The organism is Candidatus Purcelliella pentastirinorum (assembly GCF_003391335.1).
Lineage (GTDB): Bacteria > Pseudomonadota > Gammaproteobacteria > Enterobacterales > Enterobacteriaceae > Purcelliella > Purcelliella pentastirinorum.
Genome location: NZ_CP028374.1, coordinates 403,234 through 460,904 on the forward strand (window position 1 = coordinate 403,234; position 57,671 = coordinate 460,904).

At 21.3% G+C, this 57,671-nt stretch carries 46 protein-coding genes, 8 tRNA genes and 1 pseudogene (2 of these 55 only partly in view); 18 read left to right on the top strand and 37 right to left on the bottom strand.

Going from position 1 to position 57,671, the window contains the following annotated elements; translation table 11 throughout:
- A protein-coding gene (locus C9I82_RS01975; RefSeq protein WP_115956173.1) for a transglutaminase family protein crosses the window boundary here: on the top strand, window positions 1–510 show its 3' portion. It extends 306 nt beyond the left edge of the window; 510 of the gene's 816 nt are visible here — the last part of the coding sequence; its start codon lies beyond the left edge, outside the window; it ends in the stop codon at window positions 508–510.
- Window positions 511–733: 223 nt separating this feature from the next.
- Here the strand turns inward: C9I82_RS01975 and rpoD are convergent, their stop codons facing one another.
- The 3 genes from rpoD to rpsU form a co-directional block, all read right to left on the bottom strand.
- Window positions 734–2,542, bottom strand: coding sequence for an RNA polymerase sigma factor RpoD (rpoD, locus tag C9I82_RS01980; protein ID WP_115956174.1), 1,809 nt, complete (start codon window positions 2,540–2,542; stop codon window positions 734–736).
- A 56-nt stretch (window positions 2,543–2,598) separates the two neighbouring features.
- Window positions 2,599–4,389 carry a DNA primase gene (gene dnaG, locus C9I82_RS01985; RefSeq protein ID WP_115956175.1) on the bottom strand — a complete coding sequence of 597 codons (1,791 nt, stop codon included), beginning with the start codon at window positions 4,387–4,389 and terminating at the stop codon, window positions 2,599–2,601.
- Window positions 4,390–4,462: 73 nt separating this feature from the next.
- On the bottom strand, window positions 4,463–4,678 hold the full coding sequence (rpsU, locus tag C9I82_RS01990; protein WP_115956176.1) for a 30S ribosomal protein S21: 216 nt from the start codon (window positions 4,676–4,678) through the stop codon (window positions 4,463–4,465).
- A gap of 138 nt (window positions 4,679–4,816) precedes the next feature.
- On the opposite strand from rpsU, the gene tsaD reads away from it, so the two are divergent.
- The 9 genes from tsaD (at window position 4,817) to C9I82_RS02030 (ending at window position 11,290) form a co-directional block, all read left to right on the top strand.
- Entirely contained in the window at window positions 4,817–5,818 is a 1,002-nt protein-coding gene (tsaD, locus tag C9I82_RS01995; RefSeq protein WP_115956254.1) for a tRNA (adenosine(37)-N6)-threonylcarbamoyltransferase complex transferase subunit TsaD, read from the top strand.
- 193 nt (window positions 5,819–6,011) lie between these two features.
- Window positions 6,012–6,084, top strand: a tRNA-Trp gene (locus C9I82_RS02000).
- 185 nt (window positions 6,085–6,269) lie between these two features.
- A complete protein-coding gene (locus tag C9I82_RS02005) occupies window positions 6,270–6,599 on the top strand; it encodes a thioredoxin family protein (protein WP_115956177.1) in 330 nt (109 codons plus the stop codon).
- Window positions 6,600–6,855: 256 nt separating this feature from the next.
- The gene (gene rho / locus C9I82_RS02010; protein ID WP_115956178.1) at window positions 6,856–8,115 is read left to right on the top strand and encodes a transcription termination factor Rho; all 1,260 of its coding nucleotides are present in this window, start codon (window positions 6,856–6,858) and stop codon (window positions 8,113–8,115) included.
- 534 nt (window positions 8,116–8,649) lie between these two features.
- Window positions 8,650–8,736, top strand: a complete 87-nt coding sequence (locus C9I82_RS02385; RefSeq protein ID WP_408607971.1) for a hypothetical protein — start codon at window positions 8,650–8,652, stop codon at window positions 8,734–8,736.
- A 416-nt stretch (window positions 8,737–9,152) separates the two neighbouring features.
- Window positions 9,153–9,299, top strand: a complete 147-nt coding sequence (locus C9I82_RS02365) for a hypothetical protein (RefSeq protein ID WP_162859734.1) — start codon at window positions 9,153–9,155, stop codon at window positions 9,297–9,299.
- Between the two features lie 132 nt (window positions 9,300–9,431).
- Window positions 9,432–9,505 (top strand) — tRNA-Arg (locus C9I82_RS02020).
- A 42-nt stretch (window positions 9,506–9,547) separates the two neighbouring features.
- Window positions 9,548–9,620 (top strand) — tRNA-His (locus C9I82_RS02025).
- Between the two features lie 176 nt (window positions 9,621–9,796).
- On the top strand, window positions 9,797–11,290 hold the full coding sequence (locus C9I82_RS02030; protein WP_115956179.1) for an inorganic phosphate transporter: 1,494 nt from the start codon (window positions 9,797–9,799) through the stop codon (window positions 11,288–11,290).
- A 13-nt stretch (window positions 11,291–11,303) separates the two neighbouring features.
- Here C9I82_RS02030 and C9I82_RS02035 read toward each other — a convergent pair whose 3' ends face one another.
- From C9I82_RS02035 to tyrS, 5 genes are all read right to left on the bottom strand, one after another.
- Complete coding sequence (locus C9I82_RS02035) at window positions 11,304–12,308, bottom strand: SurA N-terminal domain-containing protein (RefSeq protein WP_115956180.1); 1,005 nt, start codon at window positions 12,306–12,308, stop codon at window positions 11,304–11,306.
- A gap of 54 nt (window positions 12,309–12,362) precedes the next feature.
- A complete protein-coding gene (gene lon, locus C9I82_RS02040; protein ID WP_115956181.1) occupies window positions 12,363–14,690 on the bottom strand; it encodes an endopeptidase La in 2,328 nt (775 codons plus the stop codon).
- A gap of 184 nt (window positions 14,691–14,874) precedes the next feature.
- Entirely contained in the window at window positions 14,875–16,095 is a 1,221-nt protein-coding gene (gene clpX, locus C9I82_RS02045; protein WP_115956182.1) for an ATP-dependent Clp protease ATP-binding subunit ClpX, read from the bottom strand.
- A 70-nt stretch (window positions 16,096–16,165) separates the two neighbouring features.
- Window positions 16,166–16,783, bottom strand: coding sequence for an ATP-dependent Clp endopeptidase proteolytic subunit ClpP (gene clpP, locus C9I82_RS02050; RefSeq protein ID WP_115956183.1), 618 nt, complete (start codon window positions 16,781–16,783; stop codon window positions 16,166–16,168).
- Window positions 16,784–16,842: 59 nt separating this feature from the next.
- Window positions 16,843–18,123 carry a tyrosine--tRNA ligase gene (tyrS, locus tag C9I82_RS02055; protein ID WP_115956184.1) on the bottom strand — a complete coding sequence of 427 codons (1,281 nt, stop codon included), beginning with the start codon at window positions 18,121–18,123 and terminating at the stop codon, window positions 16,843–16,845.
- A gap of 446 nt (window positions 18,124–18,569) precedes the next feature.
- Between tyrS and murJ the strand changes: the two genes are divergently transcribed.
- Complete coding sequence (gene murJ, locus C9I82_RS02060; RefSeq protein WP_115956185.1) at window positions 18,570–20,093, top strand: murein biosynthesis integral membrane protein MurJ; 1,524 nt, start codon at window positions 18,570–18,572, stop codon at window positions 20,091–20,093.
- A gap of 673 nt (window positions 20,094–20,766) precedes the next feature.
- On the opposite strand, the pseudogene rne reads toward murJ, so the two are convergent.
- Window positions 20,767–22,335 (bottom strand): annotated as a pseudogene (gene rne / locus C9I82_RS02065) (ribonuclease E); the annotation flags it as partial.
- Between the two features lie 367 nt (window positions 22,336–22,702).
- On the opposite strand from rne, the gene C9I82_RS02070 reads away from it, so the two are divergent.
- Both C9I82_RS02070 and dnaB read left to right on the top strand, forming a co-directional pair.
- A complete protein-coding gene (locus C9I82_RS02070) occupies window positions 22,703–23,650 on the top strand; it encodes an RluA family pseudouridine synthase (RefSeq protein ID WP_115956187.1) in 948 nt (315 codons plus the stop codon).
- Window positions 23,651–23,811: 161 nt separating this feature from the next.
- Window positions 23,812–25,218, top strand: a complete 1,407-nt coding sequence (dnaB, locus tag C9I82_RS02075) for a replicative DNA helicase (RefSeq protein ID WP_162859735.1) — start codon at window positions 23,812–23,814, stop codon at window positions 25,216–25,218.
- A gap of 28 nt (window positions 25,219–25,246) precedes the next feature.
- On the opposite strand, the gene C9I82_RS02080 is transcribed toward dnaB, so the two are convergent.
- On the bottom strand, window positions 25,247–26,509 hold the full coding sequence (locus C9I82_RS02080; RefSeq protein WP_115956188.1) for an allantoate amidohydrolase: 1,263 nt from the start codon (window positions 26,507–26,509) through the stop codon (window positions 25,247–25,249).
- A 24-nt stretch (window positions 26,510–26,533) separates the two neighbouring features.
- Window positions 26,534–27,748, bottom strand: a complete 1,215-nt coding sequence (locus tag C9I82_RS02085) for a pyridoxal-phosphate-dependent aminotransferase family protein (protein ID WP_115956189.1) — start codon at window positions 27,746–27,748, stop codon at window positions 26,534–26,536.
- 314 nt (window positions 27,749–28,062) lie between these two features.
- Between C9I82_RS02085 and C9I82_RS02090 the strand changes: the two genes are divergently transcribed.
- Both C9I82_RS02090 and C9I82_RS02095 read left to right on the top strand, forming a co-directional pair.
- Window positions 28,063–28,245 (top strand): hypothetical protein, encoded by a 183-nt coding sequence (locus C9I82_RS02090; protein WP_115956190.1) that lies wholly within the window; start codon window positions 28,063–28,065, stop codon window positions 28,243–28,245.
- Window positions 28,242–29,648 (top strand): AtzE family amidohydrolase, encoded by a 1,407-nt coding sequence (locus tag C9I82_RS02095; protein ID WP_115956191.1) that lies wholly within the window; start codon window positions 28,242–28,244, stop codon window positions 29,646–29,648. The genes C9I82_RS02090 and C9I82_RS02095 overlap by 4 nt, the downstream gene beginning before the upstream one ends.
- Here C9I82_RS02095 and puuE read toward each other — a convergent pair.
- From puuE to dnaQ, 3 genes are all read right to left on the bottom strand, one after another.
- Window positions 29,645–30,580 carry an allantoinase PuuE gene (gene puuE, locus C9I82_RS02100; RefSeq protein WP_115956192.1) on the bottom strand — a complete coding sequence of 312 codons (936 nt, stop codon included), beginning with the start codon at window positions 30,578–30,580 and terminating at the stop codon, window positions 29,645–29,647. The two genes, C9I82_RS02095 and puuE, sit on opposite strands and share 4 nt — an antisense overlap.
- Before the next feature lie 409 nt (window positions 30,581–30,989).
- Window positions 30,990–31,063 (bottom strand) — tRNA-Asp (locus C9I82_RS02105).
- 20 nt (window positions 31,064–31,083) lie between these two features.
- Window positions 31,084–31,767, bottom strand: coding sequence for a DNA polymerase III subunit epsilon (dnaQ, locus tag C9I82_RS02110; RefSeq protein ID WP_115956193.1), 684 nt, complete (start codon window positions 31,765–31,767; stop codon window positions 31,084–31,086).
- Between the two features lie 58 nt (window positions 31,768–31,825).
- Here dnaQ and rnhA point away from each other — a divergent pair, with 58 nt between their 5' ends.
- Entirely contained in the window at window positions 31,826–32,281 is a 456-nt protein-coding gene (gene rnhA / locus C9I82_RS02115) for a ribonuclease HI (RefSeq protein WP_115956194.1), read from the top strand.
- Between the two features lie 48 nt (window positions 32,282–32,329).
- Here the strand turns inward: rnhA and C9I82_RS02120 are convergent.
- The 3 genes from C9I82_RS02120 to C9I82_RS02130 all read right to left on the bottom strand — a co-directional run bounded on the left by C9I82_RS02120 (window position 32,330) and on the right by C9I82_RS02130 (window position 34,568).
- Window positions 32,330–32,402 (bottom strand) — tRNA-Ala (locus C9I82_RS02120).
- Between the two features lie 6 nt (window positions 32,403–32,408).
- Window positions 32,409–32,481, bottom strand: a tRNA-Ile gene (locus C9I82_RS02125).
- A gap of 437 nt (window positions 32,482–32,918) precedes the next feature.
- On the bottom strand, window positions 32,919–34,568 hold the full coding sequence (locus C9I82_RS02130) for a Na+/H+ antiporter (RefSeq protein ID WP_115956195.1): 1,650 nt from the start codon (window positions 34,566–34,568) through the stop codon (window positions 32,919–32,921).
- A gap of 240 nt (window positions 34,569–34,808) precedes the next feature.
- Between C9I82_RS02130 and C9I82_RS02135 the strand changes: the two genes are divergently transcribed.
- Window positions 34,809–34,881: transfer RNA gene (locus C9I82_RS02135), tRNA-Phe, on the top strand.
- Between the two features lie 166 nt (window positions 34,882–35,047).
- Here the strand turns inward: C9I82_RS02135 and C9I82_RS02140 are convergent.
- Window positions 35,048–35,134, bottom strand: a tRNA-Ser gene (locus C9I82_RS02140).
- A gap of 152 nt (window positions 35,135–35,286) precedes the next feature.
- Between C9I82_RS02140 and C9I82_RS02145 the strand changes: the two genes are divergently transcribed.
- Window positions 35,287–36,213, top strand: coding sequence for a nucleoside hydrolase (locus C9I82_RS02145; RefSeq protein WP_115956196.1), 927 nt, complete (start codon window positions 35,287–35,289; stop codon window positions 36,211–36,213).
- 27 nt (window positions 36,214–36,240) lie between these two features.
- Here C9I82_RS02145 and C9I82_RS02150 read toward each other — a convergent pair whose 3' ends face one another.
- The 19 genes from C9I82_RS02150 to truB all read right to left on the bottom strand — a co-directional run.
- Window positions 36,241–37,674, bottom strand: coding sequence for an NADH-quinone oxidoreductase subunit N (locus tag C9I82_RS02150; protein ID WP_162859736.1), 1,434 nt, complete (start codon window positions 37,672–37,674; stop codon window positions 36,241–36,243).
- Between the two features lie 7 nt (window positions 37,675–37,681).
- Window positions 37,682–39,184, bottom strand: a complete 1,503-nt coding sequence (locus C9I82_RS02155; protein ID WP_115956198.1) for a complex I subunit 4 family protein — start codon at window positions 39,182–39,184, stop codon at window positions 37,682–37,684.
- Between the two features lie 74 nt (window positions 39,185–39,258).
- A complete protein-coding gene (nuoL, locus tag C9I82_RS02160; protein WP_115956199.1) occupies window positions 39,259–41,076 on the bottom strand; it encodes an NADH-quinone oxidoreductase subunit L in 1,818 nt (605 codons plus the stop codon).
- Window positions 41,073–41,375 carry an NADH-quinone oxidoreductase subunit NuoK gene (gene nuoK / locus C9I82_RS02165; protein ID WP_115956200.1) on the bottom strand — a complete coding sequence of 101 codons (303 nt, stop codon included), beginning with the start codon at window positions 41,373–41,375 and terminating at the stop codon, window positions 41,073–41,075. Before nuoK ends, nuoL begins: the two co-directional genes overlap by 4 nt.
- Window positions 41,376–41,401: 26 nt before the next feature.
- Window positions 41,402–41,830, bottom strand: a complete 429-nt coding sequence (locus C9I82_RS02170; protein WP_162859737.1) for an NADH-quinone oxidoreductase subunit J family protein — start codon at window positions 41,828–41,830, stop codon at window positions 41,402–41,404.
- Window positions 41,831–41,903: 73 nt separating this feature from the next.
- A complete protein-coding gene (nuoI, locus tag C9I82_RS02175; protein ID WP_115956202.1) occupies window positions 41,904–42,446 on the bottom strand; it encodes an NADH-quinone oxidoreductase subunit NuoI in 543 nt (180 codons plus the stop codon).
- A gap of 9 nt (window positions 42,447–42,455) precedes the next feature.
- Window positions 42,456–43,427, bottom strand: a complete 972-nt coding sequence (nuoH, locus tag C9I82_RS02180; RefSeq protein WP_115956203.1) for an NADH-quinone oxidoreductase subunit NuoH — start codon at window positions 43,425–43,427, stop codon at window positions 42,456–42,458.
- A 1-nt stretch (window position 43,428) separates the two neighbouring features.
- A complete protein-coding gene (gene nuoG, locus C9I82_RS02185) occupies window positions 43,429–46,149 on the bottom strand; it encodes an NADH-quinone oxidoreductase subunit NuoG (protein WP_115956204.1) in 2,721 nt (906 codons plus the stop codon).
- A 39-nt stretch (window positions 46,150–46,188) separates the two neighbouring features.
- The gene (gene nuoF, locus C9I82_RS02190; protein WP_115956205.1) at window positions 46,189–47,463 is read right to left on the bottom strand and encodes an NADH-quinone oxidoreductase subunit NuoF; all 1,275 of its coding nucleotides are present in this window, start codon (window positions 47,461–47,463) and stop codon (window positions 46,189–46,191) included.
- Window positions 47,460–47,963, bottom strand: coding sequence for an NADH-quinone oxidoreductase subunit NuoE (nuoE, locus tag C9I82_RS02195; protein ID WP_115956206.1), 504 nt, complete (start codon window positions 47,961–47,963; stop codon window positions 47,460–47,462). The genes nuoF and nuoE overlap by 4 nt, the downstream gene beginning before the upstream one ends.
- Before the next feature lie 2 nt (window positions 47,964–47,965).
- On the bottom strand, window positions 47,966–49,765 hold the full coding sequence (gene nuoC, locus C9I82_RS02200; protein WP_115956207.1) for an NADH-quinone oxidoreductase subunit C/D: 1,800 nt from the start codon (window positions 49,763–49,765) through the stop codon (window positions 47,966–47,968).
- A gap of 107 nt (window positions 49,766–49,872) precedes the next feature.
- Window positions 49,873–50,526 (bottom strand): NADH-quinone oxidoreductase subunit B, encoded by a 654-nt coding sequence (locus C9I82_RS02205; RefSeq protein ID WP_115956208.1) that lies wholly within the window; start codon window positions 50,524–50,526, stop codon window positions 49,873–49,875.
- Window position 50,527: 1 nt separating this feature from the next.
- On the bottom strand, window positions 50,528–50,902 hold the full coding sequence (locus C9I82_RS02210; protein ID WP_115956209.1) for an NADH-quinone oxidoreductase subunit A: 375 nt from the start codon (window positions 50,900–50,902) through the stop codon (window positions 50,528–50,530).
- A 109-nt stretch (window positions 50,903–51,011) separates the two neighbouring features.
- Window positions 51,012–51,653: an outer membrane protein assembly factor BamC gene (gene bamC, locus C9I82_RS02215; protein WP_115956210.1), complete on the bottom strand. Its 642-nt coding sequence runs from the start codon at window positions 51,651–51,653 to the stop codon at window positions 51,012–51,014.
- 215 nt (window positions 51,654–51,868) lie between these two features.
- Window positions 51,869–52,435 carry an elongation factor P gene (gene efp, locus C9I82_RS02220; RefSeq protein WP_115956211.1) on the bottom strand — a complete coding sequence of 189 codons (567 nt, stop codon included), beginning with the start codon at window positions 52,433–52,435 and terminating at the stop codon, window positions 51,869–51,871.
- 127 nt (window positions 52,436–52,562) lie between these two features.
- Complete coding sequence (locus tag C9I82_RS02225; RefSeq protein ID WP_115956212.1) at window positions 52,563–54,200, bottom strand: DEAD/DEAH box helicase; 1,638 nt, start codon at window positions 54,198–54,200, stop codon at window positions 52,563–52,565.
- 207 nt (window positions 54,201–54,407) lie between these two features.
- Window positions 54,408–56,480 carry a polyribonucleotide nucleotidyltransferase gene (gene pnp, locus C9I82_RS02230; protein WP_115956213.1) on the bottom strand — a complete coding sequence of 691 codons (2,073 nt, stop codon included), beginning with the start codon at window positions 56,478–56,480 and terminating at the stop codon, window positions 54,408–54,410.
- Window positions 56,481–56,594: 114 nt separating this feature from the next.
- Window positions 56,595–56,864: a 30S ribosomal protein S15 gene (rpsO, locus tag C9I82_RS02235; protein WP_115956214.1), complete on the bottom strand. Its 270-nt coding sequence runs from the start codon at window positions 56,862–56,864 to the stop codon at window positions 56,595–56,597.
- A 71-nt stretch (window positions 56,865–56,935) separates the two neighbouring features.
- A protein-coding gene (gene truB, locus C9I82_RS02240) for a tRNA pseudouridine(55) synthase TruB (protein ID WP_115956215.1) crosses the window boundary here: on the bottom strand, window positions 56,936–57,671 show its 3' portion. Its footprint extends 26 nt past the window's final position; the window shows 736 of its 762 coding nt (coding positions 27–762); the start codon falls outside the window, past its right edge — the gene reads right to left on this strand; it ends in the stop codon at window positions 56,936–56,938.

Here is a 57,671-nt window from a genome sequence, read left to right on the forward strand (position 1 = left end):
TTAGGAATTTTATTATTACATATTGCACAGAAATTTTCTATATCATTAAATCCTGTAATTTTTCCTACTCAATTGATTTTAAGATCTGATTTTTCTGATGGAAGGATATTATATATAGATCCTTTTAATGGAGATATTTTGAGTAGACATATTTTAGAATTATGGTTAAAGGGTAATGTCAGTTTTTTTGCCACTTTACATGATAATTATTTATCTAAAGCTGATTCTTTTAATGTAATACGAAAAATTTTTAATATTTTAAAAGGAGCATTAATGGAGGAAAAGAAAATGGAAGAAGCATTAAATATTAGTAATTTATTATTAAAATTGAACCCTGAAGATCCTTATGAAATTAGAGATAGAGGATTAATTTATGCTCATTTAGATTGTGGAAATGCTGCATTAAATGATTTGATGTATTTTGTAGAACATTGTCCAGAAGATCCTATTAGTGAAATAATTAAAATTCAAATTCATTCTATAGAAAGAAAACATGTTATTTTTCATTAGTTTTATATTATTTTATAATAAATATTATATATTTATATAAGATTTTTTTGTTTAAAAATTAATATTAAATTTTAATTTATTTTAATAATTTATTATTTTTTTCATTAATTTTATTATAAATTTTTATGTAAAATATTATTTTATAATATATTTATTTTTAAAAATATATTTTTAGTATAAATTAAATATTAAAATTTTATTTTGTATAAATGTTTTTTATATTTTAATTATCTAAAAAACTTCTTAATATTTCAGATCTACTGGGATGTCTTAGTTTTCTTAATGCTTTAGCTTCTATTTGACGTATTCTTTCTCTTGTTACATCAAATTGTTTGCCTACTTCTTCTAGTGTGTGATCTGTACTCATATCAATTCCAAATCTCATTCTTAATACTTTTGCTTCTCTTTCTGTTAATCCTGAAAGGACATTGTTTGTTGCTGTTTTTAAACTTTCCGATGTCGCTGATTCTAATGGTAATTTAATTGTTTGATCTTCTATAAAATCTCCTAAATGTGAATCTTCGTCATCTCCCAATGGGGTTTCCATAGATATAGGTTCTTTAGCTATTTTTAATATTTTTCTAATTTTATCTTCTGGTATCATCATTTTTTCTGATAATTCTTCTGGTGTAGGTTCTCTACCTATTTCTTGTAATATTATCCTTGATATTCTATTTAATTTATTAATAGTTTCAATCATATGTACTGGTATTCTAATAGTTCTTGCTTGATCAGCTATAGATCTAGTTATTGCTTGTCTTATCCACCATGTTGCATAAGTAGAAAATTTATATCCTCTACGGTATTCAAATTTATCTACAGCTTTCATTAATCCTATATTTCCTTCTTGTATAAGATCTAAAAATTGTAATCCTCTATTTGTATATTTTTTAGCAATAGAAATTACTAATCTCAAATTAGCTTCTATCATTTCTTTTTTTGCTTTTTTTGCTTTAGTTTCTCCTATTAATATTTTTTTATTTATATTTTTAATTTGTTTAATAGTTAAACCTGCTTTTTGTTCAATTTTATATAGTTTTTTTTTTATTAAATCTATATCTTTTTTAATATTTTTAAAATTTATTTTTATTTGTTTATTCTTTGATATTTTTTGATTTAAGAATGTATTATATAATTTATTATTATTAAATAATTTAATGAATTTTTTTTTTGATATATTATATTTTTCGATATATAATTTCATGATTATTTTTTCTTGTTTTTTAATTTTATTCATTGTTTTTTTTGTATTATACATTAAATGATCAAATTGTTTTGTCACTAGTTTAAATTTTTTGAATATATTTGATAAATTTTTTATTTGTTTTATTGAATCTTGATGTTTTCTTCCTTTTTTATTGATTATTTTTTTTGTTATTTTATATTGTTCATATAGTTCTTGAAATTTTTTATTTGCAATCATTGGATCAATTATGTTTTCTTCATCATTATTTTTATTTCCATTTAAATTTTTATTTGATTGAATTATAATTTCTTTATCAATATTATTTGTTATAAAAGTTTTTTTTTCATCTATAAATCCTATTATTAATTCAGATAATTTTATTTCACCTTTTTTAACTTTTTTATATTGTTTTAATAAGTATTTTATAGTTTCTGGAAGTTCTGCTATTGAAATTTGTATTTGATTTATACCTTCTTCTATACGTTTTGCTATATCTATTTCTCCTTCTCTAGTTAAAAGTGAAACTGTTCCCATTTCTCTCATATACATTCTGACAGGATCGTTTGTTCTTCCTAGTTCAGATTCTACATTTGATAAAACTTTGTTTGTTACTGTAATAACATCTGTATCGTTATTATTTTCATTTAGTACTAAATCATTTGTATTTGGTGTTTCTTCTAAAACTTGAATACCCATATCATTAATTATTTGCATTATATCAGTAATTTGTTCTGTAGTAATAAATTCATCCATAAGATAATCATTTACTTCAGAGTAAGTTAAGTATCCTTGCTCTTTTCCTTTAGTAACAAGTAACTTTATTTGTAATTGATGATGTTTAATCATATATAATCCGTTTTTTTATTTTTATTTTAAATATATTATACTGTTGATTATATATTTTATTCATTTAATTTTATCTTATTATTTATTTTTGCTAAAGTTTTATTTATATTCCATAAAATGATTTTATTTTTTTTATTTAATCCATCAGTTTTAGCTTTTTTTAATAATTTGTTTTGTTGTTTTTGTAATATAAATTTATAAATTTTATTTAGTCCGTCATTTAAAAATAGGTTTTGATCTTTTTTTTTTATCATATGATCCCATGTTGAAAGATGATTTATTATTCTATAATATTTATTTCCTCTATACAATTCTAATAGTTGACCTGTATTTATTTTTTTGATTTTTTTACAATATTTTGTTAGGTGTATAAATATTTTAATTCCTGGTATTTTTAGTTTTTTTATTTCTTTGTTATTTAATTTATTATTTATTAAATTTATTAATTTTGGATTTTGTATTAATAGTGCAATTAATATTTTTATAATATTGTATCCTGTTTTTATGGGTATATCGAATGAATTTAATTTTATTTTTCTGGGATATAAAATATTAATTTGTTTTTCTAGTTTTGGGTCGTATATTATTCCTTGAATTTTATTTAATTTTTGTTTTAATAATGTTTTTGTTATCTTACCTGGTATTTTTTCTATTAGTGGTAAAGCTATTACATTTAATTTTGTTATTTCATTATAATATTTTTTTTTTATTTTTTTTAATAATTTTTTGAATAGAAATTCTGATAGGGGGGTGGAATTTTTTATTATTTTTTTAAATTTTATTGTACCAATCTTACGTATTAAAGAATCTGGATCTTCTCCTTTAGGTAAAATAATAAAATTTATTTGTTTTGTATCTTCTATATATGGTAATGTTGATTTTAATGTATTCCATGTAGCTTTTTTACCTGCTTTATCACCATCATAGCAGCAAATAATATTATCTGTTATTCTAAATAGTATTTCTATTTGTTCTTTTGATATATGTATTCCTAAAGAAGCTACAGTAAAATCAATTTTATATTGTGTTAATGTAATTACATCTGTATATCCTTCTACTATAATTATTTTTTTAGGATTTTTATTTTTTTTTTGTATTTCGTATAGTCCATATAATTGTTTTTTTTTATGAAATATTTTTGTTTCCGGGGAATTTATATATTTTGGTATTTCATTATTCAATGATCTACCTCCAAATCCAACAATATTTCCTATTTTATTTTTTATTGGAAACATTATACGATTTCTGAAATGATTATAATATTGTTTTTTTTTATTTATTATTATCATTCCAGATTCTACTAATAATTTTTTTTTTTCTTTATTGTAGTTAAAAAATTTTATTAAATCTTTTGATTCCGACGTTGATAAACCTACATTAAATTTTTTAATTATATCATTATTTAGATTTTTTTCTTTTAAAAAATTTTTTACTGATTCATTTTTTGTATTTTTTAGATTTTTTTGATAAAATATGTTTATTATTTTTAATATTTCATATATTTTTTTTCTTTTTATTATATTTTTTTGTAAATTGTTATTAAATTTTTTATAAGGTATTTTTATATTGCATATATAAGATAATTCTTCTATACTTTCTATAAAATTTAAGTTATCATGATTCATTAAGAAATCTATAGCATTTCCATGTATACCACACCCAAAACAGTAAAAAAATTGTTTTTCTTTATTTATTATAAAAGAAGGATGATCTTCTTTATGAAATGGACATAATGAGGAAAAATTTTTTCCTTTTTTATGAACGTTGATTTTGTTACTGATTAATTCAACTATATCTGTTTGAAATAATAATTCAGTAATAAATTCTTTTGATATAATTTTATTCATGTTTATTGATTACCAATATAATTATTTCATTAATTTTTATAATTAATTTAATTTTAATTGAATTAATTATTTATTAATATAATCTAATTCTTCTTGAATTTTCTCTTATTAGTTTTTTCATTGTTCTTTTAATTGCTGATGCTTTTGCTCTTTTCCTTTCTGTTGTTGGTTTTTCATAAAATTCACGTTTTCTTATTTCTGCTAAAATTCCAGCTTTTTCACATGAACGTTTAAATCTTCTTAATGCTATATCGAATGGTTCATTTTCACGAATTTTTATTACAGGCATTTTTTTTTACCTCTTATTTAAAATATATTGTATATTTATAAATATTTTTTATTTATATTAATATACTTTGGTATAGAATATATTTCAATTATTTGTTTTATTTTTATTTTTATAGTTTTTATTTTTTTTATTAATTTTATGCTTACTTTAGGTATTGAAACATCTTGTGATGAGACAGCTGTTGCTATTTATGATAGTAATATAGGTTTGATATTTGATAAAATTTATAGTCAATCATTACATAGTAAATATGGTGGTGTAGTGCCAGAGTTAGCTTCTAGAGATCATTTAAGAAAAATAATATCTCTTATTAGGATTTCTTTTTTAGAGTATAGGTTATGTTTTTCTGATATTGATGTAATAGCTTATACAGCAGGTCCTGGTTTAATTGGTTCTCTATTGGTTGGGGCTACAATTGCTTGTACTTTAGGTTTTGCGTTAAATTTACCTGTTATTCCTATTAATCATTTAGAAGCTCATATACATACTCCTATGATGGAAGGTGTTATTACCGATTACCCTTTTATTTCTTTATTGGTATCTGGTGGGCATACTCAATTGATTTATGTTAAAAATTTTAGAGATTATGAATTATTAGGTCAATCTATTGATGATGCTGCTGGAGAAGCTTTTGATAAGGTTGCAAAATTATTAGGTTTGCAATATCCAGGTGGTAAATTATTATCGGATATGGCTAGATATGGTAAACTTAATAAGTTTATTTTTCCTAGACCTATGTTAAATAAAGATAATTTAAATTTTAGTTTTTCTGGAATAAAAACTTTTGCTTTAAATATTTTAAAAAATATTAAATATAATATTGAATTGTATGCAGATATAGCTAGAGCTTTTGAAGATGCTATGATTGATGTTTTAGTTAATAAATGCATTAGTGCCATTAAAAAAACAGGTTTAAAGCGTGTCGTTTTAGTTGGTGGTGTTAGTGCAAATGATGTTTTACGTGATAAATTATCTACTTCGCTTAAATTATATAATGGTAAAGCGTTTTATTCAAGTAAAATTTTTTGTACAGATAATGCAGCGATGATTGCTTATACTGGAATGATACATTTTTTTAGTAAAAATATTCATGATAATAAATTAAATATTAAGGTGTATCCAAGATGGTCATTAGTATGATAATTAACTATTAAATTTTAATATGTATTTTTTATTTTAAATATTATATTATATTTAAAATATTGTTTATTTTTGATTTTATTAATAAATTATATAGATAAAGTTAATTTTTATGTAGTTAATATTAATTTTAAGTATAAATATTAAATTTGTTTAAATGTTTGTTTTTAGTTTCATTAACTAAATCTATTTTAGGGACGTAGTTCAATTGGTAGAGCACTGGTCTCCAAAACCAGTAGTTAGGGGTTCGAGTCCCTTCGTCCCTGATTGTTATTTTAAATATTTTAGTTTATTTTTTCATTTTTTTTTGTTATTATTTTATATTCATAGTATAGTTTAATATTATTTTATATATTAGATATATTTTATTTATTTTAGATATTATATTTTATTTGTTATATGTAATATTTTTTTTATATAAACTTTTATTTATTTATTTGGAGGTTTATTAATGATTGATAATAAGATTATTAAATTAACTGATAATAATTTTAATGATTATATTATTAGTTGTTCTAAATTAATTTTAATAGATTTTTGGGCTGAATGGTGTTCTCCATGTAAGGCTTTTTCATTAGTATTAGATAAAATTGTTGACGAATATATAAATTTAATTATAGCTAAAGTAAATGTTGATGATAGTTTACTTGTTACTAAAAAATATAAAGTTAAAAGTATACCGACTTCTTTATTATTTAAAAATGGATGTGTTGTAGCAGAAAAGATAGGCTCTTCTTCTTTTCAAGAAATGAAAATATTTTTAGATAAATATTTACTTTAACTGTTTAGTTTATTAAAATAAATGGTGTAGTTATTTATTATGGATTATTTTTTTTAGTTTTATATTTATTTTTTTATTTAAATATGTATTACAGGTACAAATTTTTTATTTAAAATTTAAAATATAATTTTTAATGTTTTTTTATTTAGGATATATTTAAAATATTTTTGAATAAGAGTATTTTGTCGCATTAAATATTATAGATCTGCACATTGTAGTTATTTATAACTTTCTGATTTAATAAGAATTTTTTATTATGAATCTTACCGAATTAAAAAACACTCCTGTATCAGAATTAATTGTAGTTGGTAACAATATAGGATTAGAAAATTTACCACATATGCGTAAGCAGGATATTATTTTCACGATACTCAGGCAACATTCTAAATCTGGTGAAGATATATTTGGAGATGGTGTATTAGAAATCTTACAAGATGGTTTTGGATTTTTACGTTCATCTGACAGTTCTTATTTGGCAGGACCTGATGATATATATGTATCTCCCAGTCAAATACGTCGTTTTAATCTTAGAACTGGAGATAGTATTTTTGGTAAAATACGTCCTCCAAAAGATGGTGAAAGATATTTTGCTTTATTAAAGGTAAATAAAGTTAATTATAATAAACCTGAAAGTGCACGTAGTAAAATTTTATTTGAAAATTTAACTCCTATACATGCTAATTCTCGATTGTATATGGAAAGAGGTAATGGTTCAACTGAGGATTTAACAGCACGTGTTTTGGATTTAGTTTCTCCTGTAGGTTTAGGTCAGAGAGGATTAATTGTTGCTCCTCCTAAAGCTGGTAAAACTATGCTTTTACAAAATATGGCTCAAAATATTGCATATAATTATTCTAACTACGTATTAATAGTTTTATTAATTGATGAACGTCCAGAAGAAGTTACTGAAATGCAACGTTTAGTTAATGGCGAAGTAGTTGCTTCTACGTTTGACGAACCTGCATCTCGACATGTACATGTTTCTGAAATGATTTTAGAAAAAGCAAAACGTTTAGTGGAACACAAAAAAGATGTTATAATTTTATTAGATTCTATTACTAGATTAGCTAGAGCTTATAATACAGTTGCTCCTTTGTCAGGCAAAGTTCTTACTGGTGGTGTTGATGCCAATGCTTTACACAGACCCAAACGTTTTTTTGGAGCTGCTAGAAATATGGAAGAGGGAGGAAGTTTAACAATTATAGCTACTGCATTAATTGATACTGGATCCAAAATGGATGAAGTTATTTACGAAGAATTTAAGGGTACAGGAAATATGGAATTACATTTATCACGTAAAATTGCTGAAAAGCGTGTTTTTCCAGCTATTGATTATAATCGTTCTGGTACACGTAAAGAAGAATTATTAGTTTCTTCTCATGAATTACAAAAAATGTGGATTTTACGTAAAATAGTACATCCTATGAATGAAATTGATGCAATTGAATTTTTAATTAATAAATTAGCTATGACTAAAACTAATAATGAATTTTTTGATATGATGAGAAGATCATAGATGATTATTTTTTTATTTTTTTATAAATTTTATTTTGTATAAATATTTTTTATATTTTAATTATGTTATATTATTTAAATAAAATAAAATTTATTTTTTTAATAAATTTTGTGTTTTTATTTAATTTGCAATAATTATATTAATTACAGGATTTGTATATGATTTTATTAAATATTCTATCTATTTTTAGAACTGAAATTGAGTATGTTAATTTTGTCATATTTGATATTAAATCTAATAAAAACAATAAATTTATACAATTATGTGAAAATTGATTTTAAAGTAAATTTAATTTTAAGAAAATTTTTCTAACAACTTCATGTACTTCTTTTTTAGAAATGTTAGATTTGTTAATTAATGTTTAACCTGAGATGAAATTATAATGTTTAGTCATATAATTTGTTTTCACAGCTAATATATTTATATTGAGAGGAGCTGTAGTTGTATTTGTTGATATTCGTCCAGATACATTAAATAATAAATAAAAATCTTATTGAAAAAGTAATTATCTCAAAAACCAAAGCAATAGTTGCAATTCATTATGCTGGAGTTAATTTTAATATGTATTTAATTATGTTTGTAGTTATGAAATATAATTTATATGTGATAGAAAGAAGATAAGGGATAATGTTTAAATATAAAGATGTATATTTGGGTTGTATAGGTTATACTAATTGTTTTAATTTTCATAAAACCAAAAATTATACTTTTTGTGGTGAAGGTGGATTATAATAATTAATGATGATTTATTAATAAAATGATTTTATATGATATATGAAGAGGGTATTAAACGATCAATTACTACCTTAAATAAAATAAATAATTATATGTGGTTTGATGTTTGATCACATTTGTTAAATTTATAAGTTGCATATTTATGAGTTCAATTAAGGGTATCAAGACATATTTATAATTATCGTATGAATTTATGGAATAATTATTTTAATAATATATTTTATTTAAGTAAAAATAAAGAGGTATAATTATCTAACATTCCAAAATATTGCAAACATAATGTATATATTTTTTATTTAAAAATGAAAAATAAGAATGAATTTTATTATTTAATAAATTGGTTAATGGTATATAAGATTTTTTTTTCTTTTCATTATGTTTCTTCACATACTTATTCTGTAGCTAAAATGTTTAGTTGTTTTGTAAAAATGATTTTATACTACAGTTGAAGGTAAGAGTTTAATACGTATTATAATATATTATAATTTAACTCTTGATGATCAGAATATTATCATTAAATATTTAAAAACATTTTTTAAATAGTTATTGATTTAAAATTAATATTTTAAATAGTTTTATTTGCGCTCGTAGCTTAATTTGGTAGAGCACTATTTTCCGAAGATAGAAGGTTCAGGTTCAATTCCTGTCGAGCGTTTTATTCAATATTATTTTTTATAAATAATAATAATTATTATTGGTGACTATAGCTCAATTGGTAGAGTGCTGGATTGTGGATCCGGTGGTTATGGGTTCGATCCCCATTAGTCACCCAAATATTTTTTTTTAATGAATACGATGAAATATGATAGTTGTATTAGTTTAAATAATTAATTTTTTATTTTTATGTGTGTTTAAGTTATTTATTTTCTATTTCTTTTAATATTTTTTTTGTTATTTTGTATTATATTTAATATTTTAATAAGTATAAATTTATATTGGTTTGTTTATGTTTGAACAATGTTTTATTTATAATATACAAAATATTTTTGTTCTTTCTATTACATTAATATTTGTATTATTTTATGAGATTATTAATGGTTTTCATGATACAGCTAATTCTGTTGTTACATTAATTTATACTAAAACTATGGAAGTTAAATCTTCTGTAATTTTATCTAGTATATTTAATTTTTTTGGTGTTTTATTTGGTGGTTTAACTGTTGCTTATGCTATAATTCATTTGTTTACAATAAATTTATTAATAGATATTATTTCTGTAAATGGTTTAAAAGTAATTTTTTCTATTTTATTATCTTCAATTATATGGAATCTTATTACTTGGTATTTTGGTTTCCCTTCATCTAGTTCGCATGCTTTGATTGGTTCTATTATTGGTATTAATTTGATACATTCTTTTATTAATAATATTTCTATTTTTAATATATTACATACTTATGAGATTATTAATGTTTTATTATCTTTAATTTTTTCTCCGATTATTGGTTTATTATTATCTGGTACTATTATTATATTGTTACGTAAATTTTTAATTAATAATTCAAAATATGCATATATACATATGACTCCCCTTGATTATTATAAGAGATTTGGTATAAAAAAACCACCTTTTTGGATTAGATTATTTATTATTTTTTTTTCTGTAGGTGTTAGTTATGCTCATGGATCTAATGATGGGCAAAAAGGTATAGGTTTAATTATGTTAATATTAATTTGTATAATGCCAGGTTGTTTTGTTTTAAATTTGAATTCTTCTTGTTATGAAATAATGCGCACAAGAAATTCTGTAAATAATTTTAAAGATTTTTATGAAAAAAAAATAGAAAATGAATTTAAAATTATTTGTTCATCTAACTCTTATACTGTTGATATTAATAATGTTATTTTATTAAAAAAAGATTTTCATGATAATTTAAATATTTATAGTGTTATTAATTTTGTTCAATTATTACTATCTAATTTATTGGATTATAATAGTTTGAGTTTTGTTCAACGAATTAATTTAAGATTTTTATTAATATATGTATCTAATTATATTAATCAGATATTGAATCGTTCAGATATAAGTTGTTCTGATAAACAATTTTTAAATATTATTAATAGTAATATATTATATACTATTGAGTATGCTCCTATTTGGATTTTTATTATTGTTGCAATTTCACTTTCTTTTGGAACTATATTAGGATGGAAAAGGGTAACTTTAACTATGGGAAAGAAAATAGGTCGTAAAAATACTACTTATGCTCAAAGTATATCTTCTCAAATTACATCTTCTTTTGCTATTGTTATCGCTAGTTATTTTGGAATACCAGTATCTACAACTCATATTATTTCTTCTTCAATAGCAGGTTCTATGTTATTTGATAAGGTAGGTTTACAATTTAGTATTATAAAGAGTATTTTTTTAACTTGGGTATTAACTTTACCTATATCAATTTTATTTTCTATTATTTTTTATTTGTTTTTTTTAAAAATATAAATTAAATATATATTTATTTGATATTTTGATTATATTTAATATCCGCGTTATTTTTTAGATTTGATATAATATATTCAATTTCTATTTGTTTATTATATTGTTTTAATTTATTTATTTTTACATTATTTATATTTATTTTGTCATGGTATATTTTTATTAACTTTATTAATAGTAAAATATTTTTATTGTTTTTACATTCACTTAAATAATATATTGGTTTATTATTTATAGGTGCTTGTAAATTAAATATTGTTTCATTTATATTTTTATTATTTTTTTTTGACAATGTTAATATTATTTTTTTATTAAATTTTATTTTTAATTTATTTAAATCTATATATATACCTTTATTGAGATTATTTATTATTTGTAATATTTGTTTTTTTTTTTCAATTTTATTTTTATCTTTGTAATTTTTTAAATTTATTTTTGCTATTTGTACAATACGTTTTTGATTTATTAAATTGATTAATAATTTTATTTCTTTATTTAAGATAAAATTTGAATTTTTTATATTTTTTATTATTTCCTTTATTAATATTTTATCTTTCAATATTTTTATGTATTGATTTACTGTTAAATTTATATTCCTTAAAGTTATTAAGTATTTATTATTATTAAATATACCATTTATTTTAAATGATTTATTATTTAAAATGAAATTTTTTATTTTATCATCTGTTATTTTAAAATTTAATTTTTTTATATATTGTTTTAATAATATTTCATTTATAAATTGTTCTGTTATATTTCTTTGTATTTCATTTATAAATTTTTTGTTTTTTTGTAATTTAATGAAATTTTTTCCATATATTATTTTTTGTTGATCAATTTCATATTTATATTTATTTATGAGTTTTATAAAAGTTATTTTTTCTTTATTTATTTTTATTATATAATTGTTGTTAAATTTAATGATATGATTGCTAATACTAGTAAATATTATTGATGTAATTATTATAAATAAGATTGTGTTGAGTATTATTTTCCTATATTTTTTTTTAATATTTTTTATCATTTTATTTTTTTTATTTTTTTAAATTAACTAGAAGTATTATTTTTATAAATATGTTTAATTTTTTTTTTCTAATGCTAGATCCAATACTTCTTCTATATTTTTTACCGCATGAATTTTTAGTGCAGAGGTGATATTTTTAGGTATTTCTTCTAAATCACGTTTATTTTCATAAGGTATAATTACTATTTTCACTCCTCCTCTGTGTGCTGCTAATAATTTTTCCTTTAATCCTCCTATTGATAATACTAATCCGTGTAATGTTATTTCTCCTGTCATAGCTATGTTAGAACGTATTGCTTTTTTTGTTAAGCAAGATATTAATGCTGTGCTCATAGCTATTCCTGCACTGGGTCCATCCTTAGGTATTGCTCCTTCTGGGACATGCACATGTATATCACATTTTTCATAAAAGTTTTTTTTAATATAAAATTTGTCTGTTCTGGCTCTAACTACAGTCATTGCTGTTTGAATGGATTCTTGCATTACCTCTCCTAATGAACCTGTATAGGTTAATTTTCCTTTGCCAGGTACACATTCGGTTTCAATAGTTAATAGTTCACCTCCTACTTCTGTCCATGCTAATCCTGTTACTCTTCCTATTTTATTAATTTTATCAATTTTATTTAAATAAAATTTTGGAATGCCCAAATATTTTTTTAGGTTTTTATTATGTATTTTTATTTTTTTGATTGATTTATTCATAAATAAAGTTTTTACTGTTTTTCTGCATATTTTAGATAATTCTTTTTCTAAATTCCTTACTCCAGCTTCACGTGTGTAATGTCTTATTATATTTATTATTGTTTTTTTATTTAAATATAATTCGTCATTTTTTAATGCGTTTCTTTTTATTTGTTTTGGTAATAGATATTTTTTTGCAATATTTAATTTTTCATCTTCAGTATAACCTGATAATTTAATTATTTCCATTCTATCAATAAGTGCTGCTGGTATATTCATGGAATTAGAAGTTGCGATGAACATTACATCAGAAAAATCATAATCAACTTCTAAATAATGATCATTAAATGTTGTATTTTGTTCAGGATCTAATACTTCTAATAATGCTGATGCTGGATCACCTCTTATATCTGAAGAAATTTTATCTATTTCATCAAGTAGAAATAATGGATTTTTTACTCTAATTTTAGTCATTTTTTGTATTAATTTACCTGGCATTGATCCTATATATGTACGTCTATGTCCTCTTATTTCTGCTTCATCTCTCATTCCTCCTAGGGACATTCTTAAATATTTTCTTCCCGTTGCTTTAGCTATTGATTCACCTAATGAAGTTTTTCCAACTCCTGGAGGTCCTACTAAGCATAGAATAGGACCTTTTATTTTTTTTGTTCTAGTTTGTACAGCTAAATATTCAATTATTCTTTCTTTCACATTTTCTAAACCAAAGTGATCCATATCTAATATATTTTTTGCTTTTTTTAAATCTTTTTTTATTTTTGATCTTGCATACCATGGTACTTGTATCATCCAGTCTATATATCCTCTTACTACTGTTGCTTCTGCTGACATGGGTGACATCATTTTTAATTTTTTTAATTCTGATTTTGTTTTTTTCTGTATTTCTTTTGGCATTTTTGCTACATTTATTTTTTTTTTTAAATTTTCATATTCATCATTTATATTTTCTATATCACCTAATTCTTTTTGTATTGCTTTTATTTGTTCATTTAAATAATATTCTCTTTGACTTTTTTCCATTTGATTTTTTACTCTATTTCTTATTCTTTTTTCTACTTGTAAAAGATCTATTTCTGATTCCATTATGATCATGAGATTTTCTAATCTTTTACTTATGTCAAATGTTTCTAAAATTGTTTGTTTGTCTTTTATTTTCATTGACATGTGAGCTGCTATAGTATCAGCTAATTTTTCTGGATCTTTTATTTTATTAATTGTTGATAATACTTCAGTTGGTATTTTTTTATTTAATTTGATGTAACATTCAAATTGATTTATTGTTGTTCTAATTAATATTTCTTGTTCACGTTTTTTTATTATGGGTGATTGTATATAATTTATATATGCTAAAAAATGATTTTCGTTTTCAGTAAAATTATTTATTTTTGCTCTTTGTAATCCTTCTATTAATACTTTTACTGTTCCATCAGGTAATTTCAACATTTGTAAAATTTTTGATATTGTTCCAATGGAAAATAAGTCTTTTATTTCTGGTTTATCTATAGATGCTTCTTTTTGTGCAACTAATATTATTTTTTTGTCTGTTTGCATTGCTTTTTCTAAACAGTTAATTGATTTTTTTCTACCCACAAATAATGGGATAACCATATGGGGGTAAACTACTACATCACGTAGCGGTAAAGCAGGAATTTTAATATTTTTAGAATGCTCGATATTCATAGAGCTCTCTCTTTAATTTAGTTTTAGGTAGGACATGAAAACTGTATAAATAATACTAGTAATAAATATATATTTCAAGTTTTAAGTATATTCTAATATATAGGTTTATATATGATAATTAGTATCGATTATATTATAATTTTTTTATTTTTATTTAATAAAAATAATTTTTATTTAAATCATTTTAATTTTTATATATTATAATTGGTTTTGATTTTTTATCAACTGCAGAACTATTAACTATAATTTTTTTTATTCCTTTTATTGATGGAATATTATACATACTATCTAATAATATGTCTTCCATAATTGATCTTAGTCCTCTTGCTCCTGTTCCTTTTAATAAGGCTTTTTTTGCTATTTTATTTAATGCTTTTTTATGAAATTCTAGAGTTATTCCTTCCATATTAAATAATTCTATGTATTGTTTTGTTAATGAGTTTTTAGGTATGCTTAATATTTTTATTAAAGTTTTTTTATTTAGTTGTTTTAGTGTTGTTATTATTGATAATCTACCAATAAATTCAGGTATGATACCGTATTTTATCAAATCTTCTGGTTCTACTTTATTTATTATATTTTTTGTTTGATTTTTTTTATTTTTTTTTCTCCTATTGAATCCAATTAAATTTTTTTTTTCAATTCTATTTAAAATAATTTTTTCTAATCCATTAAATACTCCTCCGCAAATAAATAAAATTTTTGAAGTATCTACTTGTAAAAATTCTTGTTGTGGATGTTTTCTTCCTCCATATTGAGGTATTGATGCTATTGTACCTTCGATTAATTTTAACAATGCTTGTTGAACACCTTCTCCAGATACATCTCTTGTTATTGATGGATTATCTGTTTTTTTTGATATTTTATCTATTTCATCTATGTAAATTATTCCATTTTGTGCTTTTTTTATATTATAATCACATTTTTGTAATAATTTTTGTATTATATTTTCTACATCTTCTCCAACATAACCCGCTTCTGTTAATGTTGTTGCATCCGCTATACTAAATGGTACATTTAACATTTGTGCTAATGTTTCTGCTAATAATGTTTTTCCACTTCCTGTTGGGCCTATTAATAAAATATTGCTTTTACCAAGTTTGCAATTATTGTATTTTAATTTTTTATAATGATTATATACTGCTACAGATAAAATTTTTTTTGTTTTTTTTTGATTAATTACATATTCATCTAATTGTTTTTTTATGTGTTTTGGTGTTGGTATATTTTTGTATTTATTAATTATTTCTTTTGATTCATTTTCGATAATATTATTACATATTTTTATACATTCATTGCAAATATATGCTGATGATCCAGCTATTAATTTTTGTACTTCATTTTGATTTTTTTTACAAAAAGAACAAAATAATAATTTATTTAAAGTATTATTATTTTCTGTCATTTTTTTGTCCTAATTTTGTAGATTTTAATATTTGTATTATAATAATTTTTATTATTTATAAATATTTTATTTATTTAGTATTTTTTTTTACTAAAATTTTATCAATAATACCATAATTTATCGCTTCTTTGGTAGTAAAGAAATAATCTCTTTCTGTATCATTTTTTATTTTTTCTATTGTTTTCCCTGTATTTTTGGCTAATATTTCGTTTATTATATTTTTTATTTTTACTATATTTTTGGTATGTATTTCTATATCAGTTACTTGTCCTTTATAAGCACTTAATGGTTGATGTATCATTATTGTAGAATTAGGTAAGGAGAATCTTTTATTTTTTTTACCTGATGATAATAAAAATGCTCCCATAGAACATGCTTGTCCTATACATATTGTATTTATATCTGGTTTAATAAAGTTTATTGTATCATATATAGATAATCCAGATGTTATGTTACCTCCAGGAGAATTAATATATAAATATATGTCTTTTTTTGGATTTTCGGCTTCTAAAAATAACATTTGTGCAATAGTTAAATTTGATAATTCATCATTTATTATACCATTTATAAATATTATTCTTTCTTTTAATAAACGAGAGTATATGTCATAAAATCTTTCTCTATTATTACAATTTTCTATTACCATTGGAATAATAGTATTGTTTATTTTGTTATTTTTAATTTTCATTTTAATCTTTATTAATTATTAAATATTTTTTCTTTTTTTTTTATCAAATTATTTTTTATTTATTGCCATGTTATCATAAAATGTTTTTTTTTTCCCTTTTTTATAATTGTATATTTATTAAATAATTTTTCGGATTTATCTATTATGTGTTCTGTGTTTTTTTGTTTTTTATTGTTTATCATTATTGCATTTGATATAATTATTTTTCTTGCTTGTGTTTTTGATGTTGTCAATTTTATCTTAATTAAAATTTCTGTTAAATTTATATTTTCGTTATTTTTAATTTTTATATGTGGTATACCACCTTGTTTTAATTGTTCAATATTTTTTTTTGTTATGTTTTTTATTTTTTTATGAAATAATATTTTTGTTATATTTTCAGCTATCTTTGTATTTTTTTCTCCATGAATCATTGTTGTTATTTTTTTTGCTAAAATTGATTGTACTATGTTTTTTTTTTCATGTTTTTTGTTTTTTTTTATTAATAATTTTATTTTTGATATTTTCATAAATGTAAATATTTTTAATAAATTATATATTTCTTTGTCATTAATATTCATCCAAAATTGATAAAATTTATAAGGACTAGTTTTTTTTTCATCTAACCAAATATTTTGTTTTTCACTTTTTCCAAATTTTTCTCCATTAGACTTAGTTAATAATGGTACTGTTAATGCAAATGTTTTTTTTTTATTAATTTTTTTTATTAATTCTATGCCTGAAATCATATTTCCCCATTGATCTGCACCTCCAATTTGTAATATTACATTATGTTTTTTATTTAGTTTATAAAAATCATAACTTTGTAATAAATTATATGAAAATTCACTAAAAGATATTCCATGTTTTATGTTTTTTATTCTTTTTTTAATAAAATCTTTATTTATCATATTATTTATAGAAAAATATTTCCCTATTTTAATAAGAAAATTCAAAATTTTTGTATTTTTAAACCAAGTATAATTATTAATTATATTAAGATTTTTATTGTTTGTTTTATCTTTTAAAATTTTGTTTATTTGTATTTTTATTTTTTTTGTATATTTATTTGTTTGTTTTTTAGATAATTTTTTTCTTTCTTTTTTTTTTAAAGTAGGATCTCCAATTATACTTGTTGCTCCTCCAATTAGTATTACTGGTATATGTCCGTATTTTTGAAAATGTTTTAAGCAAATTATAGGTATTAGATGACCCAAGTGTAAACTTTCCGCTGTAGGATCAAACCCACAATATAATTTAATATTTTCATTTTTTATTTTTCTTATTAATTTTTTTTCATTAGTTATATTTTTTATTAGCCCTCTTTTTTTTAGTTTTTTAATAAGATTTATATTTTTCATATGTTAAGTTTATTTTATGATTTATTTTTTTTAAAAAATTTAATTTTTTAAAATTACATTTTTAATATTTGATTTATTTAATTAAAATTATTTATTTAATTTTATTAAAATAATATATTTATTTTATTATTTAATATTATTCTTTTTTTAAATTAAATTAATATTTAATATATTTATGTATTTTTTAATATTAGTAATTATTATTTTATTTTTTATGTTTATCTGTTACCAATAAAATATTTAATAATTTAAATTAATTAAAATATTTTTTTTTTATTAAATATTTTTGTTTTATTTTTATATTTTTTTATTTAAGTTTTTTTATTTGTATAAGTATCTATTATTAAATTGATTTATTATAAATAAGTTTATCATATGTATCATTTTTTTTCTAAAAAATGATAAAATAATTTATCTTAATTATATAATTTATATAGATTATTATTATGTTTAAATCTTTTATTTTTGTTAGTTTTATCACATGTTTATCTCGTTTTTTAGGTTTTGTACGTGATGCTGTAGTTGCATATGTATTCGGTGTAAGTATTGAAACGGATGCTTTTTATATTGCATTTAAACTACCAAATTTATTAAGAAGAATATTTGCTGATGGTGGTGTTTCTCAAGTTCTTGTTCCTATATTATATAAATATAAATCTGATAAAAATAAAGAAGAAATAAAAATTTTTCTTTCATCTATTTTAGGTTTATTTTTTTTTATTTTATTATTTATAGTATTTTTAGGTATTATTAATTCTTCTATAATAATATCATTTTTTTTGCCTGGTTATTCTTGTGATATACATAAATTATATTTAGCTAAAATCTTATTTAGTATTATGTTTCCTTACATAATATTTATTTCAATTTCGTCCTTATATGGATTGGTATTGAATACTTGGAATAAATATACAATTTCATCTTTTATACCTATTTTACTTAATATAAGTATGATTTTTTTTTCTTTATTTATAATTAAATATTTTAATCATCCTATTATAGGTTTGGCATGGTCTGTTTTATTTGGTGGATGTTTACAATTTTTGTATCCACTTCCTTTTTTGAAAAAATTAGGTCTATTGGTATTTCCATATTTTAATTTTCGTAATATTAAAATATATCATATTTTTTATAAAATAATTCCTATGATGATTGTAACTTTTATAAGTCAAATATCTGTGTTTATAAATACTATTTTATCTTCTTATTTTACAACTGGTTCTGTTTCATGGATATATTATGCTGAGAGGTTAGTAGAGTTTCCTAGTGGTGTTTTAGGAGTATCTATCAGTTCTATTTTATTACCGTCTTTATCTAGAAGTTTTTTTATTAAGGATTATAAAAAATGTTCTTCTTTAATTGATTGGGGATTGCGTCTTTGTTTTTTATTAGCTTTGCCTGCAACTGTTGCATTGATTATATTATCTGGCCCTATTATTTTAATTTTGTTTCAATATGGTAAATTTACAGCTTTTGATTCATTAATGACTCAGCATATTTTACTTGCTTATTCTTTTGGTTTATTAGGATTTATTACAGTTAAAATTTTATCTACTAGTTTTTATTCTTTTCAAAATATTGTTGTTCCTATAAAGATTTCTTTTATAATTTTAGTACTTTCTCAATTTATGAATTTTTTATTTGTTTATTTTTTTGAATATATAGGTATTGCTTTATCAACTAGTTTTTCTGGTTTAATAAATGCTTTTTTATTGTATTATGAGTTACGTAAAAAAAATATTTTTACACCTAATCCTGGTTGGTTTATTTTTTTATTTCGTATATTTTTTTCAGTCTTTGTTATGGCTAGTGTTTTGTTTATTTGTATGTATTTTATGCCATCTTGGGAGATAGGTAATTTTTTTTATAAAATATTTCGTTTATTTTTATTATGTTTTATTGGTTTAATTACATATTTAATAATGCTTTTTTTATTAAAATTGCGTATATCGGATTTTACTCGCTATTAATTTTTTTTATTTTATTTTTTGTTTTGCTGTTTTTTATTTTTGTTATAGGGGCACTTACATGTTTATATCCAAAATTTTTTGATAATTTTTTTGTTTTTTTAATTAAATTTTTGTAGTTATTTTTTAGATTAATATTTTTTTGTTTTTTATTGATTTTTATATTTTTATTTTTAATTATATTTTTAATTTTTTTTATTTTTTTATTATTTTTTTGATTTTTATATTTTGTATTATTTAGTATGTTCTTTTGTATAATATTTTTTGATGTACATATTTTACACATTGTCCATTCTAATGTATACATTGCATAATCTATTTTTTTTATTAATTTTTTATTTTTTATTTTTTTATTTTTGATATTTTGTTTTTTTATTTTTAATATTTTATTATTTTTATTTTGTAATTTTAGTACATTGGTTATTTTATTTTTTTTTGATTTTATATTTTTGAAATAAATATATTTTATTTGATTATTTTTTTCTTTTTTTTTAGGAATTTTATTTAAAAGATTTATATTTATTATATTTTTTATTTTTTTGATTAGATTTTTCAAAGATAAAAATTTTTTAATTATTATAAAAATTTTTTTGTAATATAAATTTTTTATTAAATAATTATTTGTATATTCTTTTTTAATATTATATTTATTTTTTATTTCATTTATATTAGAATATTGTTTTTTTTTATATTTTTCCACTTCATTTGTACATTTTATTTTAGATTTATATTTCTTATATAATTCATAACTTAATATATTATTTTCTTTTTTTTTACATATTCTAGATACTAAATAATTTGGTGTTTCAATTTTTTTATTTGGTACTATAATTATTTTTACTCTTTTTTGTCTTTGTTCTATTTCATTTAATGCATCACGTTTTTCATTAAGTAGATATGAGGCAACTTTAACAGGTACAAATACGTGTACTTTATATGTATTTTCTTTTGTTGATTTTTCTTCTATTAGTCTTAGAATAGATAGTGCCAGTGATTCATTATCCCTAATATTACCTGTTCCATTACATCTAGGACATACATAATGACTTGATTCTCTTAGAGATGTACTTAATCTTTGTCTTGACATCTCTAATAATCCAAATTTGGAAATATGATTTATTTGAATTCTAGCTCTATCTTCTTTTATTATTTCTTTTAATTTGTTTTCTATTATTCTTTGATTTTTTACTGATGACATATCTATAAAATCTATAACGATTAATCCTCCTAAATCTCTTAATCTTAATTGTCTTGATATTTCATTTATTGCTTCATGATTAGTATGAAATGCAGTTTCTTCTATATCTATTCCTTTTTTAGATTGAGAAGAATTTATGTCTATAGATGTTAATGCTTCTGTTGTATCTATTATTATATCTCCCCCGGATGGTAATTTTACTTTTCTTTGAAATGCAGTTTCAATTTGTGATTCGATTTGATAATAATTAAAAAGTGGGATTTCACCTTTATATAATTTTATTTTGTTATTAAAATCTAATCTTCCTAATTCAGTTATATGTTTGTGTGCTAATTTTAATATATTAGGGTTATCAATTAATATTTCTTCTATATCTGGTTTTAGATAATCTCTAAATGCTCGAATTATTATATTGCTTTCTTGATATATTAAAAATGGTGAAGATTTTTTTTTAGCTAATTTTTTTATAGATTCCCAATGCTTTAATCTAAAATTTAAATCCCATTGTAATGAATTTATAGTTTTTCCTAATCCTGCTGTTCTTATTATTATCCCCATACCATTTGGTATTTTTAATAATGAAGTCAATTCTTTTATTTCTATCCTTTCCTCACCTTCTATTTTACGTGATATACCTCCAGCCTTGGGATTATTGGGCATTAATACTAAGTAACTCCCTGCTAGGCTAATAAATGTAGTAAGGGCAGCTCCTTTATTTCCTCTTTCTTCTTTATTAACTTGTATTATTATTTCTTGTCCTTCTGATAATATTTCTTTTATATTAAGTTTATTTATTTTATTATAACCCTTAGGATAATATTCATTTGATATTTCTTTTAAGGGTAGAAATCCATGTTTTTCTGTTCCATAATTTACAAATGCTGCTTCTAAACTTGGTTCAATCCTTATTATTTTTCCTTTGTATATATTAGATTTTTTTTGTTCATATCTTGGACTTTCTATATCTAAATCATATAAATTTTGTCCGTCAACTAAAGCAACTCTTAATTCTTCTTTTTGAGTTGCATTTATTAACATTCTTTTCATGATAATTATACTCATTTTATATAATTAATTAAATTACATAATATTAAATAACAACTTATATAGATAGATGAATTATTTTAATTATATTGTTTATTTTATTTAAATTTATATTTTATTAAATTTTATTTAGTAAATATTATTTAAAGTTTATTTTTTCAATTTTATTATTTTATATAGTTTATAATTTATAAAAATACATATATATGTGTTCATAATATAAGAATTGATAAAATTATTCAATTTATTACTAATCGATTTATATTGTATTGAATTGATAATTTGTATTATTATAAATAACAAATAAGTTTTTTAATTAAATAATGTTATCATTTTGTTATATTTTTCTTAATAAAATTTTGTTTAATATATGTCAAATTATAAAAATAGTGTACAAATTTTTACTATAGGAGTAAATGAATTGGATCAACGTATTGATAACTATTTGTTTAAATCCTTAAAATATATACCTAAAAGTAAAATATATAGTTTATTAAGAAAAGGTGGAATACGTGTTAATGGTAGACATGTTAAACATATTTATAGATTAAAAATAAATGATGTGATAAGAGTTTCTTCTTTGTGGTATTTTAATAAAAATAATAATATTGTTAAATATTTTAATAATAAATTTATTATGTTATTACAACGATCAATATTATATGAAGATGAAGATTTGTTAATTATTAATAAGCCTTCTGGTATTGCTGTACATGATGGTACAAGATTATCTAATAATATATTAGACGGTTTGCGTTTTTTATATTCTTATAATGTATTTCTTGAATTAGTACATAGAATTGATCGTGATACTTCAGGTTTATTATTACTTGCTAAAAATCGTTATTCTTTATGTTGTTTACATAGACAATTTCGTAATTATCAAATAAAAAAAAAGTATTTGGCTTTAGTTTATGGTAAATGGCCTATAGATCTTAAAATAGTTGATATTCCTGTTATTCATAAGAAAATATGTATAAATAGTATTAAAAATAAATTTTCATCTATTAATATAAAATATTCGGAAACTCATTTTAGTGTAAAAAGATATTTTAAATTTTCTACTTTAATTCGAGCTAAATTAATTACTGGTAAAACACATCAAATTAGATTACATACTAGTTATTTAGGTCATTGTATTGCTTTTGATAAACTATATGGTAAATTTAAATTTGATAATCAGTTAGTTCATACAGGATTGAAAAGATTATTTTTACATGCTTATGAATTAAAATTTATTCACCCTAGAACTAATAAAACAATATTAATTCGTGCACCTTTGGATAAAGATTTAAAAATTTGTTTAGATAATCTTTAATTAAAAAATAAGTATTTTTTATTTTAAAATATATTAATATTAAAATAGTATTTTTTTTTTTATTTGTTAATATTATTTTTTTTAAAAATATTATATTTTCTATATTAATTTTATTATTTTATTTATTTTTGAATATTTTTTTAATTTTATGGTATTAAATTGTGAATGATAATTTATTAATCAATAAATCGATTAAAAATAAAAAATCTCAATCTTCAAAGTTCAGAACTCCACCTTATTCTTTGGAAGCTGAACAATCAATTTTGGGAGGTTTGATGTTAGATAATGATAAATGGGATATTGTTTCTGAATTATTGGTTGTTGATGATTTTTTTAGTAGTGCACATCGTGTAATATTTACTACTATGCAATATTTATTTGATAACGGTAATCCTATAGATTTAATCACTCTTTCAGAATCTCTAGAACAAAATGGTAATATAGATAATGTTGGTGGATTTGCTTATTTAGCTGAATTATCCAAGAATGTTCCAAGTAGTACTAATATTTCAGCTTATGCATCTATTGTTCGTGAAAGATCTATTATTAGAAATATAATTTCAGTTGCAAATAAAATTGTTGATACTGGTTATTTTTTAAATGGGAAGACGAGTGAAGATTTAATAGATTTTGCAGAATCTAGTATAATGAATGTATCTAGAGAAAGATTTAATAAATCATTTGGTCCAAAACGTATAGAACGTATACTTGACATAACTATATCTAATATAGAAAGATTATTTAATATTCCTAATGGAGATATTACCGGTATAAATACTGGTTATATAGATATTAATAAAAAAACTGCTGGTTTACAACCTTCGGATTTGATTATTGTAGCTGCTAGACCGTCAATGGGGAAAACAACTTTAGCAATGAATATATGTGAAAATGTTTCTATGATTTATGATAAACCTATTTTAATATTTAGTTTGGAAATGTCTTCTGAACAAATTATGATACGTATGTTATCTTCATTATCTAGAGTAGATCAATCTAAAATACGTGCTGGTAAATTAAATGATGAGGATTGGTTAAGAATTTCTAGTACTGTAAAAGTTTTATTAGATCGTAAAAATATATATATTGATGATTCTTCTAGTTTAACTCCTATTGAAATGAGCTCAAGAGCTAGACGTATATATCGTGAAAATAATGGTTTAAGTTTAATTATGATAGATTATTTGCAATTAATGCGTGTTCCTTATATTTCAGATAATAGAAATGTTGAAATAGGTGAAATATCTAGGTCATTAAAGTCATTAGCAAAAGAATTGAAAGTACCAATTATGGCACTTTCACAATTAAATCGTTCTTTGGAACAAAGAGTGGATAAAAGACCTGTTAATTCTGATTTACGTGAATCTGGTTCTATTGAGCAAGATGCTGATTTAATAATGTTTATTTATAGAGATGAATTATATAATGAGCATAGTGATTTAAAAGGTGTTGCAGAGATTATTATAGGCAAACAAAGAAATGGTCCTATTGGAACTGTTCGTTTGATTTTTAATGGTAATTGGTCTAGATTTGATAATTATACTAATTTTAATTATGAAAATAATTAATTATTTTATAATTTGTTTTTTTTTAATTTTAAATTTTTTCTGTTAAATTATAAATAATTTCCATATAAGTTTTAATTGTTTTTATTATATCTTTTTTTAGTACTTTTTCTTTTGGTGAGTGACTAATTCCTTTAATACATCTAATAAATATCATTCCTATAGGCCATTTTTTTGCCATAGAAATAGCGTCATGTCCAGCACCACTTGCAAGTGATGGACAATTACCTTGTGTTTTATTAATTGTTTTTTTTATTATATTTTTAATTTTTTTATTACATTTAATAGATTTTGTGGAATAATATTTTTTTGAATTAAATATTATATTTCTTTTTTTAGAAATTTCTTTAGCTTTTTTTAATATATTAGATATTGTTTTATTTAATTCATTATTTTTTGGACCTCTTATATCCAATGTTAATTTTATTTTATTAGGTATTACATTGGTTGCTCCAGGGTAACAATTTATTTTACCAATAGTTGCTACTATTTTTGTTTTGGATTTTAGTAATTCATTCTCTATAAATAATATCCATTCTGATGTAGCTATAAGTGGATCTTTTCTCATATATATTGGTACTGTACCAGCATGACCTGATTCGCCGGTAAATGTGCAATTAATTCTTTTAGCTCCATTTATTGCACTTACTACTCCCATACTTGAATTATTTTTATATAGATATGGACCTTGTTCTATATGTAATTCAATATATGCTTTTATATCTTTGGTGTTTCTTTTTGCTAAACATATTTTATTTGTATTTAATCCTATATTTTTCATTGCATGTGCAATTGTAATTTTATTTTTATCTTTATAATTTAACCATTTTTTTTTCCACTTATTTGTTAATGCTTTACTTCCTAATAATGTTATACCAAAGCGTGTTCCTTCTTCATCTGCAAAACCAACGATTTCTATTGCTTTTTTTAAGTGTATTTTATTTTTATTTAAATGGTTTACAACTTCTATTGAGGTTAATACTCCTAGAATTCCATCATATTTACCTGCATTAGGTACTGTATCTAAATGTGAACCTAATAGAATTGCTGGTTGTTTTTTTGTACATGCTTCATATCTGCCGTATATATTACCTACTTGATCTTGCCATGTTTGCATTCCGGCTAATTTCATCCATTTTTCCACAATTTTATTTGTTTTGATATGTTCTATTGATAAATAAAGACGTGTAGTATTGTTTTTATTTTCGCTTATTTTTGATAATTTTTCTATTCTATTTAATATACGTGTAGCATATTTTATTGATTCATTATTATTTATTTTAGGATAGTACATATTAACAATATCCTTAATTTATTATTATACATTTATGTTATAAAAATCCCATGTTGCTTGTAATGCTTCACCTTGAGTAGTTTTAAATCCTAGTTTATTAAGTATTGATTCTAATGCTGTTAATGTTCTTAATACGCAATCTTTACGAGAATTATAACCCATAGTACCAATTCTCCAAATTCTTCCTTTTAAAGGGCCAAAGGATGTTCCTATTTCTATACCAAAATCATCTAACATAAGTTTTCTTACTTGTTCTCCATTTATTCTTTTGGGTATTATTACTCCTAATATATTATTCATTTTATGTTTTATATCCCCGAAAATTTTTAATCCCATATTTTTTATTCCATGTAATAGAGCATCTCCATGTAATTTATGACGTAATATTCTATTATGTATACCTTCTTTAATGATTAATCTTGCACATTCGTGTGCTGCATACAATGCTGTTGTTGCTTCTGTATGATGATTTAGACGCTTTTCACTCCAATAATCTATTATCATATTTATATCGAAATAATTTGAAAAAATAATTTTTTTGTCATCTATATTTTTCCCAAATTCTACACGTTGTCTTTGTTGTATAATTTCTATTGTTTTATCATTAATTGTTATAGGAGATGTTCCGGATGGTCCTCCTAAGCATTTTTGCATACCAGCTGAAACTGCATCTATTTTCCAATCATCTGTTTTTAAATAATTTCCACCACATGAAGCTGTGGCATCTGTATAAAATATTACTTCATATTTTTGACAGATTAATCCTATTTCTTCTAATGGTTGTAACATTGTAGTTGAAGTATCTCCATGTACTGTAAGTAGAAATTTGGGTTTTATTTTTTTAATTGAATATTCTATTTTATCTGGTTCAAATATTTCACCCCATGGTACTTCTATTGTATGGACATGAGCTTTACATCGTTTTGATATTTCATATAATAATTGTCCGAATCTACCGAATATTGGTATTAATACTTTGTCCCCAGGTTTAATCATAGATATAAATATTGCTTCAATTCCTGCTCTTGATGTTCCATCTATTAATAGAGTATTTAAATTTTTTGTATTAAAAATTATACGATATAATTGCATTACTTCATTCATATAATTAGTCATCATTGGATCATATTGCCCAATTAATTTATTTGACATGGTATGTAATATTCTTGGATCTATATTAATAGGTCCAGGACCCATTAAAAGTCTTTCAGGTGGAGTTATTTGATCAAATTCATTCATGTATTATTTCCTTATAATTTATTTTTTAGCTTTATTTAAAAAAAAAAGTTATTTTAATTCTATTCTTTATTTTCTTATTTTTATTTGTTTTGTATTAATTAAATTATTATATATAATTATATTTTTTTATATAGAATTTCCGTTTTTGATATATATGTTTTTATTTTAAAATCATTATTTCACAATTGTTTATTTTATATAATAAAATAATTTTATTAAATATTTTTTTGATATGTATAATATAATTTATTTGTTTTAATTTTATTTATTTAAAATTACTAATTTTTTATTTTTATATTTTTATAGGTCTATAAATGAAAACGTTTAATTGTGAAGATTATGTTAAAAATTTTATTAAAGTCTTTAGTATATCTGTAGATGAAAAAAGATATGAAGATTTATTATTAAATTTTGTTTATATATTTAATATAACAAAGCCATTAATTTTATATTCTTTATCTAGTGATATTGAAATAGCAGGAGTATATAATGCATGATTGAAGATATTCGTTTTTTAACAATTTCAGAAATAAATAAATGTTTAATTAAAGGTGATTTAAGCGCCATGGAAATAGCTGAATCTACTTTGCATGCAATAAAGAAGTATAATCCTATTATTAATGCTTGGACTGAAATTACTTCTAATCGTATGTTTAAAGAAGCTAATTTAATTGATAAATATTTGATATCTGGTAAAAAATTGTCAAAATTAGTTGGTATTCCTTATGCTGTAAAAAATTTGTTTGATGTGCGCGGTTATGTTACTTTAGTCGGTTCTATTTTATTTGCAAATAACCCAGTAGCAAAATGTGATGCTTATTTAATTGACAGATTAAGTAGTAATGGAGCATTGCTAAGTGGTATGTTAAATATGGATGCTTATGCTTATGGTTTTACTACGGAAAATAGTTATTATGGTACTACTAGAAATCCTTATGATTTAAATCGTATTGCTGGTGGTTCATCAGGTGGATCTGCAGCTGCTGTAGCTGCTGGTTTAGTACATTTTTCTTTAGGATCAGATACTAATGGATCTGTACGTGTTCCATCTTCGCTTTGTGGTGTTTTAAGTTTAAAACCAACTTTTGGTAGATTATCTCGTACTGGTATGTATCCTTTTTCTTATAGTTTAGATCATGCCGGGTATTTTGCTAGGAATATTGGTGATTTAGTTGATGTATATAATGTTTTACAAGGTATTGATGAAAAAGATTTATCTCAATCTACTAAATCAAAAGATAAAATATTTTTAGATTATAATAATTCTATTAATAGTATACGTTTTTGTTTACTATCTGGTTATTTTTATACTTGGTGTAATGATGAAGTACGTAATATTATAGATATTGTTTCTAAGGCTTTAGGTGTTAAAGATGATATAGATTTATCGGATGTAGAATTAGCTAGATCTTCTGCTTTTATTATTACGGCTGCTGAAGGTGGTAATTTATATTGGTCTAGATTATTAGATACTCCAGAATTATTTGAACCTTTTTCTAGAGAAAGATTATTGGCCGGGTCTATTATACCTGCTAATTGGTATATTAAAGCTCAACGTTTTAGAACATATTTTAGACATAAAGTTAATGATATTTTTAATAATTTTGATGTTTTAATAGCTCCAGCTACCCCTTGTTCTGCTACTATGATTGGTCAAAAATTTATTCGTATTAATAATACTGATTTATTGATAAAATCTAACATGGGTATGTTAACTCAACCTATATCTTTTATTGGATTACCTGTTATAACTGTACCAATTAGGGTAGGTGATAATTTACCTATTGGTATTCAATTAATTGCAGCTCCTTTTAAGGAAGATTTATGTTTTAAAGCTGCTTTATTATTAGAAAAAAAAGGTTTAATTATGAAACATGACAATTTAATTAATTTAAATTAATTAAATTCAATTTTGTGATATTTAATCCAATGATTAGCAATTTCTTGTCTTGTACATATCCATATATCTTTGTAGTTTTTTATATAATCTAAAAAATTTATTAATGCCTTAAATCTTCCAGGCTTACCTATTATTCTGCAATGCATTCCTATTGACATCATTTTTGGTTTTGTTTTTCCTTCTTTATATAATATATCAAAAGTATCTCTTAAATATTGATAAAATTGTTTAGATGTATTAAATCCTGGTTGTACTACAAATTTCATATCATTTGTTTCTAATGAATATGGTATAATCAAATGTTTCTTTTTTTTACCATTTTTTAAATAAATATCCATCCAAAAAGGTAAATCGTCTCCATAATAATCGCTATCGTAAATTATGTTACTATATTTTATTATTAATTTTCTAGTATTTGGACTATCTCTACCAGTGTACCAGCCCTGGGGATATTTACCAAATATTTTTTTAAATATTTTAATTGATTTAATAATATCTTTTTTTTCTTTTTTATAGTCTATTTTTTGATATTCAATCCATTTTAGTCCGTGACATACTACATCATATTTTTCTTTTATTATTGTTTTTGTTATTTCTGGATTTCTAATAAAAGCCATTACTACTCCAAATATAGTTAATGGTATTTTTCTATTTTTAAATTCATTATGAATTCTCCAAAAACCTACTCTAGATCCGTATTCATATAAAGATTCTATAGACATATGACGATTTTTATAATTTTTACAATTTATTAAATCAGAAAGAAATGTTTCAGATGAATTATCACCATGTAATATGTTTTTTTCCGCTCCTTCTTCATAGTTTAATACAAATTGTATTGCTATTTTTGCATTGTTTGGCCATGATACCGTCGGGGGGTTATTTCCGTAGCCTAATAAATTTCTAGGATATTTTTTATTTTTAATTTTCATTTTATTTTATTTATTTTAGGAATATTTTAATTATTAAATTAATTTTAAATAGTTTTAATGATATTAATATTTCTATTATTTTAATAGTTGGACTAATATCTTCTATAATTCATATATTCAATTTTTTTGTTAAATAATTAGATAATAATGGTAACGTTATACTATATTTTAATGTTATAAAATTAAAATTGTTATTTTTTTATTAAATAATATTTATTTATAATTTTTTTTAATATATTTACAATATATATAGTTTTATTTTAATAGTTTTTTATTAAAAAATATTATTTATGTATTTTGTTGTAATTATTTTTTAAATTTATGATTACATTATTTATAAGTAATATATTGTATATTACTTATTTTTAATAGAATAAAATATTTTAAGTTATATTTTTTATTTTATTTGCGGTGCGGACGGGACTTGAACCCGTGACCCCCGGCGTGACAGGCCGATGTTCTGACCAACTGAACTACCGCACCGATTATATTATTATTTTTAATTATTTTATTAACAAATTTTTATTTAATATATTCTTATATTCTTTATTTAATTCTAATTCTTCTTTATTTGCAAATATTATTTTTAATTTTTTATTATTTATTTTTATATTTTTAATATTTTGTTTTTTTATTTTTTTATTTTTAAACAATTTTTTTTGATTACTTGTTAAATATAAATATATATCTGCTAATATTTTAGCATCTTTTAAAGCTCCGTGTTTTTTTCTTTTTCTTATGTCTATTCCATAGTATTTACATAGTGAATTTAAACTATTATTTTTCCCTGGAAATATTTTTCTTGCTATTGTTAAATTATCTACTATTTTACAATAATCTGAAATTTTATCTTTTCTTTTTAATAAAAATAATTCATAATTTATGAATTCTATATCAAATTTAGCATTATGTATTATTATTTTAGATCCATATATATATTTAATAAATTTATTTAATATTTCTTTAAATGTTGGTTTATATTTTAAGAATTCATTTGATATTCCATGTATATTAAATGATTCTTCACTTATAGATCGATTTGGGTTTAAATATACATGAAAGTTATTATTAGTTAATGTTCTGTTTATCATTTCTACTGCACCTATTTCTATGATTTTATGCCCGCTGTAATGTTTTCCGATTTGGTTTATTCCTGTTGTTTCAGTATCAAGTATAATTTTTCTCATATTATTTTTTCAATTTTGTTTTTTATTTATTCTATCAAAAATTAAGGGATTTATTAATATGTTAAAAAAAAATATAGTATTTATTGATGGATCTTGTCTAGGTAATCCTGGTCCTGGTGGGTATGGAGTGTTTATAAAAAATAGTGTGAAGAAAATTTATTTTAGTGCTGGATTTTTTCTTACCACAAATAATCGTATGGAAATTATGGCGGCAATTATTGCACTTGAACATTTTATTAATAAATCAAATATTATTATTTATACTGATAGTACATATCTACGTAGTGGTATTACTGAATGGATTTTGAGTTGGAAAAAACGTAATTGGAGAACTTGTAATAATAGTGTTGTTAAAAATGTAGATTTATGGATTAGATTAGAAAAAGCAATTAATTGTCATATTATTGATTGGAAATGGATAAAGAGTCATACTGGTAATATGGGAAATGAATTATGTGATAGATTAGCTCGTAATGCTGCTAAAAATCCATTTTTAGATGATATTATTTATTAATTAATTATGTTTTTTATATTTTTAATTTTTTATTTTGTTTTTATTTATTGGAGCTAGGCGGTTTCGAACCCCCGACCTTCTGCTTGCAAAGCAGATGCTCTACCAACTGAGCTATAGCCCCTATTTGTAGGCTTGAGTGGATTTGAACCACCTACCTCACCCTTATCAGGGGTGTGCTCTGCCTAATGAGCTACAAGCCTAATAATTATTTATTATATTTTATCAATATTTTTACATATCATGAATTTTTATTATGTATTTTTATTTTTTTGTTTTTTTTCAATATTTTTTAAAGAAAAATTATATGTTTTTATGTATAGAATATTTTAATTTTTAAAATAAATATTTTTTTAATATTGATCTTATATTTATTAAGTATAATTTTTTTTAAACTCAAAATAACTAATATAATTAATATGTATTCCATTAAATATAAAATTTTATTGTTTAAATTTTTTATTTTAACAATTTTAATGATAAAATCAAGATATTCTATTATTGATTTTGTATTATTTTAATTAATTAAATAATATTATTAATTAAATATTTAATATTTTTGTATTTTTTAAAATAATTTATTAATAGTAATTAATTATTTTATATCTTTCTGTTTTTTTTCAATTATATAAATATTATTTTATTCTTCTATATCTGTTAATAATGCTTCCATTAAATCTAAATCATGGGATAATTTTAACATAATTTCGTTGCTAATTTTTTTTGTTGCTCTCATATGGTATAATTCAGTTCTTTCAGCTCTTAAAGCTACCAGTCTTAATCTTTTTTCTAAATTCTCTTTAAATTGTGCTTGTTTTAAATCATTATGAGTATTTATTTTATTTCTAATATTACCAATTATTTTAGTATTAACTTCTTTTAGTAATTCTGTATCTATATTATCTGTGTTTTCTTTAATCAAAGTTTCTTCTATTTTATATAGGCTTTCTATTGCTAAATCTGCCATTTTTGCTTTTGCTAATTGTAATTCTTTATAATAATTTATTTTATTAATTCCATCGATTCCTTTAAGCATTATTGGTAAAAATATAACTCCTATTATTAATGAAAATAAAATTACCCCGGTTGCAATAAATATAAGTTCATATCTAGCAGGAAAAACTGATCCATTATTAAGATATAATGGTATTGATAATATTCCAGCTAAAGTTATAGCACCGCAAACACCAGCAAAAGATGTAATTAATAGTTCACGATTACTGTAATTAGTAAAAGCTAATGGATGTTTTTTTAATAAAAATATACTTGCATGTTTCATTACCCACAACCATATAAATCTTACTATTATCAATGATATGTATATAATAATTATATCACATAGTAAAATCCATAATTGTACGTTAGGATCTTTTTTTGCTTCTATTATTGATATTTGTATAATATCTGGTAATTGTAAACCTAACATAAGAAATACTATTCCATTAAATACAAATTCTAGCATTTGCCATACACCCTTAGCTCTTAATCTCATTGTTAATGGTGCTTGACGTAAAATATTAAATTTATTTATAGTCATACCTGATGCTACAGATGCTAAAATACCTGATACTCCTAAATGTTCTGCTATTAAATATGAGGTAAATGGTAATAAAAGTAATAATATTGTTTGTGTTGCTGTATCATCACCACTCCATTTTCTGAATAATTTTAATAATTTACCATATGTTTTGCATACTATTATTCCGGATAATAATCCTCCTATAGCTATTTTTAGAAATTCTAATATTGCTTCTGGTATTGTAAAAATCATTGACCCCGTTGCTACTGCAACTGAAAATTTTAATGATACTAATCCAGATGCATCATTCATGAGTGCTTCACCATTTAGTATAGTCATTATTTTTTTAGGTATTTTCCTTTTACCCAATATTCCTGATAATGCTACTGCATCTGTAGGTGAAAGTACTGCTGCTAATGCAAATGCAGGTGTTAATGATATTCCTGGGGTTATCCAAGAAATTAAATATCCTATACCTATAACTGTTATTATTACCAATATCAATGCTAATGCTATTATTTCTCTTCCATTATTTAAAAATTCATTAATTGGTGTTTTTAGTCCGTCTACAAATAATAATGGTGGAATAAATAGTACTAAGAATAGTTCTGGATCAAAATCTACATGCAGTCCAAATTTAGGCCATGCTAATAATGCTCCTGCTGTTATTTGCATCAATGGTAAAGGTATTTTAAATGGGATAATTTTAGAAACAATACCGGAAAGTGATACTACTAATGTCATTATCAATATTGTAAAAAAAATTTCCATCTTTTTTCCCTATCTATAAAACATTTACTTAATTATAGTTGTGTGATAATTTATTTTAAAATTGATTAATTGGATAATTGATTATATTTTATTTTTTTATATTTTATTTTTTTACATATTTTAATTTAATTTCTTTTTTAAATATTGTAGTATTTTATTTATGTTTTATTTTGTTTTTTATTATTTTTTTTATAATATTTTAAGGTTTAAATTTATATATTTCAAAATTATTTTTATATTGCCCGGATAGCTCAGTTGGTAGAGCAGGGGATTGAAAATCCCCGTGTCGGTGGTTCGATTCCACCTTCGGGCATATTAATTAATAGATAATATATAAATATTATATTTTTGAGTATATTAATAATATTAATTATATAAAATATTATTTAACTTAAAAAATTTCATTATTAAAGTATATTTTTTTTATAAGTTAATAAAGTTTCCTTTTAATTTTTTTATATTTTTTTTTTTTTATTTTACGGAGGAAGAGAGATTCGAACTCTCGAACGATTTTAATCGTCTGCGGTTTTCAAGACCGCTGCCATAAACCACTCGACCATTCCTCCATATATTTTTAAAAATTATATCTATATGATATAGGATTTTAATTTATTATTTTATATAAGAAATTATATATTTTATACTTTTATTATTTCAAATAAAATATTTTTTTGTTATAATATTTGTGTATTTTAATTTACAATGCTTTATTTAAAACATGAATAAAATTATTTTTGATACAGATATTGGAATTGATGATGCTTTTGCTTTATTATTAGCTTATAAAACTCAAAATATTTTAGGTATTACTACAGTTTTTGGTAACACTAATATAAATCAGGTTACTAATAATGCTGTCTTATTTTCTAAAAAATTTGATATAGATGTACCTATTTATAAAGGTTGTTCAAATTCACTTGTATATAATAATTCATTTGATGATTCTATTAATATTCATGGTAATAATGGTTTAGGTGATATATTTAATGATTATGTCAATTATGTTGCTTATGATGCTTTAGAATTTATTATTGATAGTATAAATGATAATCCTCATGAAATAATTTTAGTTGCTTTAGGTCCTTTGACTAATATTGCTACAGTTATTAAAAAATGTCCTGAATTGGTATCTAAGATTAAGTTTTTGATTATAATGGGGGGAGCTTTTGGTACTGATGGTTGTTTTGGTAATATAACATGTAATAGTGAATTTAATGTATGGTCTGATCCTCATGCAGCTCAATTAATTTTTTTATCAAAATTACCTATTGTAGTTGTACCTTTAGATGTTACACATAAAATTGTTATAACAGAAGATGATTTATTATCTTTAAATAATAATTTTTTAATCGATTTATCTCGTTGTTATATGTCGTTTTATAGAAATAAAAAATTTTTTGATGGAATGGTATTGCATGATCCTATAGTAATTTCTTATTTAATTGAAGATAAATGGTTTGATGTTAAAGATGTATATGTAGAAGTTTTGACTGATAGTTTGTATAGAGGTAGTACTCTTATGTATGATAAGAAATATGATTTTCATAATATATTACATCATAATGATAGTTTATTAAGAAAAGTTTGTTTAAATTTAGATGTTGTAAATGTTAAATCTAATTTATTAAGTATATTAAAAATATAATATAAATATTATTTTTTATTTTTTAGTTTATATATTAGTTCTTATTATATTAATTATTGATTGAGGATATATTCCTATAAATACAATAAAAATTATAGATAAATATATTAATATTTTTTGTAATTTTTCATTTTTATTTATTTTTATTATATTTTCAATATTTTGTTTTTTACAAAATATTATTTTAATAATATGTAAATAATAACATATTCCAATAATATTGCTAAATATTATCAAAATTGTTAACCACCATAAATGAGAAGTAATAGTCAACATCATTATATAAAATTTACTTATAAAACCTACTGTTGTTGGAAACCCTGCGAATGATAATATTGTTATAGTTAGCATCAGGGCATATGTTTTATTTTCCCAGAATATTCCTTTTATATAATTTATAGGATAATTTTCTTTTTTATCTTTTATTTTATTATATAATAAATTTATTATACCAAATATCCCGGTAGAATTTAATAAATAACTTATAATGTATATAATTGAAGTTTCAAATGATAAAATATTTTTTGAATTTATTATTACTAATAATAAATTACCTATGTGAGTTATAGATGTATATGCGAATAGCTTTTTTATATTTTTTTGTAATAATGCCATTAAATTTCCTAAAATTATTGATAAATATGTCATTATTTCTAATATTATTTTTATTGAATGAATATTTATAATAAATGTGTTTAAAATTAGATTATAAGTTGCGTAAAAATAAGCTATTTTGTTTGTTGTATTTAGAAAATTTATTGTTGGAATAGATGATCCCTTATATACATCCGATATCCATAAATGAAATGGAGTAGTTGATAATTTAAATCCTAAACCAACTAAAATCATAGAAAAACCAATGATTGCTAATGGTTTATTTATTATTAATTGCATTATTATATTATATGTAATATTTCCTGTTGTTATATAAATTAATGATATTCCAAAAATTATGAATGATAATGATATGCTAGCTAATATTTTATATTTTATTGCAGCTTTTAGAGAAGAATTTTTTTTTAATGGATATCCTATTAATCCTGTGGTGGGTATTGATATCAACTCAATTCCTACTAAAAAAGATAATAAATTATTTGTATTTATTATAATTATATTTCCTAAAGATGAAATTAGTATAAATATATAAAATTCATTTTTATCTTTATTATTTTCATTTATCCATTGTTTTGCATATATACATGTTGATAAACTTCCTACTAATGTGATTAATGTATATATTATGGTATGTTTATTTACATATAGTAATGTTGTTAATTGATTTATTTTATTGTTTATATTAAATATTAAAAATAATATTAATGTTGATATTGATATTATAGTTAAAAAATAACTTTCTTGTTTTTTTATTCCTATTATTGTTAATATCATAATAGTAATTAATGTTCCAATTATAATAGATATTGGTAATATTATATTTAATGATTCAAAAATGTATTTCATATAAAGTTTATTTATTTTCAATATAATAGTTAATATTATTTGTTTTGTATTTTATTTCTTTCAGAATGATTTCTGGGTATAGACCTATTAACAATGTGGTTATAATTAAGAAAATGTTTATACTTAATATCTTAAAATTTATTTTTTGAACTTTTATTAATTTTTTTTTCTTTCCATAAAATATTTTTTGTAAAATTATTAATGAATATATAGAGGAAAATAATAAATTTAATGACATTAATATTGATATTATTAATGATTTTTTAAAAATACCTAATAAAATTATTATTTCTCCTATAAAGTTACCAGTTCCTGGTAATCCTATATTTGCTAATATGAAAAATAATGTTATTATAGGAAATATTTTTTTTTCTTTCCATAATCCACCCATTTTTTCTATGTTGAAGGTACTTAAATGTTCATGTATCTGTTTACATAATATAAATAGTGCTAATGTTGATAATATATTAGATATAATATATATTATTATTCCTGGGTATATAAATTTATTAATATTACATATAGCTATTAATACAAATTTTGTATGCATTATAAGATTGTATGTAATAAGTTTCTTAAGGTTTTTTTGTGCTAATGCCATCAAAGAACTGTAAAACATACTAACAATTAATAAATATGATATTATTGTTGAAAAATTACTCATAGCTTCATGAAATAGAGATATATTAAATCTTAAAATTCCATATAAAGGAATTTTTAACAAAAATCCTATGATATCTACTGTACTATTTGTTGGATTGCTGATATGTGTATCAATCATCCATTTATGTATGGGTATTATAGGTGCTTTTATTAAGAAAGATACTAAAAATCCCAGCATTAATATATTTTCTGTTATTTTAGACATATGTACTTTTAATAAAGTATTATAATTAAAACTCCATATATCTGTATTTTTATAATTAATATAAGACAGCATTATAATGCTACATAATAATATTATTCCTGAAATTTGTGTGTAAATAAAGAAATTTATAGCATTTTGGATTCTTTTTTTTATGTTTTTATCTCCCCATACTATTATTAAAATAAATATTGGTACTGATATTAATTCCCAAAAGAATAAAAATAAAATCATATCTATTGATAAAAGTATTCCTATTGTTGATGTAATAATTAATATTATATTAAAATAAAATAGACCAGGGTATTTATTTATATTATTCCATGATATTATAATAGTTATTATACCTAGTAAATTTGTTAGTAGGATCATCAATGATGATAATTGATCTACTGCAAAATGTATATTTATATTGAATCTATTTATCCATTTTGTACAAAATTCTATATCCCATACAGGTATTTTATTAATTAAAAACGATTTTTGATTAAAATTAATGTGTTGATAAATTTTTATTGATAATATTATCAATATTATATTAATAAAAAGAGCTAACCATTTTGGAATGTTTTTATTTAGATATTGACTATGCCAACATATTATACTTCCTATAAATGGAATTATTATTATCCATACAAGTAGCATCGTTATTTTAATCCTTAAATATTATTATTATTTTTATTTGTTTAATTATTTAAATTATAATAAATTTGTTAATATTATATATCTATTAATATAAATGATATAATAATTATTCCACTAATAGTTATTGTAGTAATGTACCATCTAATATTGTCATTAGAAAGAAATTCGATTGAATTACTAATATAATATGTTGTTTTTTTTGTAAATAATATTATTTCATTTAATGGATCTTTTTTTATATATAGTATTAATTTATTGAATGGTTTTATTAATATTATTTTATATAAATTGTCTATTTTTTCAGTAATAAATAAATATTTTAATATATTTTTAATTTTATCTTTTTTTTGTTTATTTTTTTTTCCATAATGTTGTAATTTTAATGTAATTATAGATCCTGTAATTATTATAATAATACTTATTATTTCTAATATAATTATGTTCTTATATTTAATTTTATTTAAATAAATTGTTAATATTCCTCCTATGGATGTTGATAATATTGTTAATATAATTAAGGGTATATTATGAAATAAATTATTTATTTTTATTTCTTTTAATTTATAATAGTTATTTCCGTGAAAAATTTTAGTAATTAATCTGGTTGTATAAATGGTAGTCAATAAAATACCGATTAGTCCAATTAATATTAATATATTATTATTATTTATTAATAAATTTGATAAAATTATATTTTTACTATATCCTCCAGAAGTAATTATAGGAATACCTAGTAATGAAGCTCCCCCTATTAAAAAATATAAATAAATTAATGGAATTTTTTTATATAATCCACCCATTTTTAAAATATTTTGTTCGTTTTGTAAAATCGTTATAATACTTCCTGTTGCAAGAAATAATAATGATTTAAAATATGCATGGTTCATTAAATGTAATGTGGCTGTATTCCAACATCTTGTACTTATCATTATAAAAATATATCCTAACTGACTAATTGTAGAATATGCTAGTATTTTTTTAATATTTTTTTCTTTTATTGCTGATAAACCTGATGAAATTATTGTTATTCCACCTATAATTCCTATTAGGTTAAAAATTTTTGGAGTTAATATAAATAATGTATGTGTTCTTAATATAAGATAAATTCCAGCAGTTACCATAGTTGCAGCATGTATTAAAGCTGATACTGGTGTAGGTCCTACCATTGCATTTAATAACCATGTATGTAATGGTACTTGTGCTGATTTGCTTATTGCAGCTATTAAAAGTAATAAATTCATTAATTTTATATTCTTATTATTATAATTAGAATATTCTAAAGCTAATGTTTTAATTTTCAATATATTTAAAGTTCCAAATGTTTTATATATAATTAAAATAGATATTATTAAACATATACTGCCAATTTTTGTAATTATAAATGCTTTCATTGCAGCTTTTACATTTTTATAGTTTTTATGATAAAAACCTATTAATAAATAGGAACATATTCCAACCCCTTCCCATCCAAAAAATATAGTTATTAAATTATCAGTTAGAACTAATATAATCATATTAAATACAAAAAAGTTCATTAGTGCGAAGTATCTTTTAAGGTATTTTTCTTCTTTCATATACCATTTAGAGAAAATATGTATTAATAAGGAAATAGATGTAATCATTACTAACATATTTATTGATAGATTATCTATTAATAAATTTATGTTTATATGATAATTTTTTATTGTCATTAATTTCCATAATTTTTGTATATATATATTTTTTTCATGATTTTTAAAATATATTAAATTATATAAAGTTATTATAGTAGATATTAATATTGATCCTATCCCTAATAGGGGGATAATGTTTTTTGAATATTTTTTATTTAATATCATAATTAATATTGAACTAATTAATGGTGATATAATTATTATTGACAGAATTTTCATTTATCTAACTCTTTTAGACAATTTATATCTAGTGTTTTAAATCTATTATACATTCTCATTAATAAGCTTAATCCTATACTTATTTCTGCTGCTGCTATGCTTATTATAATTATATATATGATTTGTCCATCAATATTATGCCAATAGCCATCTGCAATTATAAAATTTATTGCTGAACTATTAATCATTATTTCTATACCTATTAATATATAGAAAATATTTCTTCTGCATATTGTTGTTATCAAACCCATCCAAAATAATATTGATGATATTATTAATATATATTTTAAATTAATCATATTTTTTTTGTATAATATTTTTATTTTTAATGTTCGTTATTAATATAAAGGGATACTAATAATGCTGATAATAGCATTATTGAAGATAATTCAATAATTAAGATATATTTATTAAAAAATATAATACCTATATCTTTAATATTTGTTTTAATTATATCTATGTAATAATATTTATTATTTAATAATTTATTAATAATAAATATTATAGATATAGATAATGATATTGATATTATTATCATGAGTTTATTTGATGACCATTCTTTTTCTTTTTTTTTTGTAAATTTATTAGGGTTAAGCATCATTATTACAAAAATGAATAATACCATTATTGCTCCAGCATATATAATTATTTCTATAGCTCCAATGAAATTAGCATTAATCAAAAAAAATAATCCTGATATGCTCATTAACGATATTATTAAATGAATTAGTGAGTTTATTGGATTTGTATTCATTATTGTGCATATAATATTAATTATAGTAATTAATATACAGATATAGAAGATTGTTCTCATATTTAAAATCTCTTTAAGGTAATATTTTTTTTACATCAATTGGTTTATTTTCATTTAAAGCTTCACCCTTTTTTTTATTTTTTGTTTGTATTCCTGCAATTTTATAGAAATCATATTTTTTATATTTACCTGTATTTAATGTTAATAAATCATTTTTTTCATATATTAGGTCAGATCTTTTATATTCTGATAATTCTACATCTGGAATTAATTGTATTGCTTGAGTAGGACATGCTTCTTCACAAAAACCACAAAAAATACATCTTGAAAAGTTTATACGAAAAAATTTTGGATACCATCTACCATCTTTTTTTTGTTTTTTTTGTAATGCTATACAACTTACTGGACATACTGCGGAACATAAATTACATGCAACACATCTTTCATTTCCTTTTTTATTTCTTGTTAATATGATTCTCCCTCTGTAACGTGTTGATAAATTTATTTTTTCAAATGGATATTTTATTGTTTCAGGTTTGGAAAATATATTTTTAAATATTATCAATATACTTTTTAAACATGTAATAATAGTTATTATAATTTTTTTTATTTTCATTTGATTTTTTTATTTATATAAGATTATTATTGATGTAATTATTAAGTTTAATAATGTTAGTGGTAAACAAAACATCCAACCAAATTCTATTATTTGATCAAATCTTGGTCTAGGTAAAGATGCTCTAATTATGATGAATATTATTGTACAAAAAAATGTTTTTAAAACAATACATATTGTTGGTGATAAAAAATTTAATCCATACCACCCGCCAAGAAATATTGATACTATCATAAATGACATACTAATTATATTAATGTATTCCCCTAAAAAGAATAATGCAAATTTCATACCAGAGTATTCTATACGGTATCCATCTGATAATTCTTGTTCAGATTCTGGTTGGTCAAATGGATGTCTATGACATATTGCAATAGAAGCTATTATGAATGTTATAAATCCGAAAAATTGTGGAACTATATTCCATAAATGTTTTTGATTGTGTACTATTTCTAACATATTTAATGTTTTTGATTTAGCAATTACTCCCATAATGGATGTACTTAAGAATATTTCATAACTTAATGTTTGTGCTATTGATCTAATAGATCCTAATAATGGATATTTACTATTACTTGATATTCCTGCTAACAATATTGGATATACTGATAAGCTTGTAATCATTATAAAAAATAATATACCAATATCAATATTCATAATTGATGAATTTTCATTAAATGGTATTATCGAAACTATTATTATTGGTAATATAAATGCAATTATTGGTGATATTACAAATAATATTTTTTTACTAAAGGGTGGTATCCAATCTTCTTTGAAAAGCATTTTTATCATATCTGCTAATACTTGTAATGTTCCTTCCCAACCAACTTGATTAGGTCCATATCTATTTTGTAAGATTGCTAAAATTCGTCTTTCAATAAAACTAAGAAATGCACTTGATATTATAATTGTTAATAAAATTGTTAGGTTTTTTATTATATGTATTTTTTCTATAATATTTGATTTTAACAAAAACATCTTAGATTTTCCGTAAATCGTTTATATTGATTTTTTTATGATTTAAAGATAGTGGTAGTGTTTTTTTTCCTAATGGTAATCCTATATATCCTTTTTTAACATAACTTGAAATTTTAATTATTAGATTTGAATATGTATCATGATAATGTAGTTCTACTAGATCACCATTATTTAATTTTAATTTTTTTGCATCACATATATTTAATATTATATATTTTTTATTTATATATTTATTTATTTTTGTGAAATATTTTGTTAATTCTTCAGATCCCCATATTGTATAAAATGGGTATATTTTTAATTTATTTTTTTTTTTAATATCTTTTTCAGGTATTTTATTAAACCAATTAATGTTTTTTGTTTTTAGAAAATATAAATAATTTTTGAATTTTTTTTTAGGTTTTTGATTTTCTTTTATTGTTTTATATAATGCTTGATTTGAATTCCATCCTGGACTCCAGATAAATGGTGTTTGTAAATTTTTTATATTTAACTTATAATATCCTTCCATAGAAAAATTGAACATTGTATCTTTATCTTTAGGTTGACTTTTTTCATGTACATTTAAATTTGTTTGCAAGGCTGTACGTCCACTATAACGTTGTGGAGAACGTGCTAATTTTTGTCCATATATTCTAAACGATGATGATTGAGCAGCATTTTTTATATTTTTTAATTTTATAGTTTTTTTATAACATTCATTTATTATTTCATCTGTTTTAAAATTATTTTTTTTATTAAAAATGTTTTGTAATTTTTTTACCCATTTCCAACTTTCTAGCATTAAATTATCAGAATCATAAAATTTTGGTTCAAATAATTTAAAAAAACGTTGGTTTCTTCCTTCATAATTAATTACTGTTCCTGTACTTTCAGCGAATGTTGTTGCTGGTAAAATAATTTTTGCATGTTTAGTAAATTTTGTAAATTGGTGATCAATTAATATTATATTATCTCTTTTTTTGAAAATATTGTTTATATTTTTTTTTGATAATCTATAATATAGGTCGTTTTCCATAATTATTATAATAATATTATTATTATCTTTTATTTTTTTTAAAGTCTTGTTTAAAGATATTCCTCCTATCAATGAAACTCCCATACTGTTTACATCTGATGGTAATAATATTGTTCCAGTATTAGAATTTACTATTTTTAATGCTTTTATTAAATTACTTACAGCTTGTATCATTTCTATACTTCCTAATTGATTACCAGAAATAATTAATGGATTTTTTGCATGTATTAATTTGTTTGCTATATAATTGGATTTTTTAATTAATTCAACATTTAAGTTTAGTACAGGTGGTGAATTTTTGTTTAATTTATTTGCTATTGAAAATATAAAACGTGTTTGATCTTCAATTGATCCATAATAAGACCATTTAGAAATATCATTTAATTTTGTTTTATTGATAGAGGTTATGAATAGATCATTTATTTTTTTTTGTTTAATATTAGATCTAGCAATATTATGCCATTTTTCTATATTTATTTTTTTTAATAAATTATTCATAGTATTTTTAATTGCTTGTCTAACTGCTAAAGCAATACATGGGGATGTTTGTGTTATATCTTCACCAAATATACATATAACATCATATTTTTCTATATTTTTTAAGGATGGAATATTTATATTACTATTACATAATATCTTTAATATTAATTTGTTTGTTTCTTCTTCTTCTTTTGTCATACCTGTTGAAAAATTTTTTTTCCCTACTAATGTTTTTAATATAAAATTACTTTCAGTACTTGCTCTTGTTGAACCTATACCAATTATTTTATTATATTTTATCATCATGTTTTTAATTATTTCTAATGCTTTATTTTTTTTTATTTTCAATAATTTATTATTTTTTTTAATAAATATATATTTTGGTCTTTTGTTATTATTGACGTATCCATGTCCAAATCTTCCTTTATCACATAAAAAATAATTATTTATTTCGTTGTTATATCTATTATCTACTTTGATTAATTTACCGTATCTTTCTCCAATACTAATGTTGCACCCAACACTGCATTGTTGGCATATACTAGGAGAAAATTGTGTATCCCATTTTCTAGCATAATTATTTGAATTTATTTTATCTGTAAAGACCCCGGTAGGACATATCTCTATTAAATTACCAGAAAATTCATTTTTTAACATTCCTTCTTTTGTTCTGCCGAAATAGATATTATTACTTATTCCAAATACTCCAAAATCATTACCTTGTGCATATTCTTTATAATATCTTACACATCTATAACATGTAATACATCTATTCATTTCATGAGATATAAAGGGTCCTAGGTATTGATTATAATATGTTCTTTTTTTAAAATTATATCTTCTTGATTTATGTTTAGTTATTACAGTCATATCTTGTAAATGACAATTACCACCTTCTTCACATATTGGACAATCATGGGGATGATTTATCATTAATAATTCTATTATGAATTTTCTAAATTTTTTACTTTCTTTATCATTTATTGTTATAAATGTATCGTCAGTTACTGATGTCATGCATGCCATAACTATTTGACCATCTTTATCTTCATAATTTTGATATTTTTTAATTGCACATTGCCTACAAGATCCTACACTTCCCATTTCTGGATGCCAACAAAAGTATGGTATATTGAAACCTAATGATAAACATATTTGTAATAAATTATTATTTTTTTCTTTTATTTTATATTTTTTTTTATCTATATATAGATTTATTGTCATTTTTTAACCCAAAACGTCATTTTCATTATAAAAATTTATTTATTTTAGACTATATTTGAATTCTTGATAGAAAATTTTCATTGCACTTTGTAATGGAGTTATAGCTCCAATTGCATGAGCACAGAATGTTGTTCCATTTTTAATATGTGAACATAAATCTCTGAGAATTTTTATATCTTTTTTATTTCCTTGTTTTTTTTCTAATTTGTTTAATATTTTTACTATCCATGGTAAACCATCTCTACATGGAGTACACCATCCGCATGATTCTCTAGAAAAGAATTTTTCTATATTTTTTATTAATGATAAAATATTTATTTTATCGTCTATAGCTAATGCCACTCCTGTTCCTAGTCGACTTCCTATTTTAAGTATATTAGTAAAATCCATTGGAGTATCTAAATGTTTTTCTGTTAATAATGCTGTACTTGCTCCTCCTGGTTGCCATGCTTTTAATTTTACTTTTTTACACATTCCTTTAGCATATTTTTCTAAAATTTCTCTTGCTGTTGTTCCAAATGGCATTTCCCAAACACCTGGATTATTTACTTTTCCTGAAAATCCCATTATTTTAGTACCATAATCATTACTTTTAGATAACCCTTTGTACCATTCTGGTCCATATTTGATTATTCCAGGTATATTACATAATGTTTCTACATTATTTATACATGTAGGTTTTCCAAGAAATCCGACTAATGCAGGAAATGGAGGTTTATGTCTTGGTATAGCTCTTTTACCTTCTAATGAATTTAATAAAGCAGTTTCTTCACCACAAATATATCTTCCAGCTCCTGTATGAATATTAAGTTTAAAATTAAATTTTGTATTAAATATTTTATTTCCAATAAATCCAGCATTTATTGCTTCTTTGATTGCTTTTTGTAAATTTATATTAGCTTTAATATATTCTCCTCTTAAAAATATATAGCCTTGTTGTGCTTTTAATGCGAATGCGGCAATAATAATACTTTCAATTAGCAGGTGAGGTAGTTGTTCTATAAGTAATTTATCTTTATATGAACCAGGTTCCATTTCATCCGCATTGCATATTATATATTTATCTTTAGAAATATTAACTTTTGACATTAATTCCCATTTTATACCTGTTGGAAAGCCTCCTCCACCTCTTCCTTTTAATTCTGAATTTTTAATTATTAATATAATTTCTTTAGAGTTCATATTATTTAATGTTTCTTCAGCTATTTTATATCCTTTTTTTTTACAATATTCTTCAATCCATATTGGTTTTTTATCTTTACGTATACGCCATGTTAATGGATGAGTTTGATTATTTTTTTTTTTAAATTTCATAAATATTTATCCAATATTTGAATGATTGAATTTGTACTTACTGGGCCATATATATCTTTATCTATCATAATTGTAGGACTGAAATTACAATTACCTAAACAACATATTGGTAATAGTGTAAATAAATTATCTTTTGTTGTATTTCCTGGTTTGATTTTTAAATGATATTCAATTTTTTTTTGAATATTTTTATATCCATTAATATAGCATACTACACTGTCGCAGAATTTTATAATATGTTTACCTACAGGTTTTCTAAAAATTTGACTATAGAAAGTTGCAATTTCTTCTATATCATTATACGATACTCCAATTTCTTTTGATATAGCAATTATAATTTCATCAGAAATCCAATTTCTTTCTTCTTGTACGATTTTTAATGCTTCTATTATCACTGAATTTTTATTTTTATAATTTTTTTTTTCTTTTTTAATTTTTTTTTTCTCTTTTGCTGTTAATTTAATTTCTTTTTTTTTATTTATTTTTTTTATGTTTTTCATAATTATCTATCCACATCAGACATAACAAAATCTATACTTCCTAAATATACAATAAGATCTGATATTAAACTTCCATTTATTACTGATGGAATTTGTTGTAAATGTGGGAAACTTGGTGTTCTAATTCTTGTTCTATAACTTGTTGCATTACCGTCACTAATTATATAATAACTGTTTATTCCTTTAGTAGCTTCTATCATTTGTAATGATTCTTCTGGAGGTAGTATTGGTCCCCAGGACATTTGTATGAAGTGATGTATTAATGTTTCTATGTGTTTTAATGTTTTATTTTTTATGGGAGGTGTAGTTAATGGATGTTCAGCTTTATATAATCCTTCAGGCATATAATTAAGACATTGTGTTAATATATTTAAACTTTGATATAGTTCTTCCATTTTTAATATAACACGTGTATATGCATCACTTGTACCGTCTCCTATAGGTATTTGAAAATCAAAATTTTCATATCCTGAATATGGTCTATCTTTTCTAATATCAAAATTAATCCCTGTAGCTCGTAGTCCTGCTCCGGTTACGCCCCATGATAATGCTTCTTTTTGATTATATTTTGCAATTCCTTTTGATCTTTGAATAATTATTTTATTATTTAATGATGCATTTATATACATGTTTAATCTTTTTGGTATCCATATCAAGAATTCTTTTAGTAATTTATTCCAATTTTTTGGTAAATCTTTAGCTACTCCACCTATTCTAAACCATGCTGGGTGCATTCTTGCTCCAGTAATTTCTTCAATAATATTATATATTTTTTGACGATCAGTAAATGCTAAAAAAATAGGAGTTATAGCACCTAGATCTTGTATAAAAGTAGATATGTATAGTAAATGACTATTAATTCTAAATAATTCTGACAGCATAATTCTTATTGTTTGTGCTCTTTTAGGTATTTTTATCTTTGCTATTTTTTCTATTGCTAATATATAAGGCATTTCATTAATACATCCACCTAAATATTCTATTCTGTCCGTATAAGGTATGTATCCGTGCCATGTTTGTCTTTCTGCAATTTTTTCAGCTCCTCTATGATGATAACCAATATCTGGTATGCAATTTATAATTTTTTCTCCTGATAGTTGTAATATTATTCTGAATACTCCATGTGCTGAAGGATGGTTTGGTCCAAAATTTAAAAACATATAATTTTGTTTTTTGTCATCTATTTTTTTTAAACCCCATTCATCAGGATTGAATGTTAATGATGACATTTCTAATTTTTCTTTTTCTTTTGTTAATATAAAATAATCTAATTCTGTTGCTCTAGAAGGATGGTTTTTCCTTAATGGATATCCTATCCATGTTTTGGGCATTAAAATATTTGTCAAATTTGGGTGTCCTGTAAATTTTATTCCAAACATTTCCCATGTTTCTCTTTCGTACCAGTTTGAATTAATAAATATTTTAGTTAATGATGGTATTTTTAGATCTTTCTCTTTTAGTGCTATTTTAAATATTAAATCTTTATTCTGTTTTATTAATAAGATGTGATAAAACACACAAAAATCAGCTTTTGGTAAATTATTGCGATGTATTCTTAATCTTTCATCTATTCCGTGTAAGTCATATAGCATTATATATGGTTTATTTATTTTCTTAATAAAATATATTATATCTATTAAATCTTTACGATTTATCCATATAGTTATACTATTTGTTAGATTTTTTTGTAAAATAAAAATTTTTTCTGGAAATTTTTTTTTTAAAGTTTTAAGTATATTATTTCTAATATCAGATTTTATTTTGTTTTTTTTATGACAATGATTATTTTTATTTTGTTTCATAATATATTTATTTATTTTATAAATTTTTATTTTTTAGTATAATTTTTTATTTAATTAAATTAAATAATATTATTTAAATATGCAAAATAATATTTATATTATATTTTTTATTCAAAATATTTTTTTGATATTCTTTTTTTTCTTTTTTTTATACGTTCTGCTTTATGATTAGCTTTGTATATTCCTTGATCTCCTATATACCATGATAATGGTCTTCTTTCTTTACCAATTGATTTTTTTAATAAAAGAAGTGCTTGTATATAAGCTTCTGGTCTAGGAGGACATCCGGGTATATATACATCAACTGGTAGAAATTTATCTACTCCTTGTATTACTGAATAGATATCATACATACCTCCTGAGTTAGCACATGATCCCATAGATATGACCCATTTAGGTTCTAACATTTGATCATATAATCTTTGTATTATTGGTACCATTTTGTAAAAAACAGTTCCAGCAATAACCATTAAATCTGCTTGTCTAGGAGATGGTCTTAAAACTTCAGATCCAAATCTTGATATATCATGTATTGATGTAAATGATGAAACCATTTCTACATAACAACAAGATAATCCAAAATTAAATGGCCAAATAGAATTTTTTCTCCCCCAATTTACTATGTTATGTATTAATTTTTTTAATTTTCCTATATATATATTTTGTTTTAAATTATTTAATGGATCTTTTGTTTTATATCTTTTTTCTAGTGGATATTTATTATTTGAATTTGATTTTATTTTAATTAACGTATAGTCCATTTTAATAATCCCTTGGTATTTTTTTATTTTTATTATTTATTAATAATCCATTTTCTTTTATTATATATATTAATCCAATTAATAATATTAAAATGAAAATCATCATTTCTATTAATCCTAATATTCCATTTTCTTTTATTGATAATACCCAAGTATATAAATATATTGTTTCTATATCAAAAAGTATAAAAAATATTGCTATTTTGTAAAATTGTATATTTACTTTTATATTATTATTATCTATAGGATTCATACCTGATTCAAATGGTATGTTTTTATTTATTGTATTATTAGATTTACCACCTAGTATCCATCCAGATAATAATATTAATAAACTTATTATTATTGTTAATGAAAGATATATTAGGAATGACATATATTTTTTATTTTTTTATTTAAATTTTTGTTTATTTGTAAATAAGTATTTAAACATTTTTTGATAATATTTAAAATACAATTTTTTTTTTTAATTTTATATGTATGTTTTATTTATAATTTTTAATTTTATTAATAAATTTAAAATATTGATAAATTTTATTGAGTATTAATTTTTCATAATATTTTTTTATATTTTTTTCGTAAATTTGTTTATTTAAATATTTTATATTAAGTAAATTTACATATATTTTATTTATTTTTTTATTTAAAATTATTTGGTATCTTAATTTATAAGATGTTTTTTTATCTAAAATTATTGAGTTTATCCATTTTGTATTTAATTTATTTATTTTATTTTTTATTGATATATTATCAATATTAATTTTATAGTATTTTATAGCTTTAATTATTTTTTTCCAAACCTTATCTGTTTCTTTTATTTTTTTTAAATCTTTTATATTTTTTAAAAAAATATTTTCTTCATAATTTGATTTTAATAATATTTGTGGAGGATATATATTTAATTTTTTTCCTATTTTATTTTTACTATTTTTAATAGAAATTGGATAATTTATATTATTATTTATTATTAAATATATGTTTTTAGGAGTTTTTAGTCTTTTTAAATTAAATGATTTTAAATAATATGTATAGTTATTTATTGTTCCTTTGGGTATTTCTTGTTTTTTACATGATGTATTTAATAAAATAATGATTGATAATATAATTATTTTGTTTATTTTTTTCATTTTTTATATTTTAGTATTTTTTAATAATTTTTAAAATCTTTATTAAATATTTTGTTAATAAATTATATTATTTATTATATAATTTTGGATTATTTAATTAATATGCATTTATTTTAATTATTAATAGTTTTTATAGTAATTACATTTTTTTTCTAATAAATTTAATATTATAGATATTAATTAATATTGTTTTTATATATGTATAATATAAAATTTTATTTTATTCTAGATATATATTTTTTGTTTCTAGTATCGATTTTAATAATATTTCCATTTTTTACAAATAGCGGTATTTTTATTTTTATTCCGTTATTTAATTTGGCGATTTTTGTATTTTTGTTTATATTTTCATTTTTACATGGTTCTGTTTCAATTACAGTTAAATTTATGAAATTAGGAATATTTATTGATATTGCATTTTTATTCCATAAAGTTATTGTATATTTAATTTTAGGTGATAACCATTTTATTTTTTTTAATATAATTTTTTTTTTTATTGCTATTTGATCAAAGTTAAATTTATTCATGAAATACCATATTTTTGTATCATTATATAAATAGATAGCATTTATATCTAATATATTTGCAGATTTTACTGAATCTGTAGATTTAAGAGTTTTTTTTATTAATTTGCCATCTTTTAATTTTCTTAGTTTAACTCTTACAATTGTTTGCCCTTTCCCTGGTTTAAATAATTCATGATTTTCAATAGAATATGGTTCGTTATTTATAATAATTTTTAATCCATGGTAAAATTTATTTGCGTTGTATTTTATTTTCATTTTATTTTTTATTATTAATAATAAAATTTATTATTAGATTATGTATAATTTAATAGGTTAATAATATATTTATTTTTTAATTTATGATTTTATTTTAAATCTAAAATATTTTATGAATAATTTAATTTTAATTTGTTATTTGTCTTTTTTTTTTAATATATCTTTTCCTTGATAATCTTATTAAAGTTATTTTATTCATAATTTTTATTTTGTTTTTATTTTTTTCTATTTTTTTTCTTGTTCTTTTAGATAATTCTATAGTTGAATATGATTTAAATATTTTTATTTTTCCAATATCATTATTTTTAATTTTATTTTTATTATTTAATTCATTTAATATTTGTTTAATTTTTATTCCATCTTTTATTCCTAGATTAATTGTATATAAACACATTGAATTTGTTTTTGGTTTATTGTAAATTTTATTTATTTTTTTATATTTAATATTATCTGGTGGTAATAATAATGGCTTCTCTTTTTGTGCTAGTTTTAATAATATAGTTGCTAAAGTTTCTATATCTATTTCTTTTTCTTTTTGTAATTTTATTAATAAAATACGATATTTTTCTAAATTTTTATTTTTTAATTGTTTTTGTATTTTATCAATGAATTTATTTTGTCTATGTAAATTTAATAATTCTGGTTTAGGTAATTCTATTTTTTTTAACGGTAATTTTATAATTTTTTTTATGTTTTTTAGTAAATATCTTTCTTTATTTTCTACAAATAGCAATGATTTTCCTTTTCTACCAGCCCTACCTGTTCTTCCTATTCGATGTATATATGATTTAGGATCTAATGGAATATCATAATTTATTACTAAGTTTATACGTTCAACATCTAATCCTCTTGCTGCGATATCAGTAGCAATTAAGATATTTAATGGTCCTTGTTTAAATTTTTCTAATGTTCTTTCTCTGGAAATTTGATTCATATCTCCATTTAATGGAGAACATGTATATCCTTTTTTTTCTAAAAAACTTGTCATTTTTAATGTAGAATTTTTTGTTCGAACAAAAATTAAGACTGCTTCATATTTTTCTATTTCTAAAAATCTTGATAATGCTTCATTTTTTCGACCGTATATAAGACAGTAATTTTGATTAATATCAGGTATATTTTGTATATTAGATTTTATTTTTATTTCTATAGGATTTTTTGTAAATTTATATGTAATATTTCTAATATTATTAGGCATAGTTGCTGAAAATAATGCTATTTGGTATTTTTTTTTTATTTTTGATATTATTTTTTCTACATCTTCTATAAATCCCATTTTTAACATTTCATCAGCTTCATCTATTATTATTTTTTTTATTTTAGATAAATTTATAGTTTTTCTTTTTAGATGATCTAATAATCTTCCTGGTGTTCCAATAATTATTTGAGGCTTATTACGTAATAGATATAATTGTGTTTCATATTTTTGTCCCCCATAAATAGATATTATTTTTATATTATTTATATATTTTGCAAATTTTATATATGAGTTTGTTATTTGTTTTGCTAATTCTCTAGTTGGTGTTAATACTAATATTTGTATATTTTTTTTATTTATATTTATATTATTTAAAAATGGTAATGCAAATGCTGCTGTTTTTCCGCTTCCTGTTTGTGCTATTCCTAGTACATCTCTTCCTTTTATTAATTCTGGTATACATGCAATTTGTATAGGTGATGGTTTAATATATCCAATATCTTTTAACGCTTTTATTATATTTGAGTTTAATTTTAAATCGTTAAAAGTTAATTTTGTTTTGTTCATTTATTATTTATTCCTTTTAATAAAATTAATATATTTTTATATTATTAATTAAATTTAATTTTAAATATAAAATAAATATTTTATTCATGAAGATAGTATAGGGCATAAAAAATATTTAAAATAAAATATAAAATTTGTTCTATAATTATTTATTTTTAAAATTTTTATTTATTTGGATGTGTTTTGTAATATTTTACATAATTTTAATTATTTCATGCTTAAACGAAATCTATTATGTTTATCAATTTCTAATACTCGTACTTTTACTTCTTGTCCTATTTGTAAATAATCTGTAATTTTATTTACTCTTTTTTCTGAAATTTGTGATATATGTATTAATCCTTCTTTACCTATTCCTATTTTAACAAAAGCTCCAAAATCTACTATTTTGGTTATTTTACCTTTATAAATATTTCCTACTTCTATTTCATAGGTTAGTTCTTTTATTCTTTTTATAGCTTTTTTAGTTTTTTTTTCGTTATTTGCAGCTATTTTTATTATTCCATTATCTTTTATTTCTATTGAAGTACCTGTTTTTTCTGTTATTTCTCTAATAATTGATCCACCTTTTCCTATAATATTTTTTATTTTTTCTGGTTTTATTCTCATTGTATATATTCTAGGAGCATATATGGAAATGTTATTTTTAGGTTTATTAATTGCTTTATTCATTACATTAAGAATATGTATTCTAGCATGTTTTGCTTTATTTAGAGCTATTTTTATTATTTCATAGGTAATATCTTCTATTTTCATATCCATTTGTAAAGCAGTTATTCCATTTTTACTTCCTGCTACTTTAAAATCCATATCTCCTAAATGATCTTCATCTCCTAAAATATCAGATAAAATTACATATTTATCTTTTTCTTTTATTAGTCCCATAGCTATACCAGCTATTGCTTTTTTAATAGGAACTCCTGCATCCATTAATGCTAATGATGCTCCGCATACAGATGCCATAGATGATGATCCATTTGATTCAGTTATTTCTGATACAATACGTATTGTATAAGGAAATTTTTCTTGTTTAGGCATTACAGCTAAAATACTATTTTTAGCTAACCAACCGTGACCTATTTCTCTTCTTTTAGGTATTCCTATTTTACCTATTTCTCCAACTGAGTATGGTAAAAAATTATAATGAAATAATATATTATCTGTATGCATACCGTGTAATTCGTCTACATTTTGTGCATCACGTGTTGTACCTAATGTTACTGTAACTAATGCTTGTGTTTCACCTCTTGTAAATAATGCTGATCCATGAGTTCTAGGTAGTATACGTGTACGTATATCTAATGCTCTAATCATGTCTTTTTCTCTACCATCTATTCTTATTTTATTTTTTAAAATATTTTTTCTTATTATTTTTTTTTCTATTTTATTAAAAATATTTAAAAGATCATTTTCTTTTATATTCTTATTTATTATATTTAATTTAGATATTGTTTTATTTTTTATTTCATTAATTTTATTCAATCTTATTTGTTTTTCTGTTATGTTGTATGCTATTTTCAATTTCTTTTTAACAATTTTTTTAACTTGATGATATAAATCTTCATTATTATTTATTATAGGTGTAGTATAATTATTATTTTTATATTTATTTGTTAATGATTTTATTTGATTAATTACATTTTTTTGTTCGTTGTGTCCAAATATTATTGCATCTAATATTTTATTTTCATTCAACATATTAGATGTTGATTCAATCATTAAAACTGCATCTTTTGTTCCTGATATAATTAAATTTAAATCACTTTTTTTTATTTCATCATATGTTGGATTTAAAATATATTGATTATTTATATATCCAACTCTAGCGGCTCCAATTGGTCCATTAAATGGTATATTTGATAGATGTAATGCTGCTGAGGTTCCTATTATTGATATAATATCAGGATTTATTTGTGGATTAAGTGAAATTACTGTAGCGATAATTTGAATTTCATCTGTACAATTACTTGGGAATAAAGGACGGATTGGTCTGTCGATTAATCTTCCAGTTAATATTTCATTTTCACTTGGTCTTCCTTCTCTTCTAAAAAAACTACCTGGTATACGTCCCGCTGCATATGCACGTTCTTGATAATGTACTGTTAATGGAAAAAAGTTTTGTTCATTTTTATTATTTTTTTGATTAACTATACTAATTAGTATGGTTGTTTCATCCATACTAGCTATTATTGAAGACGAAGATTGTCTTGCTATAGTTCCAGTTTCCAATGTAATAATATTACGACCATATTGAAATTTCGATATTGTTGAGTTTAACAAAACATATTCCTTTAATTTTATAAGTTGCTATTTTTAATATATTATATCAAAATTTATATATATGTTGTATATAAATAATATTTTAAATCTAGTAATTGTTTTTATTTTATTATTTTAATGTCTTAATTTTAGTATTTTTATTAATTTTTTATATTCTTCATTTTTAGTTTTTTTAATATATTTTAATAATTTTTTTCTTTTTGATATCATCTTTAATAATCCATATTTACTATGTTTATCTTTTTTATTTTTAATAAAATGTTTTTGTAATTTATTTATTTTTTTTGTCAATAATGCTATTTGTATATTACTTGATCCTGTATCTTTATTTTTTAATTTAAAATTATTAATGATTTTAAATTTTTCTTCTTTATTTAAGGGCATAATTGTATAATCCTATTTTAATATTTTTTTCAATAATTTAAATATTTTATTATATTATTTATTTTATTTTTTTAAAATTTTAACTCATTGTCTAGAAAATATACTTTTCTAAATTCGTTAAGGATATTTAATGTTATATTGATATTTTTGTTATTTTTTCTTTTATAATACGATGTAACTATATTTTTTATATTTATTAATTTTATTGAATTTTTTAAAGTATATATTCCTATTTGTAATCTTCTTAGAAGAATTACATGTGCTCCACAATTTAATATTTCACCTAATTCATTTATAATTGATCTTATATAAGTTCCTTTTGAACAGGTTATTTTTATTTTTATTTTATTGATTTTATAATATATTAATTTTATTTTATGAATATAAATTTTTTTTTTTTTAATTGGAACTTGAATATTTTTTCTTGCATAGTAATATAGTGGTTTTCCTCTATATTTTAATGCTGAATATATTGGTGATTTTTGTATTTGTTCTCCATGAAAATTATTTATTATCTTTTGTATTTTTTTTTTGGAAAAATTTATTTTTCTAGTTTTTAATATTATTCCTTCTTTATCAAAAGTATTTGTACTTTCACCTAATTTAGCAATAACTAAATATTTTTTTTTTTGTTCAATTAAGTATTGTGTTTTTTTGGTTGTTTTTCCTATACATATAGGTAATACTCCAGTTGCAATTGGATCTAATGTACCTACATATCCAGCTTTTTTTATTTTTAATATTTTTTTTATTTGTTGCAAATTATTATTTGAACTTAATCCATATTCTTTATCTAATAATATCATG

Coding starts and splice junctions, on each gene's coding strand:
- rpoD (WP_115956174.1), bottom strand. CDS start 2,542: ATGATTAAACATCATCAATTACAAATAAAGTTACTTGTTACTAAAGGA.
- dnaG (WP_115956175.1), bottom strand. CDS start 4,389: ATGAATAAAATTATATCAAAAGAATTTATTACTGAATTATTATTTCAA.
- rpsU (WP_115956176.1), bottom strand. CDS start 4,678: ATGCCTGTAATAAAAATTCGTGAAAATGAACCATTCGATATAGCATTA.
- tsaD (WP_115956254.1), top strand. CDS start 4,817: ATGCTTACTTTAGGTATTGAAACATCTTGTGATGAGACAGCTGTTGCT.
- C9I82_RS02005 (WP_115956177.1), top strand. CDS start 6,270: ATGATTGATAATAAGATTATTAAATTAACTGATAATAATTTTAATGAT.
- rho (WP_115956178.1), top strand. CDS start 6,856: ATGAATCTTACCGAATTAAAAAACACTCCTGTATCAGAATTAATTGTA.
- C9I82_RS02365 (WP_162859734.1), top strand. CDS start 9,153: ATGAAAAATAAGAATGAATTTTATTATTTAATAAATTGGTTAATGGTA.
- C9I82_RS02030 (WP_115956179.1), top strand. CDS start 9,797: ATGTTTGAACAATGTTTTATTTATAATATACAAAATATTTTTGTTCTT.
- C9I82_RS02035 (WP_115956180.1), bottom strand. CDS start 12,308: ATGATAAAAAATATTAAAAAAAAATATAGGAAAATAATACTCAACACA.
- lon (WP_115956181.1), bottom strand. CDS start 14,690: ATGAATATCGAGCATTCTAAAAATATTAAAATTCCTGCTTTACCGCTA.
- clpX (WP_115956182.1), bottom strand. CDS start 16,095: ATGACAGAAAATAATAATACTTTAAATAAATTATTATTTTGTTCTTTT.
- clpP (WP_115956183.1), bottom strand. CDS start 16,783: ATGAAAATTAAAAATAACAAAATAAACAATACTATTATTCCAATGGTA.
- tyrS (WP_115956184.1), bottom strand. CDS start 18,123: ATGAAAAATATAAATCTTATTAAAAAACTAAAAAAAAGAGGGCTAATA.
- murJ (WP_115956185.1), top strand. CDS start 18,570: ATGTTTAAATCTTTTATTTTTGTTAGTTTTATCACATGTTTATCTCGT.
- C9I82_RS02070 (WP_115956187.1), top strand. CDS start 22,703: ATGTCAAATTATAAAAATAGTGTACAAATTTTTACTATAGGAGTAAAT.
- C9I82_RS02080 (WP_115956188.1), bottom strand. CDS start 26,509: ATGTACTATCCTAAAATAAATAATAATGAATCAATAAAATATGCTACA.
- C9I82_RS02085 (WP_115956189.1), bottom strand. CDS start 27,748: ATGAATGAATTTGATCAAATAACTCCACCTGAAAGACTTTTAATGGGT.
- C9I82_RS02090 (WP_115956190.1), top strand. CDS start 28,063: ATGAAAACGTTTAATTGTGAAGATTATGTTAAAAATTTTATTAAAGTC.
- C9I82_RS02095 (WP_115956191.1), top strand. CDS start 28,242: ATGATTGAAGATATTCGTTTTTTAACAATTTCAGAAATAAATAAATGT.
- puuE (WP_115956192.1), bottom strand. CDS start 30,580: ATGAAAATTAAAAATAAAAAATATCCTAGAAATTTATTAGGCTACGGA.
- dnaQ (WP_115956193.1), bottom strand. CDS start 31,767: ATGAGAAAAATTATACTTGATACTGAAACAACAGGAATAAACCAAATC.
- rnhA (WP_115956194.1), top strand. CDS start 31,826: ATGTTAAAAAAAAATATAGTATTTATTGATGGATCTTGTCTAGGTAAT.
- C9I82_RS02130 (WP_115956195.1), bottom strand. CDS start 34,568: ATGGAAATTTTTTTTACAATATTGATAATGACATTAGTAGTATCACTT.
- C9I82_RS02145 (WP_115956196.1), top strand. CDS start 35,287: ATGAATAAAATTATTTTTGATACAGATATTGGAATTGATGATGCTTTT.
- C9I82_RS02150 (WP_162859736.1), bottom strand. CDS start 37,674: ATGAAATACATTTTTGAATCATTAAATATAATATTACCAATATCTATT.
- C9I82_RS02155 (WP_115956198.1), bottom strand. CDS start 39,184: ATGCTACTTGTATGGATAATAATAATTCCATTTATAGGAAGTATAATA.
- nuoL (WP_115956199.1), bottom strand. CDS start 41,076: ATGAAAATTCTGTCAATAATAATTATATCACCATTAATTAGTTCAATA.
- nuoK (WP_115956200.1), bottom strand. CDS start 41,375: ATGATTAATTTAAAATATATATTAATAATATCATCAATATTATTTTGG.
- C9I82_RS02170 (WP_162859737.1), bottom strand. CDS start 41,830: ATGAATACAAATCCAATAAACTCACTAATTCATTTAATAATATCGTTA.
- nuoI (WP_115956202.1), bottom strand. CDS start 42,446: ATGAAAATAAAAAAAATTATAATAACTATTATTACATGTTTAAAAAGT.
- nuoH (WP_115956203.1), bottom strand. CDS start 43,427: ATGTTTTTGTTAAAATCAAATATTATAGAAAAAATACATATAATAAAA.
- nuoG (WP_115956204.1), bottom strand. CDS start 46,149: ATGACAATAAATCTATATATAGATAAAAAAAAATATAAAATAAAAGAA.
- nuoF (WP_115956205.1), bottom strand. CDS start 47,463: ATGAAATTTAAAAAAAAAAATAATCAAACTCATCCATTAACATGGCGT.
- nuoE (WP_115956206.1), bottom strand. CDS start 47,963: ATGAAAAACATAAAAAAAATAAATAAAAAAAAAGAAATTAAATTAACA.
- nuoC (WP_115956207.1), bottom strand. CDS start 49,765: ATGAAACAAAATAAAAATAATCATTGTCATAAAAAAAACAAAATAAAA.
- C9I82_RS02205 (WP_115956208.1), bottom strand. CDS start 50,526: ATGGACTATACGTTAATTAAAATAAAATCAAATTCAAATAATAAATAT.
- C9I82_RS02210 (WP_115956209.1), bottom strand. CDS start 50,902: ATGTCATTCCTAATATATCTTTCATTAACAATAATAATAAGTTTATTA.
- bamC (WP_115956210.1), bottom strand. CDS start 51,653: ATGAAAAAAATAAACAAAATAATTATATTATCAATCATTATTTTATTA.
- efp (WP_115956211.1), bottom strand. CDS start 52,435: ATGAAAATAAAATACAACGCAAATAAATTTTACCATGGATTAAAAATT.
- C9I82_RS02225 (WP_115956212.1), bottom strand. CDS start 54,200: ATGAACAAAACAAAATTAACTTTTAACGATTTAAAATTAAACTCAAAT.
- rpsO (WP_115956214.1), bottom strand. CDS start 56,864: ATGCCCTTAAATAAAGAAGAAAAATTTAAAATCATTAATAATTTTAAA.